The organism is Rhizobium sp. 01N424 (assembly GCF_056399485.1).
Genome location: NZ_JBFTRK010000001.1, coordinates 388,740 through 443,989, shown reverse-complemented (window position 1 = coordinate 443,989; position 55,250 = coordinate 388,740). Strand labels below are relative to the sequence as shown.

The 55,250-nt window shown below is 62.1% G+C and carries 55 protein-coding genes, 1 tRNA gene, 1 pseudogene and 1 riboswitch (2 of these 58 cut by a window edge); of the genes and pseudogenes, 29 read left to right on the top strand and 28 right to left on the bottom strand.

What is annotated here, in order from left to right:
• Both AC1DNK_RS02285 and greA read left to right on the top strand, forming a co-directional pair.
• A protein-coding gene (locus AC1DNK_RS02285) for a peptidoglycan L,D-endopeptidase MepK (protein ID WP_477939115.1) crosses the window boundary here: on the top strand, positions 1-252 show its final stretch. It extends 1,104 nt beyond the left edge of the window; 252 of the gene's 1,356 nt are visible here — the last part of the coding sequence; its start codon lies beyond the left edge, outside the window; it ends in the stop codon at positions 250-252.
• 68 nt (positions 253-320) lie between these two features.
• On the top strand, positions 321-803 hold the full coding sequence (greA, locus tag AC1DNK_RS02280) for a transcription elongation factor GreA (protein ID WP_477939113.1): 483 nt from the start codon (positions 321-323) through the stop codon (positions 801-803).
• A gap of 155 nt (positions 804-958) precedes the next feature.
• Here greA and AC1DNK_RS02275 read toward each other — a convergent pair whose 3' ends face one another.
• From AC1DNK_RS02275 to AC1DNK_RS02250, 6 genes are all read right to left on the bottom strand, one after another.
• Positions 959-3,175, bottom strand: a complete 2,217-nt coding sequence (locus AC1DNK_RS02275; RefSeq protein ID WP_477939112.1) for a 3-hydroxyacyl-CoA dehydrogenase NAD-binding domain-containing protein — start codon at positions 3,173-3,175, stop codon at positions 959-961.
• 176 nt (positions 3,176-3,351) lie between these two features.
• Entirely contained in the window at positions 3,352-4,560 is a 1,209-nt protein-coding gene (locus AC1DNK_RS02270; protein WP_477939111.1) for an acetyl-CoA C-acetyltransferase, read from the bottom strand.
• 183 nt (positions 4,561-4,743) lie between these two features.
• Positions 4,744-6,540 (bottom strand): acyl-CoA dehydrogenase C-terminal domain-containing protein, encoded by a 1,797-nt coding sequence (locus AC1DNK_RS02265; RefSeq protein WP_477939109.1) that lies wholly within the window; start codon positions 6,538-6,540, stop codon positions 4,744-4,746.
• 154 nt (positions 6,541-6,694) lie between these two features.
• Positions 6,695-7,012, bottom strand: a complete 318-nt coding sequence (locus tag AC1DNK_RS02260; protein ID WP_148194269.1) for a hypothetical protein — start codon at positions 7,010-7,012, stop codon at positions 6,695-6,697.
• Between the two features lie 46 nt (positions 7,013-7,058).
• Complete coding sequence (locus AC1DNK_RS02255; protein WP_112387526.1) at positions 7,059-7,247, bottom strand: hypothetical protein; 189 nt, start codon at positions 7,245-7,247, stop codon at positions 7,059-7,061.
• Between the two features lie 140 nt (positions 7,248-7,387).
• Positions 7,388-8,287 carry a DMT family transporter gene (locus AC1DNK_RS02250; protein ID WP_477939108.1) on the bottom strand — a complete coding sequence of 300 codons (900 nt, stop codon included), beginning with the start codon at positions 8,285-8,287 and terminating at the stop codon, positions 7,388-7,390.
• 83 nt (positions 8,288-8,370) lie between these two features.
• Here AC1DNK_RS02250 and AC1DNK_RS02245 point away from each other — a divergent pair, with 83 nt between their 5' ends.
• On the top strand, positions 8,371-9,816 hold the full coding sequence (locus tag AC1DNK_RS02245) for an aminotransferase-like domain-containing protein (protein WP_477939107.1): 1,446 nt from the start codon (positions 8,371-8,373) through the stop codon (positions 9,814-9,816).
• Here the strand turns inward: AC1DNK_RS02245 and AC1DNK_RS02240 are convergent.
• Positions 9,795-10,823: a GGDEF domain-containing protein gene (locus AC1DNK_RS02240; RefSeq protein ID WP_477939106.1), complete on the bottom strand. Its 1,029-nt coding sequence runs from the start codon at positions 10,821-10,823 to the stop codon at positions 9,795-9,797. The two genes, AC1DNK_RS02245 and AC1DNK_RS02240, sit on opposite strands and share 22 nt — an antisense overlap.
• Positions 10,824-10,995: 172 nt before the next feature.
• Between AC1DNK_RS02240 and AC1DNK_RS02235 the strand changes: the two genes are divergently transcribed.
• Complete coding sequence (locus tag AC1DNK_RS02235; RefSeq protein ID WP_477939105.1) at positions 10,996-11,415, top strand: Cif family virulence factor; 420 nt, start codon at positions 10,996-10,998, stop codon at positions 11,413-11,415.
• 76 nt (positions 11,416-11,491) lie between these two features.
• Positions 11,492-11,863, top strand: a complete 372-nt coding sequence (locus tag AC1DNK_RS02230) for a hypothetical protein (protein ID WP_112387523.1) — start codon at positions 11,492-11,494, stop codon at positions 11,861-11,863.
• A 12-nt stretch (positions 11,864-11,875) separates the two neighbouring features.
• Here the strand turns inward: AC1DNK_RS02230 and AC1DNK_RS02225 are convergent, their stop codons facing one another.
• Complete coding sequence (locus AC1DNK_RS02225; protein ID WP_112387522.1) at positions 11,876-13,159, bottom strand: cystathionine gamma-synthase family protein; 1,284 nt, start codon at positions 13,157-13,159, stop codon at positions 11,876-11,878.
• 125 nt (positions 13,160-13,284) lie between these two features.
• On the opposite strand from AC1DNK_RS02225, the gene AC1DNK_RS02220 reads away from it, so the two are divergent.
• The 6 genes from AC1DNK_RS02220 to AC1DNK_RS02195 all read left to right on the top strand — a co-directional run bounded on the left by AC1DNK_RS02220 (position 13,285) and on the right by AC1DNK_RS02195 (position 21,560).
• Positions 13,285-13,743 carry an Lrp/AsnC family transcriptional regulator gene (locus AC1DNK_RS02220; RefSeq protein ID WP_112387521.1) on the top strand — a complete coding sequence of 153 codons (459 nt, stop codon included), beginning with the start codon at positions 13,285-13,287 and terminating at the stop codon, positions 13,741-13,743.
• Positions 13,744-13,998: 255 nt separating this feature from the next.
• Positions 13,999-17,763, top strand: coding sequence for a peptidoglycan-binding protein (locus AC1DNK_RS02215; protein WP_477939104.1), 3,765 nt, complete (start codon positions 13,999-14,001; stop codon positions 17,761-17,763).
• 114 nt (positions 17,764-17,877) lie between these two features.
• Positions 17,878-18,492, top strand: coding sequence for a C39 family peptidase (locus tag AC1DNK_RS02210; protein ID WP_477939861.1), 615 nt, complete (start codon positions 17,878-17,880; stop codon positions 18,490-18,492).
• A gap of 33 nt (positions 18,493-18,525) precedes the next feature.
• Positions 18,526-19,593 carry a D-alanine--D-alanine ligase family protein gene (locus AC1DNK_RS02205; RefSeq protein ID WP_477939103.1) on the top strand — a complete coding sequence of 356 codons (1,068 nt, stop codon included), beginning with the start codon at positions 18,526-18,528 and terminating at the stop codon, positions 19,591-19,593.
• A 240-nt stretch (positions 19,594-19,833) separates the two neighbouring features.
• Positions 19,834-20,754: a sulfite exporter TauE/SafE family protein gene (locus AC1DNK_RS02200; RefSeq protein WP_112387518.1), complete on the top strand. Its 921-nt coding sequence runs from the start codon at positions 19,834-19,836 to the stop codon at positions 20,752-20,754.
• Entirely contained in the window at positions 20,754-21,560 is an 807-nt protein-coding gene (locus AC1DNK_RS02195) for a TIGR02186 family protein (RefSeq protein WP_112514007.1), read from the top strand. Before AC1DNK_RS02200 ends, AC1DNK_RS02195 begins: the two co-directional genes overlap by 1 nt.
• Here the strand turns inward: AC1DNK_RS02195 and AC1DNK_RS02190 are convergent, their stop codons facing one another.
• Entirely contained in the window at positions 21,561-22,064 is a 504-nt protein-coding gene (locus AC1DNK_RS02190) for a winged helix-turn-helix transcriptional regulator (protein ID WP_477939101.1), read from the bottom strand.
• Between the two features lie 117 nt (positions 22,065-22,181).
• Here AC1DNK_RS02190 and AC1DNK_RS02185 point away from each other — a divergent pair, with 117 nt between their 5' ends.
• Positions 22,182-22,742 carry a dihydrofolate reductase family protein gene (locus AC1DNK_RS02185; protein ID WP_477939099.1) on the top strand — a complete coding sequence of 187 codons (561 nt, stop codon included), beginning with the start codon at positions 22,182-22,184 and terminating at the stop codon, positions 22,740-22,742.
• A gap of 290 nt (positions 22,743-23,032) precedes the next feature.
• Positions 23,033-23,614, top strand: coding sequence for a transglycosylase SLT domain-containing protein (locus tag AC1DNK_RS02180; RefSeq protein WP_112514010.1), 582 nt, complete (start codon positions 23,033-23,035; stop codon positions 23,612-23,614).
• A 9-nt stretch (positions 23,615-23,623) separates the two neighbouring features.
• Here the strand turns inward: AC1DNK_RS02180 and pdeM are convergent, their stop codons facing one another.
• Genes pdeM through AC1DNK_RS02165 form a run of 3 tightly spaced genes read right to left on the bottom strand, consistent with a single transcriptional unit; the run spans position 23,624 to position 27,550 of the window.
• Positions 23,624-24,349, bottom strand: a complete 726-nt coding sequence (pdeM, locus tag AC1DNK_RS02175; RefSeq protein ID WP_477939098.1) for a ligase-associated DNA damage response endonuclease PdeM — start codon at positions 24,347-24,349, stop codon at positions 23,624-23,626.
• A 22-nt stretch (positions 24,350-24,371) separates the two neighbouring features.
• Complete coding sequence (locus AC1DNK_RS02170; protein WP_477939097.1) at positions 24,372-26,882, bottom strand: ligase-associated DNA damage response DEXH box helicase; 2,511 nt, start codon at positions 26,880-26,882, stop codon at positions 24,372-24,374.
• 44 nt (positions 26,883-26,926) lie between these two features.
• Positions 26,927-27,550 (bottom strand): YitT family protein, encoded by a 624-nt coding sequence (locus tag AC1DNK_RS02165; protein ID WP_112538576.1) that lies wholly within the window; start codon positions 27,548-27,550, stop codon positions 26,927-26,929.
• Between the two features lie 130 nt (positions 27,551-27,680).
• Here AC1DNK_RS02165 and AC1DNK_RS02160 point away from each other — a divergent pair, with 130 nt between their 5' ends.
• The 3 genes and pseudogenes from AC1DNK_RS02160 (at position 27,681) to AC1DNK_RS02150 (ending at position 29,669) form a co-directional block, all read left to right on the top strand.
• The gene (locus AC1DNK_RS02160; protein WP_477939096.1) at positions 27,681-28,613 is read left to right on the top strand and encodes an alpha/beta hydrolase; all 933 of its coding nucleotides are present in this window, start codon (positions 27,681-27,683) and stop codon (positions 28,611-28,613) included.
• An 82-nt stretch (positions 28,614-28,695) separates the two neighbouring features.
• Positions 28,696-29,196 carry an RrF2 family transcriptional regulator gene (locus AC1DNK_RS02155; protein WP_477939095.1) on the top strand — a complete coding sequence of 167 codons (501 nt, stop codon included), beginning with the start codon at positions 28,696-28,698 and terminating at the stop codon, positions 29,194-29,196.
• Positions 29,197-29,221: 25 nt separating this feature from the next.
• Positions 29,222-29,669, top strand: a pseudogene (locus AC1DNK_RS02150) (carboxymuconolactone decarboxylase family protein).
• Between the two features lie 43 nt (positions 29,670-29,712).
• Here the strand turns inward: AC1DNK_RS02150 and AC1DNK_RS02145 are convergent.
• The 3 genes from AC1DNK_RS02145 to AC1DNK_RS02135 form a co-directional block, all read right to left on the bottom strand.
• Positions 29,713-29,868 (bottom strand): hypothetical protein, encoded by a 156-nt coding sequence (locus AC1DNK_RS02145; protein WP_310293121.1) that lies wholly within the window; start codon positions 29,866-29,868, stop codon positions 29,713-29,715.
• 82 nt (positions 29,869-29,950) lie between these two features.
• Positions 29,951-30,586, bottom strand: a complete 636-nt coding sequence (locus AC1DNK_RS02140) for a YitT family protein (protein WP_112387507.1) — start codon at positions 30,584-30,586, stop codon at positions 29,951-29,953.
• Between the two features lie 208 nt (positions 30,587-30,794).
• Complete coding sequence (locus AC1DNK_RS02135) at positions 30,795-31,727, bottom strand: class I SAM-dependent DNA methyltransferase (protein WP_477939093.1); 933 nt, start codon at positions 31,725-31,727, stop codon at positions 30,795-30,797.
• Between the two features lie 142 nt (positions 31,728-31,869).
• On the opposite strand from AC1DNK_RS02135, the gene AC1DNK_RS02130 reads away from it, so the two are divergent.
• Genes AC1DNK_RS02130 through AC1DNK_RS02120 form a run of 3 tightly spaced genes read left to right on the top strand, consistent with a single transcriptional unit; the run spans position 31,870 to position 34,013 of the window.
• Positions 31,870-32,136 carry a DUF6460 domain-containing protein gene (locus AC1DNK_RS02130; protein WP_112387506.1) on the top strand — a complete coding sequence of 89 codons (267 nt, stop codon included), beginning with the start codon at positions 31,870-31,872 and terminating at the stop codon, positions 32,134-32,136.
• 2 nt (positions 32,137-32,138) lie between these two features.
• Entirely contained in the window at positions 32,139-32,636 is a 498-nt protein-coding gene (locus tag AC1DNK_RS02125; RefSeq protein WP_112387505.1) for a CAP domain-containing protein, read from the top strand.
• 30 nt (positions 32,637-32,666) lie between these two features.
• Complete coding sequence (locus tag AC1DNK_RS02120; protein WP_477939092.1) at positions 32,667-34,013, top strand: MATE family efflux transporter; 1,347 nt, start codon at positions 32,667-32,669, stop codon at positions 34,011-34,013.
• On the opposite strand, the gene AC1DNK_RS02115 is transcribed toward AC1DNK_RS02120, so the two are convergent.
• Entirely contained in the window at positions 33,989-35,077 is a 1,089-nt protein-coding gene (locus AC1DNK_RS02115; RefSeq protein ID WP_477939090.1) for a quinone-dependent dihydroorotate dehydrogenase, read from the bottom strand. The genes AC1DNK_RS02120 and AC1DNK_RS02115 overlap by 25 nt on opposite strands.
• Positions 35,077-35,427 carry a DUF952 domain-containing protein gene (locus tag AC1DNK_RS02110; RefSeq protein WP_477939088.1) on the bottom strand — a complete coding sequence of 117 codons (351 nt, stop codon included), beginning with the start codon at positions 35,425-35,427 and terminating at the stop codon, positions 35,077-35,079. The genes AC1DNK_RS02115 and AC1DNK_RS02110 overlap by 1 nt, the downstream gene beginning before the upstream one ends.
• Positions 35,428-35,543: 116 nt before the next feature.
• On the opposite strand from AC1DNK_RS02110, the gene AC1DNK_RS02105 reads away from it, so the two are divergent.
• From AC1DNK_RS02105 to AC1DNK_RS02085, 5 genes are all read left to right on the top strand, one after another.
• The gene (locus tag AC1DNK_RS02105; protein WP_477939087.1) at positions 35,544-35,942 is read left to right on the top strand and encodes a hypothetical protein; all 399 of its coding nucleotides are present in this window, start codon (positions 35,544-35,546) and stop codon (positions 35,940-35,942) included.
• 89 nt (positions 35,943-36,031) lie between these two features.
• Positions 36,032-36,679, top strand: a complete 648-nt coding sequence (locus AC1DNK_RS02100) for a response regulator (protein ID WP_477939086.1) — start codon at positions 36,032-36,034, stop codon at positions 36,677-36,679.
• A gap of 104 nt (positions 36,680-36,783) precedes the next feature.
• Positions 36,784-37,449 (top strand): S24 family peptidase, encoded by a 666-nt coding sequence (locus AC1DNK_RS02095; RefSeq protein WP_477939085.1) that lies wholly within the window; start codon positions 36,784-36,786, stop codon positions 37,447-37,449.
• Positions 37,450-37,460: 11 nt separating this feature from the next.
• Positions 37,461-38,225 carry a thermonuclease family protein gene (locus AC1DNK_RS02090; RefSeq protein ID WP_477939084.1) on the top strand — a complete coding sequence of 255 codons (765 nt, stop codon included), beginning with the start codon at positions 37,461-37,463 and terminating at the stop codon, positions 38,223-38,225.
• 45 nt (positions 38,226-38,270) lie between these two features.
• Positions 38,271-38,684: a tellurite resistance TerB family protein gene (locus tag AC1DNK_RS02085; RefSeq protein WP_112387497.1), complete on the top strand. Its 414-nt coding sequence runs from the start codon at positions 38,271-38,273 to the stop codon at positions 38,682-38,684.
• On the opposite strand, the gene AC1DNK_RS02080 is transcribed toward AC1DNK_RS02085, so the two are convergent.
• Positions 38,681-39,553, bottom strand: coding sequence for a transporter substrate-binding domain-containing protein (locus AC1DNK_RS02080; protein WP_477939859.1), 873 nt, complete (start codon positions 39,551-39,553; stop codon positions 38,681-38,683). The two genes, AC1DNK_RS02085 and AC1DNK_RS02080, sit on opposite strands and share 4 nt — an antisense overlap.
• Before the next feature lie 61 nt (positions 39,554-39,614).
• Here AC1DNK_RS02080 and AC1DNK_RS02075 point away from each other — a divergent pair, with 61 nt between their 5' ends.
• Together AC1DNK_RS02075 and AC1DNK_RS02070 are read left to right on the top strand one after the other, a co-directional pair.
• Positions 39,615-41,516, top strand: coding sequence for a glycosyltransferase family 2 protein (locus AC1DNK_RS02075; RefSeq protein WP_477939083.1), 1,902 nt, complete (start codon positions 39,615-39,617; stop codon positions 41,514-41,516).
• A gap of 270 nt (positions 41,517-41,786) precedes the next feature.
• Positions 41,787-43,805: a methyl-accepting chemotaxis protein gene (locus tag AC1DNK_RS02070; protein WP_477939082.1), complete on the top strand. Its 2,019-nt coding sequence runs from the start codon at positions 41,787-41,789 to the stop codon at positions 43,803-43,805.
• Positions 43,806-43,873: 68 nt separating this feature from the next.
• On the opposite strand, the gene AC1DNK_RS02065 is transcribed toward AC1DNK_RS02070, so the two are convergent.
• Positions 43,874-43,947: transfer RNA gene (locus AC1DNK_RS02065), tRNA-Gly, on the bottom strand.
• Positions 43,948-43,990: 43 nt separating this feature from the next.
• Positions 43,991-45,085: a 2'-deoxycytidine 5'-triphosphate deaminase gene (locus AC1DNK_RS02060; RefSeq protein ID WP_162698720.1), complete on the bottom strand. Its 1,095-nt coding sequence runs from the start codon at positions 45,083-45,085 to the stop codon at positions 43,991-43,993.
• A 73-nt stretch (positions 45,086-45,158) separates the two neighbouring features.
• A riboswitch (SAM riboswitch) is annotated at positions 45,159-45,237 on the top strand.
• A 41-nt stretch (positions 45,238-45,278) separates the two neighbouring features.
• Between AC1DNK_RS02060 and AC1DNK_RS02055 the strand changes: the two genes are divergently transcribed.
• Both AC1DNK_RS02055 and apaG read left to right on the top strand, forming a co-directional pair.
• The gene (locus AC1DNK_RS02055) at positions 45,279-46,463 is read left to right on the top strand and encodes an O-succinylhomoserine sulfhydrylase (RefSeq protein WP_477939081.1); all 1,185 of its coding nucleotides are present in this window, start codon (positions 45,279-45,281) and stop codon (positions 46,461-46,463) included.
• A 212-nt stretch (positions 46,464-46,675) separates the two neighbouring features.
• On the top strand, positions 46,676-47,068 hold the full coding sequence (gene apaG, locus AC1DNK_RS02050) for a Co2+/Mg2+ efflux protein ApaG (protein ID WP_112385358.1): 393 nt from the start codon (positions 46,676-46,678) through the stop codon (positions 47,066-47,068).
• Between the two features lie 3 nt (positions 47,069-47,071).
• Here apaG and AC1DNK_RS02045 read toward each other — a convergent pair whose 3' ends face one another.
• The 3 genes from AC1DNK_RS02045 to AC1DNK_RS02035 all read right to left on the bottom strand — a co-directional run bounded on the left by AC1DNK_RS02045 (position 47,072) and on the right by AC1DNK_RS02035 (position 50,315).
• Positions 47,072-48,064: an Hsp33 family molecular chaperone gene (locus AC1DNK_RS02045; RefSeq protein ID WP_477939080.1), complete on the bottom strand. Its 993-nt coding sequence runs from the start codon at positions 48,062-48,064 to the stop codon at positions 47,072-47,074.
• Between the two features lie 94 nt (positions 48,065-48,158).
• The gene (argF, locus tag AC1DNK_RS02040) at positions 48,159-49,076 is read right to left on the bottom strand and encodes an ornithine carbamoyltransferase (RefSeq protein ID WP_477939079.1); all 918 of its coding nucleotides are present in this window, start codon (positions 49,074-49,076) and stop codon (positions 48,159-48,161) included.
• A 39-nt stretch (positions 49,077-49,115) separates the two neighbouring features.
• Positions 49,116-50,315, bottom strand: a complete 1,200-nt coding sequence (locus AC1DNK_RS02035) for an acetylornithine transaminase (protein WP_477939078.1) — start codon at positions 50,313-50,315, stop codon at positions 49,116-49,118.
• Between the two features lie 426 nt (positions 50,316-50,741).
• On the opposite strand from AC1DNK_RS02035, the gene AC1DNK_RS02030 reads away from it, so the two are divergent.
• Positions 50,742-51,278, top strand: coding sequence for a GcrA family cell cycle regulator (locus AC1DNK_RS02030; RefSeq protein WP_112385354.1), 537 nt, complete (start codon positions 50,742-50,744; stop codon positions 51,276-51,278).
• A gap of 65 nt (positions 51,279-51,343) precedes the next feature.
• Here the strand turns inward: AC1DNK_RS02030 and phoB are convergent, their stop codons facing one another.
• The 5 genes in view from phoB to pstC are tightly spaced (at most 46 nt apart) and all read right to left on the bottom strand, a layout consistent with a single transcriptional unit that may run on beyond the window.
• Positions 51,344-52,027 carry a phosphate regulon transcriptional regulator PhoB gene (gene phoB, locus AC1DNK_RS02025; RefSeq protein ID WP_112385353.1) on the bottom strand — a complete coding sequence of 228 codons (684 nt, stop codon included), beginning with the start codon at positions 52,025-52,027 and terminating at the stop codon, positions 51,344-51,346.
• A 32-nt stretch (positions 52,028-52,059) separates the two neighbouring features.
• Positions 52,060-52,773: a phosphate signaling complex protein PhoU gene (gene phoU, locus AC1DNK_RS02020; RefSeq protein ID WP_112385352.1), complete on the bottom strand. Its 714-nt coding sequence runs from the start codon at positions 52,771-52,773 to the stop codon at positions 52,060-52,062.
• A 46-nt stretch (positions 52,774-52,819) separates the two neighbouring features.
• Positions 52,820-53,635, bottom strand: coding sequence for a phosphate ABC transporter ATP-binding protein PstB (gene pstB / locus AC1DNK_RS02015; protein WP_112385351.1), 816 nt, complete (start codon positions 53,633-53,635; stop codon positions 52,820-52,822).
• Between the two features lie 15 nt (positions 53,636-53,650).
• Positions 53,651-54,973, bottom strand: a complete 1,323-nt coding sequence (gene pstA, locus AC1DNK_RS02010; protein WP_477939077.1) for a phosphate ABC transporter permease PstA — start codon at positions 54,971-54,973, stop codon at positions 53,651-53,653.
• Positions 54,970-55,250, bottom strand: partial view of a phosphate ABC transporter permease subunit PstC gene (gene pstC / locus AC1DNK_RS02005; protein ID WP_477939075.1) — the end only. Its footprint extends 1,201 nt past the window's final position; 281 of the gene's 1,482 nt are visible here — the last part of the coding sequence; its start codon lies beyond the right edge, outside the window — the gene reads right to left on this strand; it ends in the stop codon at positions 54,970-54,972. Before pstC ends, pstA begins: the two co-directional genes overlap by 4 nt.

Here is a 55,250-nt window from a genome sequence, read left to right as displayed (position 1 = left end):
GAGCTGATGGCAGCATTGCCGATGGCGAAGTCACCCGAGCTCGATGGCGGCGTTTCCGCCATCTCCGACGAGGCACTGATCGGCTGGGCGCTGCATGGCAATGGCCGCGAGCTCGGCATGAGCGCGCCGCGGATCATCCGACGGGCGATCATTGCCGATCACAGCATGGCCTACGAGGTCATGGACGACGAAGAGGAAACCGACGAAGCCGAGTTCGATGTTGACCGCTTCGGGTCCGATCAGGCAGGCTGAGGGGATGGGCGCGGATCACGCGCCCGCCTGCGCCCGATGACGGCGCCAGCCTGAATGGAGTTTGAGAATTGAGTACCGCTTTCGTCAAGGAAGAGAGCGCGGAAACGGCTGCGGAAACCCATCTGCCCGACCGCCCGATCTCGCCACACCCCAACCTCGTTACCGAAGCCGGCCTCAAGGCGCTGGAAGAGCAGCTGCAGCTGGCACGTGAGGGCGTGGAAGCCGCCGCCGGGATCGAGGACGTCAATGAAAAGCGGCGGCAGACCGCCATTCCGCTGCGCGATTTCCGCTATTTTGCCGAGCGCGTGCGCACCGCGCAGGTGATGCCGGCGCCCGCCTCGATCGACATCGTCGCCTTCGGCAGCAAGGTGACCTTCAGCCGCGATGACGGCCGGGTGCAGACCTACCGGATTGTTGGCGAGGACGAGGCGGATCCGAAGGCCGGGTCGATTTCATTTGTCTCGCCGGTGGCGCGAGGCTTGATGGGCAAGGGCGTGGGTGATCTTGCCATGGTCGGCGATCAGGAGCTAGAGATTACGGTGATCGCTTGAGGGGCGCCTCCAGAGAGGGACGTCATCCTCGGCCTTGAGCCGAGGATCTACGCAACCGTCTTACGCCGTGCCTGCCGTTGTGGATACTCGGGACAAGCCCGAGCATGACGGCGTAGTGGGTGGCTGCTTAGTGCGGGCACCCTGTCAGAGGCGGCCTACGCCGCTTCCTTCTCCTCACGATAGGGATCAAACCGGCCATAGAAGGTCTCGCCCTTGGCGGCCATGTCCTTCAGCAGCGGCGTCGGCTTGAAATGCGGGCCGTAGCTCGCCGCCAGCTTTTCCGCCAGTTCGACGAAGGCCTTGGCGCCCATGCCGTCGATATAGCTCAGCGCACCGCCGGTATAGGGCGCGAAACCAAAGCCGAGGATGGAGCCGACATCGGCCTCGCGCGGATCGGTGACGATGCCCTCCTCGACGGTACGCGCGGCCTCCAGCGCGATGGTGACGAGGAAGCGCTGCTTCAGCACCTCGACGTCCAGTTCATCGGCCTTCCTCTGCGGATAGAAGGTCTTCAGCTCCGGCCAGAGTGACTTCTTTGCAGGCTTCGGCGGGTAGTCGTAAAAGCCCTTCGAATTCTTGCGGCCGAAGCGGCCTTCCTTCTCGACCATGCGGGAGACAAGCTCCATGTGACGCGGGTCGATTGCCTTGTCGCCGAGGTCAGCGACGGTGGCTTTGAGGATCTTCAGCGACAGGTCGATCGCCACTTCGTCGTTCAGCGCCAGCGGGCCGACCGGCATGCCTGCCATCTTGGCGGCATTCTCGATCATCGCCGGCGGTACGCCCTCAATCAGCATGTCATAGCTTTCGGCCATGTAGCGCAGGACGCAGCGGTTGACGAAGAAGCCGCGGGTATCATTGACGACGATCGGCGTCTTCTTGATCGCGGCGACATAATCGAGCGCCACGGCAAGCGCCTTGTCACCGGTTTCCTTGCCGAGGATCACTTCGGTCAGCATCATCTTCTCGACCGGCGAGAAGAAGTGGATGCCGATGAAATCGGCGGGGCGCTTGGAGTTCTTCGCAAGACCCGAGATCGGCAGTGTCGAGGTGTTGGAGGCAAAGATCGCGCCTTCGGGCAGCACTTCCTCGACGGCCTCGATGACGGCTTTCTTGACGTCGCGGTCTTCGAAGACGGCTTCGATGACGAGGCCGGCATCCTTGAGATCGGCGTAGTCGGCGGAGGGCGTGATGCGGGCGAGGATCGCTACTGCTTCATCCTGCGTCAGCCGGCCCTTGCCAACCGAGTCCTTCGCCAATCCCTCACCTGTCGCCTTGCCCTTGTTCGCAGCGTCCATATCGCGGTCGATCAGCGTTACCGCGAGACCTGCGGCGGCCGAGACGTAAGCGATCGAGGCGCCCATGAAGCCAGCGCCGACGACGCCGATCTTCTTCAGCTCGGTCTTTGGCTGACCGGCCGGGCGGCGGGCGCCCTTGCCGAGTTCCTGCATCGAGATGAACAGCGAGCGGATCATCGAGAAGGCTTCGGTGGTCTGCAGCACCTGGGTGAAATAGCGCTGCTCGATCTTCAGCGCCGTATCGAAGGGTACCTGCAGACCTTCATAGACGCATTTCAGGATGGCGAGCGCACCGGGATAATTACCCGCCGTCTCGCGGCGCAGGATCGCCGGAGCGGCCGGCCAGAGCTGCGCGGCAGCAGGCGTCCAGATGCCGCCGCCTGGGGCCTTGAAGCCCTTCTCGTCCCAGGGGGCGACGGGCTTCAGGCCATCCTTGATCATCTGCTTGGCGGCCGGGATCAGCTGATCCGGCTCAACGACCTGATGCACGAGATTCATTGCCTTGGCGCGCGAGGCGGAAAGCGACTGGCCCGTCGTCATCATCTGCAGGGCGGACTGCGCATCGGCAAGGCGCGCGACGCGCTGCGTGCCGCCGGCGCCCGGGAAGATGCCGACCTTGACCTCGGGGAGCGCGATTTTCACCGACTTGGCATTCGAGGCGACGCGGCCGTGGCAGGCGAGCGACATCTCGAGCGCGCCGCCCATGCAGGTGCCGTTGATCGCCGAGACCCACGGCTTGCCGCAGGTCTCCAGCTTGCGGAACAGGCCGGTCATGCGGCCGACGAGATCGAACAGTTTTTGCGCGGCAATATCGGGGTTGGCGGCCTTCTCGTCGTTGTAGAAGGTGAACATCGCCTTGATCATCGACAGATCGGCGCCGCCGGAGAAGGTCGACTTGCCCGAGGTGATCACCACGCCCTTGACGGCGCTGTCGGCGACGGTGGCATCAACGATGGCGTTGAGCTCTTCCATCACCTCGGTGGTGAAGAGGTTCATCGACTTGCCGGGCATGTCCCAGGTGACAAGGGCGATGCCATCGGCATCGGTGGCGACGGTGAAATTCTGGTAATTGCTCATGGGGATTCCTCTTCCCTAAATTTCCCTGGACCGGCTTTCCCACCCTCATTCCTGTGCTTGTCACAGGAATCCAGCAGCGTCGCGTCCGCGACGCAAAGACTCTTTCAGCCCAAAGACTTGGGCTGGCTGGATCCCTGTGACAAGCACAGGGATGAGGGACGAGACGTCTTCATTTCTCAAACCCGCTCGATCACCGTTGCCGTGCCCATGCCGGCGCCGATGCAGAGGGTGACCAGCGCCGTATTCAGATCGCGGCGCTCCAGCTCGTCCAGCACGGTGCCGAGGATCATCGCGCCGGTGGCGCCGAGCGGATGGCCCATAGCGATGGCACCGCCATTGACGTTGATCTTGTCGTGGGCAATGTCGAAGGCCTGCATGTAGCGCAGCACGACGGCGGCGAAGGCTTCATTGAGCTCGAAGAGGTCGATATCGGCAAGCGACATGCCGGTGCGCTGCAACAGCTTTTCGGTGACGTCGACCGGGCCGGTCAGCATCAGCGCCGGATCGGAGCCGATATTGGCAAAGGCCTTGATGCGGCCGCGTGGCTTCCTGCCGAGGCTTTCGCCACCGGCCTTGGAGCCGAGCAGGACGGCAGCGGCGCCATCGACGATGCCGGAGGAATTGCCGGCGTGGTGGACGTAGTTGATGCGCTCGACCTCGGGGTGGGCTTGGATGCCGACAGCTTCGAAGCCGCCCATCTCGCCCGGCATCTGGAAGGACGGGTTCAGCGAAGCCAGCGCCTGCATGTCGGTGCCCGGGCGCATGTGCTCGTCATGGGCGAGGATCGTCAGCCCATTCTGGTCCTTCACCGGGATGACCGAGTTCTTGAAGTAGCCCTTCTCCCAGGCATTGGCGGCGCGCTTCTGGCTTTCGACAGCATAGGCATCGACGTCGTCGCGGCTGAAACCATATTTGGTGGCGATCAGGTCGGCAGAGACGCCCTGCGGCATGAAATAGGCCGGGAAGTTGACCGAAGGGTCCATGAACCAGGCGCCGCCGGACATGCCGAGGCCGACGCGCGACATGCTCTCGACGCCACCGGCGATAACGATGTCATCGGCGCCTTGGGCGATCTTGCCGGCCGCGAAGTTTACGGCATCGAGACCCGACGCACAGAAGCGTGAGATCTGCATGCCGGGCGCCCTGGTGGAATAACCGGCCTCGAAGGCAGCGGCCTTCGGGATCACCGCGCCAGCATCCATGACCGGATCGACGCAGCCCATGATGATGTCATCGACGGTGTTGGTATCGAGGCCGTTGCGATCGCGGATCGCTTCCAGCGTCTTGGCGGCAAGGCGCACGGACGGCACTTCATGCAGCGAGCCGTCTTTCTTGCCGCGGCCGCGCGGCGTGCGCACGTGGTCGTAAATGAATACGTCGGTCATTATTTCATCTCCCTCGCGGCGCCTGGCGCCGGTAAACCTAACTCCCTTCTCCCCGCGGGCAGAAGGTGGCCCCGAAGGGGTCGGATGAGGGGGCCAGGGCTCGGCCTTGCGGCCGTTCGCGCTTTGCGCTCACCCCCTCATCTGTCCTTCGGACATCTTCTCCCCGCTGGGGAGAAGGGAATCTCAGAATGCCTCGGCGGCCAGTTCCATCATCGTGTCGGCGCCGGTTTCGATGCGGGCCTTGCGCAGCGCCGTCTCAGGCATGATACGCTCCATGTAGAACTTGCCCGTGACGAGCTTGTTCTTCAGGTAATCGGCACGGGCGCTATCGCCATTCGCAAGCGCATCTTCGGCGGCCTTGGCCATCTTCGCCCACATGTAGCCCAGGACCACGAGGCCGAAGAGGTGCATGTAGTCGGTCGAGCCGGCACCGGCATTGTCGGGCTTGGCCATGGCATTCTGCATGAACCACATGGTTGCCGCCTGGACGTCGTTCAAGCCCTTCTTCAGGTGCTTGGTGAAGAAGGCGAGTTTCTCGTCGTTGCGGTTCTCCTCGCAGAAGTCACCGATCTCCTTGAACAGCGCCATGACGGCACGGCCGCCGTTGAGGCCGAGCTTGCGGCCGACGAGATCGAGCGCCTGGATGCCGTTGGCACCTTCGTAGATCATGGCGATACGGGCATCGCGGACATACTGGCTCATGCCGTGTTCTTCGATATAGCCGTGACCGCCGAAGACCTGCTGCGCCATGACGGCGTGGTCGAAGCCCTTGTCGGTCAAGACACCCTTGAGGATCGGGGTGACCAGACCGAGGATATCGTCGGCGGTCTGGCGTTCCTTGTCGTCTGCCGAACGGTGGGCGATGTCGGATTTCAGCGCGGTCCAGAGCAGGAAGGCGCGGCCGGCCTCGTTGAAGGCGCGGATTGTCATCAGCGAGCGGCGAATGTCCGGATGGACGATGATCGGATCGGCCTTCTTTTCCGGCGCCTTGGGGCCGGAGAGCGAACGGCCCTGGATGCGCTCGCGGGCATAATTAACGGCATTCTGATAGGCGATCTCGGAGATCGACAGGCCCTGCAGGCCGACGCCAAGGCGAGCTTCGTTCATCATCACGAACATGGCGTTGAGGCCGCGGTTCTCGGCACCGATAAGATAGCCGGTCGCCTCGTCATAGTTCATGACGCAGGTGGCGTTGCCGTGGATGCCCATCTTGTGCTCGATGGCGCCGCAGGAAACGGCGTTGCGATCCCCCGGTGCGCCGTCTTCCTTGACGATGAATTTCGGGACGATGAAGAGCGAGATGCCCTTGGTGCCTTCAGGCGCGCCCTCGATGCGGGCGAGCACCAGATGGACGATATTGCCGGTCATGCCGTGTTCGCCGGCGGAGATGAAGATTTTCTGACCCGAAATCTTGTAGCTGCCGTCGCCCTGCGGCACGGCCTTGGTGCGCAGCAGGCCGAGATCGGTGCCGCAATGCGGTTCGGTGAGGTTCATGGTGCCGGACCATTCGCCGGAAACCATCTTCGGCAGGTAGGTCTGCTTCTGCTCGTCGGAGCCATGGACGAGGATCGCGGCAATCGCGCCCTGGGTCAGGCCTGGATACATCATCAGCGACATGTTGGCGGCGGAGGTATATTCGCCGACGGCGGCGTGCAGTGTGTAGGGCAGGCCCTGGCCGCCGAACTCTTCCGGCACGGCAAGGCCGGTCCAGCCGCCCTGGCAATAGGCGTCGTAAGCTTCCTTGAAGCCTTTGGGGACGGTCACGGAGCCATCGTCGGCGCGCTTGCAGCCTTCCTGATCGCCCGAATAGTTCAGCGGGAAAAGCACCTCCTCGGCGACCTTTGCGGCCTCACCAAGAATGGCCTCGATCATGTCAGGCGTGGCGTCCGCGAAGCCCGGGAGATTGTTGTAACGCTCCAGACCCAGCACGTCGTTCAGCACGAAGAGCGTGTCGTTAACCGGGGCCTTGTAGACTGGCATCGTTCGAATTCCTCCAATTCGCAGACCGGACCGAGACCGGCACATGGCAGTGTCTTACAAAATATTGACGTTTGCGTAAACGTCAAATTCTGCATTCGCGCGAATTTGTGAAGATGCCGAGGCGATCCGGCTTCAACCTGAAAGCGCCGATACGTCAGTGAAGCTCGGCCGAGAGGGCGGACTGCCTGCGGATCACGTCGCTCATGGCTTTCAGAAGAGTGGAAAACTCCTCGAGCACCAGACCGAAATAGGCGTCATCCGTCTCCGCCAGAGCGCTGACGGAGGTGCAGGCGTTGAAGATCAACTTGTCGAGATTGTCGTTGCGGTCGAAGACGCCGTCGCAGAGATCGTCGTCGCGGAGCGTATGAAGCTCATCGACGATCTTGCGGATCAGCGAGCGGCGCTGCCAGCGATGCATGTTGACGATGTTTTTCTGCGCATGCCGGATTTCGGACATCAGGTCTGTAAACAAGAAATGGTCCCCGTGAGCTGGCTCACCATATCCGGCTTTTGTAACGCTATCGTGTGAGCCGCGGGCGCAGGCAATTTGCCATCAGCTCCTGCTTCGTGGCGAAGTGCCCGAACAGCTGAACGAGCTCGCGCTCCTGCTTCTTGTCCAACCCCTGTTTGCGGGCGAAATCGCTGACGCTCCACACTTTTCTGGCATCGAGCAGCGAGGTGATCTTGGGGTCGATATGCGAGCTCATGGGAATGCCCTCCTTCAAGGCGTCATATCAACGCGGAAGGCAGGGCCGGAGTTCCTGCTGGACACCGGTTTTTGAGCGTTATTCTGACGCAGGCAAAGCGGCAGCGAAATGTGTGATCACGCCCCGCTAAAGGCGAGCCTTCAGGCGCTGAGCGCGGGCTGCGCCAGCGGCGGTGCGGCCTTGGCAAATTTCTTCGCGCCGGCAACACAGGCAACGACGGCGAGCGTTGCCGCCAGCATGCCCCAGCTGACACTTTCCCCAAGCAGAGTTGCGGCGAGCACCAGACTGAAGAACGGCTGCAGCAGCTGCAGCTGGCCGACCCCGGCGATGCCGCCGAGCGCCAGGCCGTGATACCAGAAGATGAAGCCGATCAGCATGCTGAACAGCGAGACATAGGCGAGACCAAGCCAGGATGGGTTGCTTATAGAGGGAAGGGTCTGAGGCATGGCCACGACCGAGAGTACCAGCATGAGCGGCAGAGAGAGGACTAGTGCCCAGGAAATCACCTGCCAGCCACCGAGCTTGCGGGAAAGCCGCGCGCCCTCGGCATAACCGAGACCGCAAACGATGATCGCGGCAAGCATCAAGAGATCGCTTGGTGATATTGCGCCGTCGCTCTGGATCAGGGCGAAACCGGCAACGATGGCGCTGCCCAGGCAGGAGAACAGCCAGAAGACCGGTTGCGGCCGCTCGCCGCCCCTCAGAACACCGAAGATCGCCGTCGAGAGCGGCAACAGGCCGATGAAGACGGTCGAATGCGCCGAGGTGATATGTTTAAGCGCCAGCGCCGTCAGCAGCGGGAAGCCAACGACGACGCCGAGGGCAACGACGACGAGCGGCAGCAGATCACCACGCTGCGGGCGTTTCTCGCGAAACAGAAGCAGAAGCCCGCCAGCCAAAATGCCGGCGATCGCGCCGCGCGCGACAGTGAGGAACACTGGGTCGAAACTCGCCACGGCAACACGTGTCGCAGGCAGCGAGCCGCTGAAAATGAGGATCCCCACAAAGCCACTGAGCCAACCGGCTGCCGTTCTGTCCATCTGCATGCTCCTGTTCTCGCCTGCTATGAACCCGAGGACATGGCATTGCCAGCAACAGTGCGGTACAGTTCGCACAAACTGTTATGGACACGGATGCAGTACAGATGGATCAGGCGATCAAGAATCAGGAGAGCGGCAAGCGCATCGGCGCCGTGATGGCGGAGATACGCAGGCGGATTTCCGGGCGGGAACTGGTGGCCGGTTCGCGCCTGCCTTCGGTGCGCGCCTTCGCCAAGACCATGCATGTCTCCGCCTCGACTGTAGTCGAGGCTTACGAGCGGTTGGCGGCCGAAGGCCTTATTCGCTCACGCCCGGGATCGGGCTTTTACGCGTCAAGCCCACCAGCACCGCTGACTCTTTCCGATATCGGCCCGAAACTCGACCGGGCGATCGATCCGCTCTGGGTCTACCGGCAATCGCTGGAAGACAGCCCGGCCCTGCTGAAGCCCGGATGCGGCTGGCTGCCGGAAAGCTGGATGCCCGTCGATGCGATGCGAAAGGCGCTGCGGACCATTGCCCGCGGAGAGGATGCCGTTCTTGCCAATTACGGAACGCCGCTCGGCCAGCTTCCACTGCGGCAACTGCTGTCCCGGCGGATGAACGAACGCGGAATCCCGGCCTCCCCTGATCACATCATCCTGACGGAATCCGGCACCCAGGCGATCGATCTGGTCTGCCGGTTCCTGATTGAGCCGGGCGATACGGTCATCGTCGACGATCCCTGTTACTTCAACTTTCATGCGCTGCTGCGAGCCAATCGCGCCAGGGCCGTCGCGGTGCCGATGACACCGCATGGCCCCGATATCGAGGCCTTCGAACAGGCGATCGAACAGCACCGGCCGCGGCTCTACATCACCAACTCGGCCATCCACAACCCAACCGGAGCCACCTGCTCCGCCGTTGTCGCGCACAAGCTGCTTAAGCTGGCAGAGCGGGCCAACATGACAATCATCGAGGACGATATCTTCGCCGACCTGGAGCATGAACCCTCGCCGCGGCTGGCTGCTTTCGATGGTTTGGAGCGGGTCGTGCATGTCGGCAGCTTCTCGAAGACGATTTCGACTTCGGTGCGTTGCGGGTTCATCGCAGCGAAGCCGGAATGGGTCGAACCGCTGATTGATCTCAAGCTGGTGACGAGCATTGGCGGCGGCAGGCTCAATGCCGAACTGATACTGCTGCTTCTGACCGACGGCAGCTATCGCAAGCATCTCGATACGCTGAAGGTCCGGCTTTCCAAGGCCATGGACGACACGATCGGCCGGCTGGCTGCGCTCGGCATCGAGCCGTGGATCAGGCCCCGATCCGGGATCTTCCTGTGGTGCCGCCTGCCTGATGGCATCAATGCCGGAGACATCGCGCAGGCCTGCCTTGCCGATAATGTCGTGCTCGCTCCCGGCAATGCGTTTAGCCTGTCGCAGACATCGAACAGTTATTTGCGCTTTAATGCGGCGCAATGCGATGATCCGCGCATCTACCAATCGCTGGAGAGGGCGCTGAAAACGGCCCGTCAGATGCCTGCGATCAGGTAGCGGTCACGGCCCGCAGCCTTCGCTTGGTAGAGCGCGGTATCGACGACCTTGAGAAGATCGATACGGTTCGTCCCTGCTTGCGGCGCCAAGGCCCCACCGATGCTGAGGCGGGCAGAAACGGCCTGGCTCTCGACCTCGAAAGGCTGGCGGAAGGCCGCAACCAGCCGGTCGGCGACCGAGGATAGAGCGGCTGCATTCGGCGGATTGGGAACGAAGAGCGCAAACTCGTCGCCGCCCATGCGCACCGCGATATCACCTGCCCGGACGACGGCGCGGATGCGGTTTGCGGCTTCGCGCAGCACTTCGTCGCCAGCATGGTGGCCGAGACGGTCGTTGATGCCCTTGAAGCCATCCATATCGAGATAGAGAGCGCCGAAGGTCTGGCCTGCTGCAAGCGACCTGTCGAGTTCGCCATCGACCAGCGCCGCGAGAGCCGAGCGATTGTAGAAGCCGGTGAGCGGATCGGTCATCGCCGCAGCCCTGAGACTGGTTTCGGCAAGGCCCATGATCATGTTGGCCTTCTGCAGGCGGAGCAAGGCGCTTGCGACCAGCGCGAAGCGGCGGAGGCTGTCGATTTCGACTTCCGAGAGATCCCGCGGCCTGGTGTCGAGAATGCAGAAGGCGCCGACGGCGAGGCTGTCATCGGTTTCGATCGGCGCGCCGGCGTAAAAGCGAAAATGCGGATGACCCTCGACATAGGGCATGCGCGACAATTCCGGATGGCGCTGCAGGTCGGGGACGATGACAAGATCGTTGGCGTAGACGACGCGGGTGCAGATGGAGAGATCGCGCGAGCACTCGGCGAGCTGCATTCCGGCCTGGCCGGCGATCCGCTGCCAATCCTCGTCGATGATGTTGATGGCCGCAAAGGGCGTGCCGAAGACGCCGCGGGCGAGCTCGGCCAGGGCGGCAAGTTCCGGCGTCGGACTGCGGCTCGCGGCATTCAAGGCGCGAACAGCGAGCAATCTTTCAGCTTCATTGGCGGGGAGCCGGACAACCTGTCCCATTCCAAACCTCCGTCGTCAGTCACGAACTGCTTAAACATTATGCCATGGTTCGCGAACGCAAGTGCTGAAGTTCCACGAATGTTAACAAGGCCTTGCTGGCAGCAATCTCCGACAGCGGACATTGGCCCGGAAAGCTGGTAAACTTGAACTGCACTTGCAACCGGAGGAGCGCATGGACGACCATCGCGCCATTGCAGATCTCATCGCACGCCAGTTTGCCCATCTGAGCTGGACTTACGGTGCTGGGCCGGATGCCGATGGCTTCATGGAGGACTTCCATCCGGATGCCCAGCTATTCGCATCGACGCGCCCGGCAAGAGCGCAGACGGCAGCCAAGTTTCTCGAGCGCATGGAAGGCCTGTCGCAAACCTCCCTTCGGGCCTTTGCCGAGCGCTGTCCTGCAAGCAAGATCCTGGTTTTCGGCAATATCGCCGTCGCCGTTGCCAGTTGCGAGGCGATCGAGAATGGACGGGATCGCAGCAACAATGTCGAGATGATGCTGCTGGTGAAGGGCAGTGACGGCTGGAAGATTGCCGCCCAGGCATGGGACCGGGTCCCCGCCGGCGACGACTTTCCGGACTGGCTTTCATAACCGGCTGTTGCTTCCGCCGACAGACGCGTTACATTTCGCTGGCTAACCGAAGAATGAGCTTGGGAGGAGCGATTTCATGAGACGCATGTGGCCTGAGGAATTCAATTTCGTTCTCAAGGATGCGGAGGAAGTGGTGCTGGACCTTCCAGCGGTGACCCACGAGGATGGGACGCATGGCGCCGCCACCCGTCGCAACGCGCTGAAGGTTCGTATTCCACAGGAAGACTACGAGCGGATCTGGCCTCTGGCCGAGGCCCGTTATCGCCTCGACGGCCGATTTGCCGGCAAGGCGATTACCCTGATCACCACCAACCCCCATTATCACGCCTGGCATCCGGCCGACGGCGGCAGCGCCGACCTGACGTCGGATAGCGGCAGGCACTACACGACGAAATATGTCGTCGTGCATTTTCTCCTCGATGACGTCAGGGAGGTAGCGGCGGCCTGAGGCCGCCCGCCCTTACGCTTCGTCGAGCGCCAATGCCAGATCGGCGATCAGGTCGTCGGGATGCTCGATGCCGATCGACAGCCGGATCGTCGATTCCAGTACGCCGATGCGCTGACGCACATCTGCCGGAACGCCTGAATGCGTCATCGTTGCCGGGTGAGAGGCCAGGGATTCCGTTCCGCCGAGGCTGACGGCGAGCTTGAAGATCTTCAAGGCGTTCAGGAATTTGAACGAGGCCGGCTGGCCACCCTTGATGTCGAAAGAGAAGGTCGAACCCGCGCCGCTGCATTGCGTGGCGAATGTCTGCCCAACCGGCGACTGCGCGTCATTGTAGGGCAGATAGTGAATCCGCTCGACCTTCGGGTGATCGCGCAGGAAACCGGCAACCGCCTCGGCATTGCTGTTTGCCCGCTCCATGCGGATCTGCAGCGTTTCCAGCGACCGCCCGAGCATCCAGCAGGAATGCGGATCGAGCTGCGTGCCGATGGCACCGCGTAGCGCCTTCACCTGCTTCATCACAGCCTTGCGGCCAAGGGCGGCACCGGCGATCAGGTCCGAGTGCCCGCCGACATATTTTGTCAACGAATAAAGCGAGATATCGGCGCCATGCTCGATCGGCCGCTGGAAGACCGGGCCGAGCAGCGTGTTGTCGCAGGCGACTATCGGGGTGTGACCCTGCTTCCTGCCGATCGCATCGGCGACGCGGCGGATCATTGCGACATCGACCAGGCTGTTGGTCGGATTGGCCGGCGTTTCGATCAGAATGACCGAAACACGGCCTTTGGCCATGGCCTCTTCGGCTGCTGCCTCTACCGAGGTTTCGCTGACACCATCAGCAAATCCAACGGCCGAGACGCCGAGATTGAGGAAGGTCCGTGCGAGCAGCGTTTCCGTGCCGCCGTAGAGTGGCTGGGAGTGGAGCACTGTATCGCCGGGGCGAACGAAGGCCAGCAGCGTCGTGGCGATCGCCGACATGCCCGATGAAAACAGCACGCAGCTTTCCGTCCGCTCATAGACGGCAAGGCGATCTTCGACGATCTCGCTGTTCGGGTGGTTGAAGCGCGAATAGACGAGACCAGCTCCCTTGCCTTCCGGCGGCTCCTTGCGGCCGGAGACATAGTCGAAGAAGTCGCGGCCATCTTCGGCGGACTTGAAGACGAAGGTGGAGGTCAGGAAGACCGGCGGCTTGACGGCGCCTTCGGAGAGTTCGGGATCATAGCCATAATTCAGCATCTGGGTTTCCGGATGCAGGGCATGATTGCCGATATGGGTTCTCGAAGGGTGCGGCGCAGTCATCGGATGTCTCCTCGATCGATGTCACGGTTTTCGCACCGCAAATTATATCAAATGCGGCGGCACTTTCTTGCTATTTCGCGCGGTATGATGTTCCACAGAGCAACTTATTGCGGAGTTTCATCAGCATGACGCAGAAAATTGCCGACGAGATCGATCGCCGTATCCTCCGGGAGTTGGCAGCCGATGCACGTATCACCAACAACGAGCTGGCCGAGCGCGTCGGGCTATCGGCTTCCGCCTGCCTGAGGCGCTTGCGGCGGCTCGAGGAGACCGGCGTGATCAAGGGTTACACGGCGCTGATCGATCCCGCCGTCGAGGGCTGGACGATGACGGCGATCGCCTCGATCCGGCTCAGCCGCCAGCACGAGGACGAGATCCAGATGTTCGAGAATGCAGTACGCGGCTGGGACGAAGTACTGGAGTGCCACCTGGTCACCGGCTCGAAAGACTATGTGCTGAAGGTGATGAGTGCCGGGCTTGAACAGTACGAACGTTTCATCAAGGACAAGATCGCCAAGCTGAAATGCGTCGATACGATCGAGACGAGCTTCGTGATGAACACGATCAAGGCGCGGCGCTCCTAAGCCCCGGAAAAGCGCAGCAAAGATCCAAACGTTAAAAAATTCTCACGCAAGTTAACGGGTTGTTTACCACGTTTCGTGAAAGATGCGCGGTGAGCAGTGGTAATCCGCATTCCTTTTTCAAGTCTCGCGTTTCTTCGGAATGCCGCTACGCCGTCCAGCTTGAGGAAAGTCTAAAAAACTAAACTCGGATGTACGGTCTCTCAAGCCAATAGCCGAACCCTGACGAGGGTTGAGGCAGACGAAGCGAGCAAGAAGATGAACGGATCGCGATCAAATTCTCCCCGGAGCCCCGAAAGGTCGTCTCTCGACGCGCTTAATCGCACGATCGAAGGCCTGGAGGCGCGCATCGAAGGACTGATGGGCGGCAATGGCCCGCGCGACGTTGCGCCGCGCAACGCGCCGCCGGAGCGTGACGCCTATGTGCGATCCTACGAGCAGCCGCGACCGGCCTACGCCGCTCCCGCAGCAGCACGTCCCGATCCGCTCGCCGAAATCCGCCAGCGCCAGCGCATGCTGGAACAGGGACGCGAACGCGCCGCCGCCGAACGCGCAGCAGTTGCTGCCGCCTACCGTGAACCGGCACCCGCGATCCGCGCTCCGGCACCGGCCGCAGCGCCGGCTCCCGCCTATGGCGCCTCCAGCGACACGATGACGGAGATCGCCCAGGCGCTCGTCAACCTGCGCCAAGATCTCAAGCGCGACATTTCCGAAGGCGTGACCCGCGAGATGAGCGCGCTGCGGAGCGAGCTTCGCGACCTCAAGTCATCGGCGCAGGACCGCCGCTTTGCCGACGACATCCGCGAAGACATGGGCCGCCTGGCCGAGAGCATCGACCAGCTGTCGCACCGCTCTGCCGGTCCGGAAGCTGCGGGACTGCGCAGCGAATTCGACGAACTGCGCTCGCTGATGGACGGCCTCGCCCGCGAAGATTCCGTGCGTCACATGGAAAGCCGCTGGGATGGTTTCGAAAACCAGCTGCACGCGCTCGACACGGCGGGCCTGCAGGAAGAGCTGGTGACGCTCGCCTACCGCCTTGACGATATCAAGCGCCACATCGGCGGCATGGGCGAAAGCCCGGCCGTGCGAGCACTCGAAGACAAGCTGATCTCCATTGCCAGCGCGATGGAACAGTTCGGCAGCATGATCCAGCCGCATGACCGGGCAATGTCCGAGCAGTTCGCGGCAATGGATACGCGCCTCGACGAAATCAGCCGTGCGATCGCCGCCAGCAGCCGCAATGCCACCAGCGGCGATCCGGCGCTGATGCACCGCCTCGAGGGCCGCCTGAACGCGCTGGCCGAACAGATCGACCTGATGGGCCGCAGCGTCGAGAGCCGCTCGAACCCTGCCGATGGCATGGCCGACCGGCTGGAAATGCTGACGCGCCGCGTCGAGGAACTGGCAAACACCAAGGCAAGCTCGCGCCTGGACGAACGGCTGGAACAGCTGTCCTACATGCTGGAGCGGACCCACAAGGCCGCTGCCCAGCCTGAACTGAACGGCGCGCTGGCCGATATTTCCCGCAAGATCGATGCGCTCGAAAGCGGTGCGGTCAACGATGTTCTGGCGGAGCGTCTCGATTATCTCGCCCGCCGTATCGACCAAATTGAAATGCAGCCTGCGCCGGTGGCCCAGGCGCCTGTTGACGACAGCGCCTTCCGCCGTATCGAGGGCCGCCTTAGCGACATCGCCGCCCGGCTGGAAGAAAGCACGGCGGCACCGGCAACCGACTCGCGAGCACTGAAGAGCCTCGAAGACCAGATCGCCAATCTCTCCGCACTGCTGCACGAACCGCGCGGCAACGAGGGACTGTCGATCGATCTCGACCGTCGCATGGGCGCGATCGAAGATTACATGGCAACGAGCGACGAATATATCATCGAAGCCGCACGCCAGGCCGCCGAAGCGGTGGTCGACGCCTATTCCCGCAATGGCAACCTGCAGGCAGGTTCCGTTCCTGCGGCCGACATGTCGGCCCTGAACGCCCTTGCCGCCGATCTTCGCCAACTCGAGGATCTGAGCCGCAGCGGCGAGGAACGCACCCACAAGACGTTCCAGGCCCTGCATGAAACGCTCGTCCACATTGCCGACCGGCTTGACGATATGGAAACGCGCAACAGCAGGCCGGCTGCGCGGATGCCGGCCGCCAACGCCGATTTCGAAGTCGATCCCTATTCGCTGATCCCGGCTGGCGCCGAGGCCGAAAGGCCCGCGGTGTTTGGAACGAAGACTGCCGCTGCCGCACCCGTTGCCCGCGCCGTCAGCGAACCGGCTGCGCCGCAGCCGATGCAGCCTCCCGTCAGCCACACCAGCGCAATCGCCATCGAGGCCGCTACCAAGCCCGCCGCTGACGCCAAGCAGAGCAAGAGCCTGTTCCTGGCGCTCGGCAAGAAGCTGATGCCGGGCAAGAAGGCGCCGAAGGCTCAGGCCGGCGAGCGCACCATCATCGATCCGGTCCCGTCGATCGATCCTGTCGATGTCGTGCCGTCCGAAGAGGCCAACGAGCTGCTGGAGCCGGGCTCCGGCGCCCCTGACGTCAAGAAGATCCTGGAGCGGGTTCGCGCCAGCCAGAGTGCAGCGCGTGCCAATCCAAAGCCCGCGACCGAAAACGATCGCGCCGACTATATCGCGGCCGCCCGCCGCGCGGCACAGGCTGCCGCAATCGAATCCGACCCGAAGGCACAGCCGGTCAAGGGTGAGAAGAAAGCCAAGGCTCCGAAGCCTGCCGGTGGCGCGAGCTCGTTCTCGCGCTTCCGCCGTCCGCTGCTTCTCGCCGTCGGCGCCGTTCTTCTGGCGATCATGGCGTTCCCGCTTGCCCGGACGCTGACATCCGGCCAAAGCGCACCGCCAGCCGAAGTGGCCGTGCTGAGCGATGCCACGCAGACTCCAGCAACGGCCGACACGTCGGCTGCTCCGCAGGCCGATGCACCTGTAGCCGCCCAGAATGAAGCACCGGCTGCTCCCGAAGCTGCGCCTCAGGCCGCCGTTCCGCCAGCTGCACCAACCGAGCACCTGACCGATGCGGCACCGCTCGACGGCGAAGGCGCTGCGACCCTGACCCCGGGCGCCCCGACGCAGGACGCCACGGCCTTCGCGCCGAAGGATGCCCCGGCCTCGACCAACGTAGCGCCGGCCCAGCCGGGCCTGACCATTCCTGACGTGATCCAGCCGGCGGCACTTGCCGACGCGGCGCGCGCTGGCGATGCGCTCGCCCTGTTCGAAATCGCTGCCCGTTACAGCGAAGGCCGAAACGGCGTGACGGTCAGCGAAGCCGATGCCGTCAAGTGGTACCAGCTATCTGCGGACAAGGGCTTTGCCCCGGCGCAGTACCGCCTCGGCAGCATCTATGAAAAGGGTACCGGTGTCGCCCGCGACATCAACAAGGCCAAGGACTATTACGAGCAGGCGGCCAACCAGGGCAATGCCAGCGCCATGCACAATCTTGCCGTGCTCTACGCCTCCGGCGCGCTCGGACAGCAGGATTATGCGACGGCGGCGAACTGGTTCACCAAGGCTGCCAATCTCGGCATCACCGACAGCCAGTTCAACCTCGCCATCCTCTGCGCCCGCGGCAATGGCGTGACGCAGGATCTCGGCGAGAGCTACAAGTGGTTCGCGATCGCCGCCAAGGGTGGCGACAAGGACGCTGGTGCCAAGCGCGACGAAGTGGCCAAGGCGATGAAGCCTGCCGATCTCGACAAGGCGCGCGCCACCACCGACGCCTGGAAGCCGCAGCAACTCGACAACAAGGCCAACGGCATCGACGTGCCTGATGCCTGGACCGGCAAGGGCACCAGCACCTCCAGCGTCGACATGAAGAAGGCGATCCGCAACATTCAGGCGATCCTGAACAATAACGGCTTCGACGCCGGTACGCCTGACGGCGAGATGGGCGCCAAGACCGTCTCGGCAATCAAGAGCTTCCAGAAGTCGATCGGCCAGGATCCCTCCGGCAAGATCAACGACGACACCGTCAAGGCTCTGCTGGAGCGCAACGCCAAGAACGCCACCAAGGCATAACGCCGGCGTAAAAGCGTGAAATCGGAACGGCCCTTTTGCCTTCGCCGCAAAAGGGTCGTTTTGCTTTTGGAGTTTCGCCACCGTGATTGATTGCCAGCCGGGGGATTCGTGAGCATTCAGCGGGACAGCGCGCCCTATTTCAGCCAGTGGGAAACGGCTGACATGACGTTGCCCGTACTTGCCGAGGGCTCTACGGCGCTATTGCGCGATCCGCTCTGGCAACGGTCGGGCGCGGAGACTGTAGAGGAATACGCGCGCTGGGCCATCAACGTCTGCGGCATGGCCTGCCTGAAGATGGTGCTGGCCGCCCGCGGAGAGATCCACCCGACGCTGGCATTGGCGCGGGCCTGCACCGCCTATGGCGGCTATGTCGTCAACGAGCTCGACGCCTCGATCAAGGGGCTGATCTATGCGCCCTTCGTAACCTATGTGCGCGAGAATTTCGGACTCATCGCCGAGACGATGACCGGCGTTCAGACATCAGCTATCCCGGCGCTTCTGGCGGAACGGCCGTTCTTCATCGCCTCCGTCCATAGCGGCATTCGCTGGCCGGACCGCATGCCGCCGTCAAAGGGCGGACACTTGGTTCTGGTCACGGCGGCCTCGCCGGAGACGGTCCGCTTCCACAATCCATCCGGTCACGATGCCGCGAGCCAGGCCGACGCTACGCTGCCGCTTGCCGTCTTCGACCGCTTCTTCGCCAATCGCGGCATCGCCGTCGGCTTTTGACCATTTCAACACCAGATCATTCCGGAGGTTTTCATGACATCTTCCCGCGGCAAGCTGCGCATCGCCGTGCTCTTCGGCGGCCGCTCGGCGGAACATGACGTTTCGGTGCTATCAGCAACGAACGTGATGCGGGCGCTGGAGCCTTCGAAATACGAGGCGGTTCCTGTTTTCGTCACCCACGAGGGCCAATGGCTGCTCAGCCGTTTCGAGAATGGAAACCTGACCAAGCCTCTCAGCGGCACCGAGCTGGCGCTTGTGCCGGGCGGATTTGGACGGATGATCGCGATTGACGCAGGCAAGATGAGCGATGCCGGCAAGATCGACATTCTGTTTCCGGTGCTTCACGGGATCCATGGCGAGGACGGATCGGTACAGGGACTGGCCGAGGTCGCCCGCGTGCCGCTGGTGGGCTGTGGAATCCTTGGCTCGGCAACGGCCCTCGACAAGGATATCGCCAAGCAGCTGCTGCGCGCATCTGGCTTGCCGGTTGCCCGGGCGGTGACCATCCATGAGGGAAAGGCACCCGCATTCGGCGACCTCGAAGGCGAACTTGGCCTGCCACTGTTCATCAAACCGGCGCGGCAGGGTTCGTCGGTCGGTGTCCGCAAGGTTTCCGGCAGCCAGGAATTCGGCCCCGCGCTCGCCGAAGGCTTCAAGCATGACCGGAAGCTGCTCGCCGAAGAATTCATCCGCGGCCGCGAGATCGAATGCAGTGTGCTTGAAGACACCAAGGGCGGGCTCTTCGTTTCGCGCCCCGGCGAGATCATCCCGGCCGAAAGCCATGGCTTCTACAGCTACGATGCCAAATATATCGACGAGGACGGCGCGGCACTGAAAGTTCCTGCGGAGCTGCCGCCGGAGATCGAGGCAAAGATCCGCGAGACCGCGGCACTCGCCTTCCGCGCGCTTGGCTGCGACGGCATGGCTCGCGTCGATTTCTTCCTGACCGAAGACACGACCTTCCTGATCAACGAGGTGAACACGATCCCCGGTTTCACCGATATCAGCATGTATTCGAAGGCGATGGCGGCAAGCGGCGTCAGCTATCCCGAGGTCATCGACCGGCTTGTCGAACATGGGCTGGCACGGGCCGGTCTCTAGGCAAGAGATGGTCTTTACTCGGCGCCACAGACAGGTGCCGGGCAAGAAAACATCAGGACTTCGCGAAGGCCTGTCATAAATCCTGAAAAAAGCCGGATTATTCGGGAGTTATCGCCGCGGAATGTGCGGAACGGATGTCGTTTCTCGAAAGCCTCTGGCAACGATTTCCAAGTATGATGCGCCATTCGAATAGGACAAGCGCGTCTGCCCGGCGGGGGCAGTGAGTAATCGGGGTCGGTTGTGGCAATTTATCTGCCCATCGCAGAGTTGTCGGTGAACATCTTCATCATTCTTGGCATGGGCGCCGCGGTCGGCTTCCTGTCGGGCATGTTTGGCGTTGGCGGAGGCTTCCTGATCACGCCGCTGTTGATCTTCTACAACATCCCGCCCGTCGTTGCCGTCGCCACCGGCGCCAACCAGGTCGTGGCATCGTCGATCTCCGGCGCGATCACGCATTTCCGGCGCGGCACGCTCGATGTCAAACTGGGATCGGTGCTGCTGATCGGCGGCCTTTCCGGCGCGACCGTCGGTATCTGGATTTTCTCGCTCTTGCGCCGTCTCGGCCAGCTCGACCTGTTCATCTCCCTGCTTTACGTCGTGTTTCTCGGCACCGTCGGCGGGCTGATGCTGCTCGAAAGCGTCAACGCCATGCGCCGCGCGGCCAAGAACGAGGCGCCGGCGCCGCGTAAACCCGGGCATCATCACTGGGTTCATCGCCTGCCCTTCAAGGTGCGCTTCAAGAAATCGAAGATCTATCTCAGCGTCATCCCGGTGATCGCGCTCGGCTTCGGGATCGGCATCCTGACATCCGTCATGGGTGTCGGCGGCGGCTTCATCATGGTTCCGGCGATGATCTATCTGCTGCGTATCCCCACGAATGTCGTCGTCGGCACCTCGCTGTTCCAGATCATCTTCGTCACCGCCTACACGACGATCGTGCAGGCTGCGACGAACTTTTCCGTCGATATCGTACTGGCCTTCATCCTGATGGTCGCAGGCGTGATCGGCGCGCAATATGGCGTGCGGGTCGGCCAGAAGCTGCGCGGCGAACAGCTGCGCGCCCTTCTCGGCCTGCTGGTTCTTGCCGTTGGTATTCGTCTGGCGATTTCGCTGGTCGTCACACCCGCCGATATCTACTCGATCGTGATGGGAGGCAATTGATGCGCTGCCTTCCAGCCTTCGCCCTGTTGCTCGCCCTCCTCCTGCCCGGCCTCGCATCTGCACAGATGCTGCTGCCCGGGCAGAATTCCGAGAGCTCCCGCGAAGGCCTGGAGATCGGCACCTCGACCAGCGAAATCGCCATCACCTCCGATTTCCGCGGTGCGGACCTGACGATCTTCGGCGCCGTCACCGAGACCGACCAGCTACTGCTGGCCGTCGGGCAATATGACGTGGTCGTCGTTCTGGAGGGGCCGCGGGAGAACGCCACGGTGCGCAAGAAGCAACGCGTCTTCGGCATCTGGATCAACACCAGTTCGATGACCTTCGAGGCCGTGCCGCATTCCTACTCGATGTCGAGTTCACGGGCGATCGATGATGTCACGACGCCGCTCGACCTCACCGACGAGGGGATCGGCATCGACCACATTCCGCTGACGCCGGTCGGCTATGTCGGCGATGGCAGCAGTCTGGGCGAATTCCGCGAATCCTTCCGCCGCCTGCAGCAGAGCGGCGGCCTCTATGAGCGCGATCCCTCGGGGGTCCGCTTCGTCAGCTCCAACCTCTTCAAGGCGAGCCTGCGGCTTCCGGCCAACATTCCGAACGGTGTGCATACGGTGCGCGCCTACCTGTTCAAGAGCGGAAAGCTGGTGACGCAGAAATCCGTGCCGCTGCGCGTCATCAAAACCGGCATCGAGCAGATGATCACCGATGCAGCGCACGAGAAGCCGATCCTTTACGGTGCCTTCTCCGTGTTCCTGGCGCTGATCACAGGCTGGCTGGCCAGCATCGTCTTCCGCAAGGACTGATCAGGCGCTTTTCTTCCGCGCGACGACCTCGAGATAGGCTTCTGTCAGCCGCCCGAGGACCGAAGGCGTTCCCGGTGGAAGCTCCATGCCGAGATGCTTGGCGCGCAGCTCATCCATGAAATCGTTCCACAGCTGCGCCCCACCATTTTCCAGCAGTTCGGCGCGGATCGCCAGCTCCTCTGAAACAGGCATGTGCTTTCGCCCCCAGGCGCCCATCTGCGCCAACAAGGGCACGAGATCGATCGACATTTCGGTGAGGCTAAAGACCGACTTCTGCTTGTGGCTCGGATCGTCTTCCTTCGTAAGCAACCCTCTGTCGACGAGACGGCGAAGGCGGTCTGCCAGGATGTTCGAGGCGATCCCCTCGACCGAATTCTGCAGCAGCTCGCGAAAATGGCGGCGATTGCCGAACATGATGTCGCGGATGACGATCAGGCTCCATCTGTCGCCGAGGACCTCGAGCGTCAGATTGATCGGGCAACCCGAGCGGTGCAACTCATTCATTCCCAGCCCCCAAAACCGATTGCATTTTGCCGGTGGTTTACCCCGTGCTCAACCGGTTGCTTTTCGCAATCGGTTTTGACTATGATAGATTTAGACGTTCAAAGGGAGGAAATGCAAATGCGCAAGCTCGTTGTCTGGAATCTGATGACGCTTGATGGCTATTTCGAGGGCACGAAGCCCTGGGATATCGGCTTCCATACGCTGGTCTGGGGGCCGGAACTGGAAGCCTATTCGGAGCAGTTCGGCAAGGAAGGCGACCTGCTGGTCTTCGGCCGCAAGACCTACGAGGGCATGGCCGCCTATTGGACGACGACCGAAGACGAAGACAATATCAAGCCCTATATGAACAGCATCGCCAAGATCGCCGTTTCCCGCACCCTGACCGAAGCGACCTGGAACAACACGCGCCTCGTCAGCGAGCCGGTTGCCGAGCTCACCAAGCTGAAACAGCAGGATGGCAAGACGATCTTCATCTTCGGCAGCGCCGAACTCGCCGACGGAATGCTGAAGGCCGGGCTGGTCGATGAAATCCGCATCTGCCTCGTGCCGGTCATTCTCGGCAGCGGCAATCCCCATTTCAAGCCCGCCAGCGAACAGCGCGCCCTGACGCTTATCGAGAGCACGGCGACCAAGAACGGCGGCCTTATTCTGCGCTACGAGGTGCCGAAAGCGGCTTAAGTTTCGTTGATGTTGTGGCCGAGAAGGCGGGTGTCACTAAGCAGCCGAACAGCTGACTCTTACGCCCGCCGATCTGTGCTTCGATAGAATAGGCCATTTCAGCCTGTTTCACTCCCGCCACGCAGCCGGCTTCTGGCTGGAGGCGGTTCTGTGGCTGCGGGATGGCGCCAATCCCTGGCCGCGCCAGCGCGCCCACATCCCGCCTTTTGAGGGACACAACTTCGCCTTTGAATAAAAACCGGTCTTTAAGATTTACGAGTTAGTAATCTCTCGAAACGAGAGGTTCAGTTTTGCGTATCCGTACACTTCTCGCCCTGGTGCTGCTGGCACTTGTTGCCGGCTGTGCGACGGCGCCCCGTCAGACACGAAATATTTGCGCGGTCTTCGACCAGCGCGATGGGCTGTTCACCAACTGGCAGCGCGAGGCCGAGCGCGCCGAGAAGAAATACGGCATTCCGGTGCCGATCCTGATGGCGACGATGTATGTGGAATCGGGCTTCCAGCCGAACGCCCGTCCGCCGCGCACGAAACTCTTCGGCTTCATTCCCTGGACGCGGCAATCGACCGCCTATGGATATTCCCAGGCGCTTGACGGCACCTGGAGCCATTACCAGTCCGAAACAGGTAACTGGACCGGCCGCCGCACCAACTTCGCCGACGCGATCGATTTCATCGCCTGGTACCACTACAGCAACAGTCAGGCGACCGGCATCCAGCGCAACGACGCCTACAATCTCTATCTCGCCTATTACTCCGGTCCGACCGGATACAAGCGCGGCGACTGGCGCTCGAACGGCCAGCTGCAGAGGACGGCGCAGAAGTTTGCGAATATGGCCGCGACCTATCAGCAGCAGCTGAATGGGTGCGATTGAGGCGCGAGCTTAGCCGCGCAGGTTTCCGAACCTGACGGAATAGATGCGGTCGCGGCCCAGAAGATGGGCGACCAGCGATGCGTGATCGAACAGGCCCCTCATCGCCTTGTGACCGATATCGAGGCCGCCGCTCATCACGCCGAAGGCGGGCATCAGCAGGCGCGAACCATCCGTGGCAAAGCAGGGACGGCGGATCGATTTTTCGCGGCGGCGGACGGTGGCGGCCGGATGCAGGTGACCGGCGATTTCGCCCTGCTGCAATCCGCCCTTCGGCTCATGCCGGAAGGTAAGACCGCCATAGTGGATCTCGTCGGTTGAGATGCCGGGCAGATCGACGGTCCCGTCGGGGTCATGGTTGCCGTTGATCCATATCCATTCACGGCCGCGAGCCATATCCGAGATCAGCATGCGGAAGGGTTCCGGCAGGTGCTGCGAGCCGACGCGGTCATGGAAATTGTCGCCAAGCGAGACGACGATGTTCGGGTTATAGCGGGTGATGACGGCCGAGAGGACGGTGAGCGTCGCCAGCGTGTCGTAGGGCGGCAGCATCATGCCGCGGCGGGCGAAAGCGGCTCCCTTCTCCAGATGCAGGTCGGAGACGACGAGCAGGCTTGATTCTGGCAGGTAGAGAGCGCCCAGCGGATCGCAGACGGCGGCAACGCCTGCAACCGACGTTTCCACGCCGGGCATCGGGACCAGTCCGTTGAGTTCGCGCGCCAGCGCCAGGCGGTTCATTGCGGTCTTCTATCCTAAATCTTCAGGTCATCGCCTCGGCGATGAGGTCGTCTGCCGCTTCGGCCAGCAGCGCATCATGGGCTTCGCCCGGCACCGCCTCCTTGCCGATCTCGAGCATGACGGGCACGGCGAGCGGCGAGATATGGTCCAGCGCACGATGCGTGATGTGACCCTTGATTCGTCTCAGCATATCGCCAAGCCGGGAAATATCCAAAAGCCCTGTGCCCGCGTCCTGCCTGGTCGCCTGCAGCAGGATGTGATCAGGCTCGTGACTGCGCAGCACGTCATAGATCAGATCCGCGGAGACGGTGACCTGTCTGCCGCTCTTTTCCTTGCCTGGATGACGGCGCTCGATCAAGCCTGCGATCACGGCGCAATTGCGGAAGGTGCGCTTCAAAAGAAAGGATTCGTTGAGCCATTCCTCCAGATCGTCACCGAGCATGTCCTCATCGAAGAGATCGGCGAGGCTTAGGCGGCCGTTCTGGATCATCTGGCCCATATCCTCCAAACCCCAGATGCCGAGCGAATAATCGGTACAGACGAAGCCGAGCGGCTTGGCACCTGCCCGCTCCAGCCGCCGTGTGAGCAGCATGCCGAGCGTCTGGTGCGCCAGGCGCCCTTCGAAGGGATAGGCGACCATGTAGCAGCGGCTGCCGCGCGGAAAGGTTTCGATCAGCAGCTCGTCGCGCTTCGGCAGCATCGACTTGTCCTTCTGCAGCGACAGCCAGTCGCGCACTTGATCCGGCAGATGGTGCCACCGGTCAGGATCGGCGATCATCGAACGGACCTGATCGGCCAGATAGGTCGAGAGCGGGAACTTGCCGCCAGCGTAGGATGGGATCTTGGGATCGAGGGAGAAGGCCTGCGAGGCGAGCGCCTCGCTTTCGCGGATGCCTTCGAAGCGCAGCACCTTGCCGGAGAAGATGAAGGTATCGCCCGGCGACAGCTGCTCGAAGAAATACTCCTCCATCTTGCCGAGCACCGCGCCGCCACGGCCGATACGGCCGCCCTCGCCGCGCTTGACCATCTTCAGGTTCAGCATCGGGCTCTCGACGATGGTACCGAGATTGAGCCGGTATTGCTGGGCGACCTGCGGATTGGAGACGCGCCAGAGACCGTCGCTGGTTTTGCGGATGCGGGCGTAGCGCTCATAGGTGCGCAGCGCGTAGCCGCCGGTGGCGACGAAATCGACGATCTGCTCGAATGTTTCCCAGGGCAGATCGGCATAGGGGGACGCGGTGCGGATCTCATCGTAGAGCTGCAGCATGTCGAACGGCTCGGCGCAGGCCATGCCGAGCACGTGCTGGGCCAGCACATCCAGCGCGCCACGGCCAACCGGCGGGGTGTCCTGCGCACCGATGTAATTCGCATCGAGCGCCGCCTGGCACTCCATGACCTCGAAGCGGTTGGCAGGGACGAGGATCGCCTTTGACGGTTCGTCCATCCGGTGGTTGGCGCGGCCGATGCGTTGTGCGAGACGCGAGGCGCCCTTGGGAGCACCGACATGGATGACGAGATCGACGTCGCCCCAGTCGATGCCGAGATCGAGCGTCGAGGTGGCGACGACGGCGCGCAGCTTATTGGCGGCCATCGCCGCTTCCACCTTGCGCCGCTGGCTGACATCGAGCGAACCGTGATGCAGGGCGATCGGCAGGTTGTCCTCGTTGATCGTCCAGAGTTCCTGGAATAGCATTTCGGCCTGCGAGCGGGTGTTGACGAAGAGCAGCGTCGTCTGGTGATCGAGAAGCTGTTTATAGACATCCGGAATGGCATATTTCGCGGAGTGACCCGACCAGGGAATGCGCTCCTCCGTCTTCAGGATCGAGATATCCGGCTTCGCGCCGCCTTCGACGGTGACGAGACCGGCATGTCTCTCCTCGCCCTCTTCCTGGGCCACCAGCCATTTCTGCAGGTCCATCGGCTCGGCGACCGTGGCGGAAAGACCGATGGTCTGCAGGTTGGGGGCGAGCCTGCGGAGCCTGGCGATGCCGAGGGAGAGCATGTGGCCGCGCTTGGAGGTGACGAGCGAGTGCAACTCGTCCAGCACGATATATTTCAGGTCCTTGAAGAAGCGTTCGGCTTCCTTGTTGGCTAGCAGCAGCGCCACCTGCTCCGGCGTCGTCAGCAGGATATCGGGCGGGTTGAGCTTCTGGCGCTGGCGCTTGGCATTCGGCGTGTCGCCGGTGCGGTTTTCGATGCTGACAGGCAGGCCCATCTCTTCGACCGGCTTGGTCAGGTTGCGCTCGATATCGACGGCGAGCGCCTTCAACGGCGAGACATACAGCGTATGGATGCCGGTGAAGGCCGAGCCTGGCGGGATCTTGCCGCGGCGGGTCAGATCGGTCAGCGCCGGCAGGAAGCCGGCGAGCGTCTTGCCGGCGCCCGTTGGGGCGATCAGCAGCGTGCTTTCGCCGGCTTCGGAGCGCGCCAGCAATTCCAGCTGATGTTTGCGCGGCCGCCAGCCCTTTTCCGCAAACCAGCGGAGAAAAGGGGCAGGCAGGGCAAGGCTGCTATCGGTATCGACTTGGTCCACGCCATAAAGGTAGTGAAATCAGGCCGAAAGAGAAGAGCGCGATCTCACATCGCGATATAGCGGTCCTTGCGGTGATTGATGGCGAGCGTGAGGTTCAGGACCACCGCGCCAAGCACCGAGCAGGCGATGATGAACGGGCTGGCGACGAAGAAGGACAGCGCCAGAATGATGCCGTCGAAGCCAAGCTGCACGAGGCCTGCCCGCCAGCCGAAACGATCCTGGATATAGAGCGCCAGAATGCCGACGCCGCCCAGGCTGGCGCGATGGCGGAAGAGCGCCAGCATGCCCGCGCCGATGACCAGGCCGCCGAAGAGGGCACCGGCGATCGGATCGACATGCGAAAGACTGATGAAGCGAGGCGCAACCTCGGACAGTGCCGAGGTCATGGCGATCGCAATAAAGGTCTTGACCGTGAAGGCAGGCCCGAGGCGGCGAAAGGCGAGATAATAGAAGGGCAGGTTTACGGCGAAGAAGCAGAGGCCGAAGCTCCAGCCGGTGGCGTAATGCAACAGGAAGGCCATGCCGGCCGTGCCGCCCGTCAGAAGGCCGGCGCCTGAAAGCAGCGAGACGCCGAGCACCGCAAGCATGCTTCCGGCAACCAGGCCCTGGGCATCGTCAAGGAGCGAGTGGCGGTCTGCCGAAGAGTTCAAGACGCCTGTGAATGCCATTATTTTCCCCCTCCCGGTTTGGCTCTTTCTATCCTGACGGAGCCACTTGGCAAGATGTCCCAGTCAGCGATCTGCATTTTCGCCGCATTGCTGGAGCGGCCTGACGGCTGACACAGAAGAGAGACAGAAGATGCCGACACGCCGCTCGATCCTTACCGCCATCGGCGCCCTCGCCCTTCTTCCCCGGATATCGAGAGCGGAAGCCGCGGCTCCCGCCAGCCTGACGCTGTGGCCGGGTTCTCCTCCGGGCGGCGGTGGCTCTTCCGGCGATGTGCGGCAGAATTCCAAGGGGGCGGTCAGCAACATCGCCATCCCAAAGATCGATGTCTTTGCGCCAGAGACACCCAATGGGACGGCCTTCCTGATCGCGGCGGGCGGCGGCTACAAGCGCATCGAGATGCAGAGCGAGGCGCTACCGGCCGCGCAGTGGCTGAACGACCGCGGCATCACCGCCTTCGTGCTTTCCTACCGGCTTCCGGCCGAAGGCTGGGAGGCCGGGCCACTGGCGCCGCTGCAGGACGCGCAGCGGGCGCTGCGGCTGATCCGGGCGAATGCCGGAACCTTCCAGATCAACCCTGACCGCCTCGGCGTCCTCGGCTTTTCAGCGGGCGCCCACCTTCTCGGTCTGGCGGCAACGCGATCGGCTTTCGCTTCCTACGAGCCGATCGATGCGGCCGACAGGCCTTCGGCGCGGCCGGATCTTGCGGCATTGATCTATCCCGTCATCACCCTGAAACCGCCCTTCGATCATACCTCGACGCGAAAGGTGCTGATCGGCAGCGATCCGGGTGCAGCCCTTACTTCGGAGTGGTCGGTGGAAGATCATGTGAAGGCCCATTGCCCGCCGGTTTTCCTCGTGCAGGCGCAAGACGATCCGATTTCCGATCCGCAGAATACGCTGATCATGCAAGCCGCCTGCGAGAAGGCAGGTGTGCCGGTCGAGCTGCACCGGCTGGCGAGTGGCGGCCATGGCTTCGGCATGGGCGTGCCGAGCACCGATACGGCGGCATGGCCGGGCTATTTCTCGACCTGGCTCGACAAGCAAATCCCGCCTCGCGGCTGAAATTTGCTCCCGTTTAACAACACGCTTGACTCCCGTGATAATCATGGATATTTTTTATCCATGAATTGAGGAGGCGACTTCGATGAAACTCAGCGACGGTGTCGAGCAGGCCATTCATTGCGTAGCGGTGCTTGCCGGCCTTTCTGCCGAAGGCGTGCTCTCGGCCGCCGCACTCGCCGAATATCACGGCGTTTCGACGAGCTATCTCCTGAAGCATCTGCAGGCGCTTTCGGGTGCCGGGCTGCTGAGCACCGTGCCGGGGCCGAAAGGCGGGTACCGGCTGGCGAAAAAGCCCGATGCTATTTCGCTGCTTGATATCGTGCTGGCGGTAGAAGGCCCGGCGCCCGCCTTCCGCTGCAGCGAAATCCGCCAGCGCGGGCCGAACCCGCTGCCGCAGCGCTATTTCACCAAGCCGTGCCAGGTCACGGCGGCGATGCTGAAAGCCGAGCGCGCCTATCGCGCCGAACTCGCCAAGACAAAGATCACAGACATTCTGGCGGACCTTGCCGCCGATGATGACGGAGGCATCGCCGCCCGCGGCTGCGCCTTCATGGACTTGAACGAACGCAAAGCGGCTCGATGAGCCTTACCCCCAAAGGAGAATGACGATGCAACCCCGTTTCAATTTCGCCAAAGCTGCCCCTGATGCTTACAAGGCCGTCGCTGCATTGGAGCAGTATGTCCAGACCTCAGGTCTCGAGCGCCGCTTCATCCACCTGATCAAGCTGCGCGCCTCACAGATCAACGGCTGCGCCTATTGTGTCGACATGCATGTGAAGGAAGCGCGCCACGACGGTCTCTCGGAACAGTGGATCAACCTTATGTGCGTCTGGCGTGAATCGCCGGTCTATGATGCCAGGGAACGTGCGCTGCTCGGCTGGGTCGATGCTGTCACGAACATCGCTTCGACCGGCGCTCCGGATGCCGATTACGAAGCGCTGAAGGCGCATTTCGACGAAGAAGAAATCACCAAGATTACCGTGGCGATCGGCGCGATCAATGTCTGGAACCTTCCGGGCACAGCACCCGATCGACCAGCCGGCAAAGGCTGCCTGAGGCTACGAGCCCCTCTCTCCAAACGGGGAGAGGGGTTCATTCATCAATTCGTCTTGGGTGCGGTCTGGACCGGCCGTTCGGCGGAGGGATCGACGCTGTTGAAGACCTGGCGGAGGGTCTGGGAGATTTCCTCGGCTGAGGCACCCTTCGCGTATTCTTCCTTCATGCGGCGTCTGACAAGCTTTTCCAGTTCTGACATATCGTCACCTCATCATTTCCGGCGCGAGGTCATTTTCGCGCTGCAGCATGGATGAGGCAAGTTACGATTTGTTCACGCGCGCTCACAGCGCGATGTAGCGATCGGCGCGATGGTTGATCGTCAGAAACAGATTGAGCACCACCGCGCCCAGCACCGAATAGAAGACGACCGGCGGCGTGGTGACGAAGAAGGCCGCCGCCAGCACGCACATATCGATAGCGAGCTGAACGAGACCGGCGCGGATGCCGAAACGCTCCTGCATATAGATACCGAGAATGCCGACGCCGCCGAGGCTGGCGCGGTGGCGGTAAAGCGCCAGAAGGCCGAAGCCGAGCAGCAGGCCGCCGAGAAGGGCCGCCCATGCGGGCTGGATCGTGGCGATCGCCATGACCTTCGGCTGCAGGCTTGTCAGCGCCGAGGTGAGGCCGATGGCGATGAAGGTCTTCAGCGTGAAGGCGATGCCGAGACGCTTCCAGGAGAGATAGAAGAACGGCACATTCAGGAAGAAGAAGGCCAAGCCGAAATTGATACCGAACGCGTAGTGGAGCAGGAAGGCGATCCCCGCGGTACTGCCGGTCAGAAGGCCGGCGCTGGCGAGAACGTAAAGGCCGAGCGCGGAGACGAGGCTGCCGGTGAAGATGCCCTGGACATCTTCGACTGCCGTGTGACGCGTGGCGCTGGTGTTCCAGAAACCGAGGGCACTGATGAGCTGGGTCATGTCGCTAATCTCCAAACGGCAGACGAGTTCAAGAGCGCCGGAGACACTCCTGCGCGATGGATTTGCTATGATGAGAGAGCCGGGGCGTTCCTGCTTTCGATCGCGGCGCCGGTCGGCTGATGGCGGAATTATTGGGCTTTTCGCACTTGCGAGCAAGCGAAATATGTAAGCAATGCTGACCTATTTGAAATTCGCAAGATTTATGCGCTCACTTCCCCCGGCGCGTAAGGAACAGAATACCGGAAACCGGTTTTCCGCCATCTTTGCGAATGGTGGTTTTCTCGATTTTCAGCACGTCGAAGCCATGGCGAGCGCAGAGAGCTCGGACATAGGTTTCCGTGTGGGCATAGCGCAGCGAAGGCGCCAGATGAAAGCCATCGCCCTCGCCTGCATCCTCGACGGAAAAGGCGAAGTCGCCGCCCGGCGCGGAAAGCCGTTCCGCGATCAGGAAGACGCTTTCGAGATTGCCGAGATACATCAGCACGTCGGCCGCGGTGATCAGGTCAGCGCGGGTTTCGCTTCTGCCTGAAAAGACGCCGGATCTTTCAGGGGAGAGCGAGAGATCGGCCTGAGCGAGATGATCGTAGATCCCCTTCTCTTCCGCTTTGGCCAGCATGTTCTGCGAGAGATCATAGCCCTCAAGCGCATCGACAGCTTCGCGGATCTCCGGCCCGAGGAGACCCGTGCCGCAGCCGAGATCGACGGCCAGCGCATAGCGGCGGCCGGTGGATGCCACGAGGGCCGCCAGCTTCTGCGGGACTGAATAGTCGAGCTTTTCGACAAGCGATGTCTCGAAACGACCGGCATAGTCGTCGAAGAGACGCTCGACATAGCGGCTCGGCGGCTGGTCCGGTGTGGCCGCTTCGCCGAGAAGCGCGAGCTTGAGGCCTGCGCCGAAGATATCCTCGGGGTCGAGCGCGAGGGTCTGCCTGTAGCCATCGGCAGCGCCGGCCGCGTTGCCGGCCTTTTCGCGATAGGTCGCCAGCCGATACCAGCCGGCCGCCCAGGAAGGCGTCAGCTCCAGGGCCTGCTCCATGAGTTCCGCCGCAGCCTCCGGCTCACCGCCCTCATCGAGCATCTTGGCATAATCGGCGCGGCGGTCGGCAATGACGTCGCCTGAAGAGAGCTGGCTCTGCTGCATAATGGGACCTTTTGAGTGCTCGCGCATTTGGCGGTGGCCACAAAAAAACTCAAGTCCTATTTCAGAGGCGGGGCGGACAGCTCTGGAAAAGGCTTGCGAGCAATGATTCGCGACCGTATCTCAGGGCAAACAGGAGATGTGAATGTCCGATCAGGTGAACAAGTTTCTCGGCGACTCGCTCGGCCGAACTTTGGTGAAGCTCTTGGTGGTTTCGCTGATCGTCGGCTTCGTGATGACGATCTTCGGCTGGACGCCCTATGAAATCGTCTACGGCATTCGCGATTTCATCCGGGAAATCTGGTATCGCGGCTTCTCGGCCCTCGGCCGCGTCGGCGATTATCTCTTGCTCGGCGCCACGATCGTCATTCCGATCTTCATCATCATCCGTCTCTTCAACTATCGCCGCTGATCATGAGCTTCACAATCGTTTCCCGGCGCGGGTTGCTGCGCCTCTCAGGCCTTGCACTTGTCGCGGGCGTTGCAAGCTGCACCACCACACCGAAGATGTCGTCGACGCCCTCGGACGGTCAGGATGAGACGGCGGCCGCTCTGCCGCTCGTCAACCAGCTGCGTGCCAAGAACGGCCTGCCGCCGCTCAGCATCGACCCGGCGGCAAGTGCTGCAGCGATCTTCCAGGCGAAGCGCATGGCGAGCGCCGGCAAGATGGCGCATCTCATGGGCATGTCCGACAGTTTTGGCGCCCGTGTGAAGGCGAGCGGCGTGCAGCTTCCGGCGGCCGAGAATATCGGCGTCGGCCAGAAGTCTGTCGATGGCATCGTTCAGGCGTGGATCAACTCGCCGCATCATCTGGAAAACATGCTCGGCCGCTATAGCGGCGTCGGCGTTGCCGTCGCGCATAATGCATCTTCCAACAACTGGCCCTATTGGGCCATGGTGCTCTCGAACTGAGGCGATTCTGCCTCCCGTTTCGAGGCAGGCATGAGCAGGACTGAAGACCACCCCCCATTGGCATTCGACGTGACGCACCGGCTGGTGCTGTCGATTGCCATCCCGATGACCCTTGGCTTCATGACGACGCCGTTGCTCGGCCTTGTCGATACCGGCGTCGTCGGCCATATGGGCCAACCCGACGCGCTTGCCGGTCTTGCCATCGGCGCCATGCTGTTCGACCTCCTCCTCGGCAGCTTCAACTTTCTCCGCGCCTCAACGACCGGCCTGACTGCGCAGGCGCTTGGTCGGCGTGATCTGCGGGAGCAGCAGGGCGTGTTCTGGCGGGCGATGATTTCGGCGATCGGCTGCGGCGTATTGTTGCTCTGTCTGTCCCCGCTGCTTCTGGCAGCGGGACTGAAGCTGATGGGGCCGGAAGCGGCCGTGGCGCAAGCGACCAGCACCTATTTCTCGATCCGCATCCTGGCGGCGCCTGCCGCGCTGGCAAACTATGCCATTCTCGGCTTCGTCCTCGGACGCGGCCAGGGCACGATCGGGCTTTCGCTGCAAATCCTCATCAACGGCATCAACATCGTACTCGCCATCTATCTCGGTCTGGAGCTTGAATGGGGTGTCGCAGGCGTTGCCTGGGGCACGATGGTGGGCGAGACGATTGGCGCGCTCGCCGGTCTGGCAATCGTGTTGCGCAGCTTCATAGGAAGTCAGCGCCCGCAACGTGCCGAAATCCTGTCGCGGCACCGGCTGGCAGAGCTCTTCGCGCTCAACCGCGATATCCTGATCCGCACCTTCGTGCTGATCGGCTCCTTCGCCATCATGACCCGCATCGGCACCAGCTTCGGCGCTGTGACGCTGGCGGCCAATGCGGTGCTGATGAACTTCTTTCTACTGTCCGGCTATTATCTCGATGGCCTTGCCAATGCTGCCGAGCAGATCACCGGCCGGGCAATCGGCGCAGCCCACCGTCCGGCCTTCGATCGCGGCCTGAAGCTGACGGCGATCTGGTCGTTCGGACTTGCGGCCGCCGTTTCGGCGTTCTTCTTTGCCGCCGGGCCGTGGCTGATCTCGGTGCTGACCACCTCCCCCGATGTTCGCGAGGCGGCCAACACCTATATGCCCTGGGCGGCGATCACAGGTCTCACCGGCGCGCTGGCGTTTCTGATGGACGGGGTCTTCATCGGCGCGACTTGGTCCTCAGACATGCGCAATCGCATGCTGATGTCCTTCGCCGGATACCTGGCGGCGCTGGCGGTCTTCGTACCACTGTTCGGCAATCACGGACTCTGGCTCGCGATGAACGCCTTCCTGCTGTTTCGCGGCATCTTCCTGGCGATGCTTGTGAAACCGCGGGCCGATCAGACCTTCGCGGCAGCCCAGTGATCGAGCCTGCTGTCGCGCAGCTCGCGGATCGACGAGACCTTCTCGCGGTCAACGAGCTTCGAGAGACCGCGGATGATGTCGGCAGCCAGACCCGGGCCTTCATAGACCATGCAGGAATAGAGCTGCACGAGATCGGCACCTGCCTTGATCTTCTCAAGCGCGGTTTCCGCCGAGGACACGCCGCCGACGCCGATGATCGGCAGGGACGGACCGACGCGCTTGCGCATCCGCGCGAGAACCACCGTCGATTTGGCAAAGAGCGGTGCGCCCGAAAGGCCGCCAGCCTCCTTCGCTTGCCGCTGATCCTTCAGGCCATCGCGAGCGAGCGTCGTGTTGGACACGATCAGGCCATCTAGCGCATGCGCCAGGGCTTCGGCGGCGATATCGTCCATGCCCTCTTCCGTCAGATCAGGCGCGATCTTCAGGAAAACCGGCACGCGACGGCCAGCCTTCTTCGCTTCCTCGTCGCGAGCGGCAAGCACGGCGGACAGAAGTGCCGCAAGGCTTTCGCGCGCCTGCAGATCGCGCAGGCCTGGCGTGTTGGGCGAGGAGATATTCGCGGTGAAATAGCGGGCGACGGAATAGAAGCGGCGGATGCCGGTGACGTAATCGCCGATCCGGTCTTCGCTATCCTTGTTGGCGCCGATGTTGACGCCGATGATGCCATCGCCGCGGATCCCCGAGAGGCGCTGGAAGGCCGCCTCGTGGCCTTCGTTGTTGAAGCCGAGGCGGTTGATGACGCCATTGTCTTCGACCAGGCGGAAGATGCGCGGGCGCGGATTGCCAGATTGCGGCTTGGGCGTCACCGTGCCGATTTCGGTGAAGCCGAAGCCGAGCCTCAGCAGGGCTTCCGGCACTTCGGCGTTCTTATCGTAACCGGCTGCCATGCCGAGCGGATTGGCGAATGTCAGGCCGGCGACCGTTTGTGCGAGCCGCGGATCGGCGGGAATGCGGCAAGCCGGCACGAGACCGGATTTCAGCCCGGCGATCGACATGCCATGCGCCGTTTCCGGATCGAAGAGGAAGAGGCCCTTGCGGGTGGCCTGCTTGAAAAGGTCCATCATCAGATAAGCTCCGGAAAGATGTGATTACCTGCCTCATCGAGCAGCAGCGGCTTCTCCCAGATCACCGCCGAAAGCGGCAGCTCGCCATAGAGATGCGGGAAGAGATCACCGCCGCGCGAGGCTTCGAAGATCAGCTTGTCGCCGAGCCTTGCACTGTCGATCGCAACGAGCATCAGCCCCGTCTGCCCTGCAAAATAGAGCGCCGCCGTCTGGCGTGCCTGGGCGGCGGTCGAGAGGTGAATGAAACCGTCGTTGAGATCGATACCGGCGCCGCGGAAGACGCCTGCTTCCCGCGCCTGCTGCCAGAGCATTTCCGTCACGATCTTGTAAACGGCCGGTGTCACGGTCATGATGGCCTCACGAATGGCTGATCCTGGTTGCCAGCGCTTTGCCGCAAAGAGACGGCGATGTCCACGGCCCGCAGGCGAAAAACGACAGCCGCATCGAAAATCCGGAGGATGATCTGATGAAGACGATCGCAATCGGACTTGCAGCCTTGCTTATCCCCGCCGCACTTTCTGCCGCCGAACCTGACGCGTCGCGTTTCCAGCTGGAGCGTAGCGGCGACCATTTCATCCGTCTCGACAAGCAGACCGGCGCGATGTCGCTTTGCGAGGAGAAGGAGGGATCGCTTGTCTGCCGTATGGCCGCCGATGAGCGGGCCGCCTACGAGGATGAACTCGACCGGCTCTCAGAGCGCGTCGGCGCGCTCGAGAACAAGAGCATCGTCAACAAGGCGCTTCCCTCGGATGCCGAGATCGACCGCTCGATCAGCATCATGGAAAGGATGATGAAGAGCTTCATGGGCGTCGTGAAGCAATTCCAGGAGGATGAGAAGACGGCGCCCCTTCCGCAAAAGACCTGATTTGATATAGTCATATAAGAATGGAGACATGTGTGGCGCCCGCCGCCGCATTTGGGAGGACTGGATCGGCTCTTGGGAGGGAGTGATCGATGCACGAACAGACGATCATCATTGCGGACGATCACCCGCTTTTCCGGGATGCGCTGCGTCAGGCCGTATCCGGCATGGACGGGCAGCAAACCATCATCGAGGCCGGTGATTTCAGCGCGGCGCGTGCTGCCGCCGGCGATCATCCCGATGCCGACCTGATGCTGCTCGATCTGGCCATGCCGGGGGTCAGCGGATTTTCCGGTCTTATGTCGCTGCGTTCGGAATTTGCCAGCCTGCCGATCGTCATCATCTCGGCCACCGACGACGCGACGACGATCCGCCGGGCGCTGGAACTCGGCGCTTCGGGCTTCATTTCCAAGTCGTCAGGCATCGAGGATATCCGCCGTGGCATCCAGACGGTACTGGCCGGCGATATCGCCACACCTGAAAATTACCGCGACGGGCAGGAACAGGATCCTGACGTTGCCGATCTGATCCACCGCCTGCATACGCTGACGCCGCAGCAGAGCCGCGTTCTGACCATGCTCGGCGAAGGCCTGCTCAACAAGCAGATCGCCTATGAACTCGGCGTCTCCGAAGCGACGATCAAGGCGCATGTTTCGGCTATTCTGCTGAAGCTCAATGTCGATAGCCGTACCCAGGCAGTGATCCAGCTCGGCAAGATCAACATGGCGATGGTCGCCTGATCCAAAACAGGATTTTATTCCTCTTTGCTCTTTACTCTCCTCACGCTTGGCGTTAATCTTTGCGCCGACTGGAGAGTAGCGCTCAGCGCGCAGGATCATGCACGATGCTGTCACACGAGCAGATTTGGGGAGCGATCGACAGGCTTGCCGAACGGCACGACCTGACGCCCTCGGGTCTTGCCCGCCGTGCGGGGCTCGACCCCACTTCCTTCAACAAGTCCAAACGTCTCTCCACTGACGGCAGGATGCGCTGGCCCTCGACCGAATCCATCGCCAAGGTGCTGGATGCGACCGGCGCGACTATGGAGCATTTCCTGACCTTCATGCGCCCGGCCACCGGCTTTTCCGGCATTCCGGAGGGTGCTTTCCCGGCTCAGGGCAGTTCGATACCGCTTCTCGGCTTCGCGCAGGCGGGTGCAGGCGGCTTTTTCGACGATGGCGGCTTTCCGGCCGGTCAAGGCTGGGACGTCGTGGAATTCCCGGCCGCTCCCTCGCAAAAGGCCGGCGTCTACGCGCTCGAAGTCCAGGGCGACAGCATGATGCCGCTGTACCGCGACGGCGACGTGCTGATCGTCGAGCCCGGCGCGCAGGTGCGCCGCAACGACCGCGTCGTCGTCAAGACGCGCGAGGGCGAGGTGATGGCAAAAGTGCTCTTGCGCCAGAGCCCGCGCTCCATCGAGCTGATGTCGCTCAACCCCGAACACCCGAACCGGATATTCGAGCTCTCCGATGTGGATTGGATTGCCCGCATCATCTGGGCTAGCCAATAGGAAAATCTTCCATGCGGCCTGCGGCACTTCTGACAGCTGTTGCGGGGATCGCCATTGTTGCGGGCATGCTGACAGCCGGGCGGGAACGTTTTTCCGCGGCTGATGCCGCGGCAATAGAAAGCGAAGCGCCCGCTCCGGCTGCCTCAGAGGCCGCAAGTGCTGCACCGCCGCCTGCTCTGAAGCCGCCTGCCCCCGAAGTCAGCATGAATGCCAGACCTGTCGACAACGGCAGCCAGTTCTATCCGGCAGAGGTCGATGGAAGACCTTTGGAACGCGTTGCGGCGCCCGAGCCGGAAAAGCCGAAACCCGAACCAAAGAAGGGTGCCGTGCTGCCGCGGCCGGTTGCCGAAAGCGCCGGGGTGCTTGCCTTCGGCGACCGGAAGCTTGCTCTTGCCGGTATCGTGCCGACACCTGATGACAAGAGCTGCAAGGATGACGATGGCAGCGATTGGCCTTGCGGCATGCTGGCGAAGACGAATTTCCGGCTGTTCCTGCGCCTGCGCTCGGTGACCTGCGACCTCGACGACGCCAACTGGAAGGGCACGGCGACGGCTAGCTGCAAGATCGGCACGCAGGATCTTTCGGAATGGCTTGCCGAAAACGGCTGGGCGGAAGCAGCGCCGGGCTCCGCCTTTGCTGCAGTGTCCGAGACGGCCAGGGCGGACAAGAAGGCATCTTCGGCGACGACCCGCGCAAGGGTGCGCCGATCGCTCCGCCGGCCGATCCGCCGCCTGACGACAATCCCCTCGATCCGACCTGACGATCCCTTGCAATGACACAGACCAATTCCTAAACTTCGGGAGAACAGAGGGAATGACCGAATGAACAAACCGCTTTCCGCCCATGACGCCCTGATCTACGTGATGGTGATGGCCTCCGCCGTCGACAGCACGATGAACGACCGGGAGATGGAGCGTATCGGCCAGCTGATCGGCTTTCTGCCGGTCTTCCGGGATTTCGACGACGACAAGCTGATCCCGATCGCCCGCGATTGCGCTTCGCTGCTTTCCGGCCCCGAGGGCCTTGATGTGGTGCTGGAGACGGTCAAGGATACGCTGCCGGCAAAGCTCTACGACACCGCTTATGCGCTGGCCGTCGAAGTGGCGTCGGCCGACCTTTCGGTCAAGGCCGAGGAATTGCGCCTTCTCAGCATGCTGCGCGACCGGCTGGGTCTCGACAAGCTCACCTGCGCCGCCATCGAGCGCAGCGCGATCGCCCGCTTCCGCAAGGGCTAGTAGAGACCATTCGGGAAATAACGCAGGTAGATTTCCTGCAGGCGGCCGTTTCGAGACAGTGCCGCCAAGGCATGATCGAGTGCAGCGGTCAGGATCGCATCGTTCCGGCGCAGCATGATCGTCATCCCCTCGCCCAAAAACTGCTCCGAGGGATAGGGGCCATCGAACAGCGAGCAGCATTTTGCCGAGGCCTGTGACGACACCCAGAAGGAGAGCTGCAGCGCGTCGGCGAAGGCGGCATCTACCTTGCCGTCCTTCAGAGCCGTCAGCAGCGCTTCCTTGTTGTCAAAGGGCACCGCCTTGATGGCCGGGAAATAGGCGGCGAGCATCGCTTCATGGACAGTCGACTTGACAACACCGACCGGCTTGTCTGCCAGTGCCGCTGCCGTATCGCCCTTGATCTCTGCCTTGCCGTTTCGGGCAAAGCGGGCCGGAAGCATCAGATAGGGCCGTGAAAATGTGAACTTGCCGCGCAGATCCGGCGTCACCGCCAGGCCTGCGATAACCGCGTCGCCCTGCGACGCTGCAAGCGCCTCCGCAAGATCGGCGAAGGGCAAGGCTTGGATTTCGCATTTATCCGCAATCTCGAGTTCATTGCAGATATCGCGTGCCAGATCGACATTAAAACCCGACAGCTTTCCGTTTTGATCGGTAAAGTTGAACGGCGGAAAATCCACGGATGTCAAGAATCGCAGCCGCACCAGCGATGAGAGGTCCGGCTTGGCAAGGCGTTCGCGGGAATCGAAAAGTAGCGGCAGAGAGGGCGAGGCCTGCTGCGCCCCGGCCGTCACAGGAAAAAACACAACCAGCGACAACCAAAAAGTTAACAATCCCTTAAAAGCTAGGGATGCAATTGAGGATTGTGTCATTACTATCCAGCCTCGGATCAGGGGCAGGGTGTCGCCGCTTCGGTGACGGTGTATCAGAGTCATGCGTATCGGGGAATATGCGCCGGGCGGCGCCATCGACCGCCTGCGAACAAATCACAGCCAGAATGACCGGCTCGTCCTTGAGGCTGAGGACGATGAGCTTTTCCGCACAGAGGCTCGCGTTCTGCAGGAACTTGGCATCGGGAAACCGATGATCGCCGAGGCCGCCGGACTGGCGCGGCAAAACGGGACGACGATCGAGCAAGAACTGCTGTCCAGCGGCTGGATTCTTGCTGAGAACTATTATGCCGGATTGGCGCGGTTGCTCCGGCTGGAGTTTATCGACCGGCTAAATCCGGAACTCATTCACGACAGCGACGTCCTCGATACGCAGCTTATCGAGACCAAGGTTCTCAAGCTCCAATACCTGCCGCAGCATGCCCATGCGATCGTCCCGCAAGCCCGTCAGATTCCAGCCCTGCAGGCGCGGCTCGCCGCTCGCCCGGATTTGCGCGAGCAGCTGCTGATTACGACCCCGGCGGAGATGCGCAGGGCGATCTGGGAACGTGGCGCCCAGCGACGGGTAAAGCAGAGCGTCAATACGCTTTTCGAGCGTGACCCGGATGTGAGCGCGCGTATCGTGCTGCTTGGAAAGCAGGGCTTCATTGCCGGTGTAGCCGTGACGGCCCTTGCTGCTGGAATTCTGGCGAATGCCAATGTCTTGCTCGTAGCGCATATCTTCGTTTCGCTGTTCTATCTGGCATCGATGCTGATCCGTTTCATGGCACTCAAGAAGCCGGTGCCGCGTTTCAATCTCCGCACAGCGGATGGTCATCCGCTGCCTGTCTATACGGTCATGGTCGGTCTCTACCGTGAGGCGGCGGTCGCCGAGCAGCTGATCACCTGCCTGAAGCGGCTGAATTGGCCGGTCTCGAAACTCGATATCAAGCTTGTCTGCGAGGCTGACGATCGCGAGACGATCGCAGCGCTGAAGGCGCAGGCACTCGGCACGCAATTCGAAATCATAGAGGTTCCGCCTGCCCGGCCGCGAACGAAGCCGAAGGCGCTGAACTATGCGCTCGCTTCTGCACGCGGCGAGCTGCTCGCCGTTTACGATGCCGAAGACCGGCCGCATCCGGACCAGCTGCGCGAGGCCTATGCGACCTTCCGGGCTTCCCCTGATGACGTCGTCTGCCTGCAGGCGCCGCTGATCATCGCCAATGCCCGCGACTCCTGGATATCGGCTGCGTTTGCGCTCGAATATTCCGCGCTCTTCCGCATGCTGCTGCCGATGCTGGCCCTGATGCGCCTGCCGATGCCGCTCGGCGGCACCTCAAACCACTTCAAAACCAGCATCCTGAAAGAAACAGGCGGCTGGGATCCGCACAATGTGACCGAGGATGCCGACCTCGGCATGCGGCTTTACCGCAGGGGATATCGCTGCGGCGTGCTGAGTTCCCAGACGCTGGAAGACGCGCCTGTCACTGCCGCGACCTGGCTTCACCAGCGCACCCGCTGGTTCAAGGGCTGGCTGCAGACGTGGCTGGTGTTGATGCGCGATCCCGCGCTGCTTATGCGGGAGATGGGCCCCGCGGGCTTTGCGGTGTTTCAGTTGCTGATCGCCGGAATGCTTTTGTCTGCGCTCGCGCATCCGTGGATGCTGTTCTTCATAAGCGCGGCTTTGCTCGACCTCGCCGAACGAAACAGTGCGAAAGATCTGGTCCACTGGATCCTTCTTGCCGTCGATAGCTGCAACGTCATCGCCAGCTACGTGCTTTTCGTCCTGCTTGGGCGCAAGGCGATGACGCGCTGGGAGCGCCGGGCGCTCAGGCTGCGCTGGCTGGCATTGCCGCTTTATTGGCTGATGCTCTCGGCGGCTGCGTGGCGTGCCGTCTGGCAGCTTCGCAGCAATCCGTTTTTCTGGGACAAAACCCCGCACGTGCCCTGCCGGAAACCTGCATAGACCGCCCGGGCCATTTGCCCGCCGCGCATTGCTTGCCATCTTTTCTGTGGTTTGCCCCGCGGCGTTAGGGCAGCATTAAGCAATCTGGATTCTTATCGCCGGCGACGACACCGGCCCCCTCCCGCCGCTTGCATGATGCGCGCTGTCGAGCCTCTCCGAGGTATTTCGGAATGCCGCAAGAACCGCAGCAGATTTCGCTGAGTTTCACACATTGATTTCAAACGCGCTGCGGCAAGCAACAGGCCGCGCCGAACGCAACGGGCTTTTTCCATGCTCAAACATCTGAAAATCCGGACCAAGATCCTTTCCGTCATCGCGCTTCTCGGCGTGATCACCGTCGCCGGTGTGGGATATATCATCTCCGAATTCCTCCGCGCCGACGCCAATTACAGTGCCTTCATCGATCATGAGGCACTGGCGGCCATGCAGGGCTCGCGCGCAAGCGCCTCGCTGATTTCCTCTGTGCTTCAGACAACCACGCTCTCGAACATGAAGCCGGATACGCCGGCCTTCAGGACGGCTCTGTCGGTGCCCAGCAAGATCCCGCAGGCCCGCGACCGTCTGCAACAGGCCTCCGATCTGGTTCCGGCGCGCAAGAGCGCGATCGATGAGCTCCTGAAGGGTATCGACGAAATCGAGGCCCTGTCGGCGAAAGTCGTCGAAGCTGGAAAATCCGGCGACATGACCAGCGCCCAGTTGGCAGCTGTCATGATGACGACAAAGCTGAACGCCCTGACACCGAAAATGACCGCCAACAACGACGCGATGATGTCGATGCTCAACGACGGCGGCGATGCGCTCTCCGTTGCCGTTCGCACGCGGATCAACATCTGCCTCGCCGTCATTGCCGCATCGATCGCCGGTGCGATGGCGTTGGGCTTCTACATCGCCCAGGCAGGTATTGCCGGGCCGATGGTGCAGCTGCGCGAGCGCATGACGTTGCTTGCCGAAGGAGAGACGGAACGCGACGTGCCCGGCCTCGATCGTGGCGACGAAGTCGGCCAGATGGCAGCGGCACTTGCCGTCTTCCGCGACAACGCCCTCGAGCGCAAGCAGATCGAGGCACGCGCCGAGAGCGAGCGCAATCTCAGCGATAACGAGCGCCGCCAGCGCGAAGCCGAAAAGATCCGCGAAGCCAACGAACTCGCCCGCACCGTGGACGAATTGGCAAATGGCCTGAAGCGCCTGTCATCAGGCGATCTCGTCGCCCATATCGAGACTCCTTTCCCGGAGCATCTCGAAGGCCTGCGCGCCGACTTCAACAACTCGGTCAGCAAGCTCAACGGCACGATGAACGCCGTCGGCGCCAATGCCCGCGCCATCGGCGCAGGTGCCAACGAAATCCGCTCCTCGGCCGACGAGCTGTCGCGCCGCACCGAACAGCAAGCGGCCTCCGTCGAACAGACGGCCGCAGCGCTCGAGCAGATCACCACAACGGTACGAGATGCCGCCCGCCGTGCTCAGGAAGCCAGTGAGCTGGTGACACGCATGCGCAGCGGCGCCGAAAAATCCGGCGCCATCGTGCAGAAGGCCGTCGGCGCGATGCAGCAGATCGAGCAGTCGTCAGTGGAGATCGGCAACATCATCGGCGTGATCGACGACATCGCCTTCCAGACCAACCTGTTGGCATTGAATGCCGGTGTCGAGGCGGCGCGTGCCGGGGAAGCCGGCAAGGGCTTTGCGGTCGTTGCCCAGGAAGTCCGTGAACTCGCCCAGCGTTCGGCCAATGCTGCCAAGGAAATCAAGGCACTGATCACCAATTCCGGCACGCATGTGCAAACCGGCGTGGCGCTTGTCGGTGAGACCGGCAAGGCGCTGGATGCGATCGTCCAGGAAGTGCAGGAGATCAACCAGCACGTCCACGCGATCGCCGAGGCCGCGCGCGAGCAATCGACCGGCTTGCAGGAGATCAACACGGCCGTGAACACCATGGACCAGGGCACGCAGCAGAATGCCGCAATGGTCGAGGAAAGCACCGCCGCCAGCCACAGCCTGGCAACCGAAGCGGCATCGTTGAATAACCTTCTTTCGGAGTTCAGGCTGACCGGAACCGGTGGCTTTGCCGCCGCTGCACCCGCCTCACATTCCGCTCCCCGCCCGGCCGCAGCACCCCGCCCAGCACCGGCCCGCGCAGCCAACCCGCGCCCGGCCTCGATCCGCGTCGCCAACGAAGGAACCGCAAGGCCCGCCGCATCACCGGCGCGTGCACTCGGCCAGAAACTCGCCAGCGCCTTTGGCAAGAGCAGCCCGGCGGCGGAAAGCAAGGAAGCCGACTGGACAGAGTTCTGAGCAACGGGAAATCAAAACGTCAAATGAGCGGCTCCGGCCGCTCATTTCATTTTCAGTGTAGAGAAGATTGGAGCGGGTGAAGGGAATCGAACCCTCGTATTCAGCTTGGGAAGCTGCTGCTCTACCATTGAGCTACACCCGCGTGGCCGAAGCCTTCCAACAGATGGGAGGCGGTGTCAAGGCTGTCAGATGCGGAAGTGTTTCGAGAGCTTCAGGCCCTGGGCCTGGTAGTTGGAGCCGAGGCCGGAGCCGTAGAGGCTTTCGGGTTTTTCCAGCATGTGCTCGTAGATGAGGCGGCCAACGATCTGGCCGTCTTCGAGGATGAAGGGGACCTCGTGGCTGCGCACTTCGAGGACGGCGCGGCTGCCGCGGCCGCCTGCCGGTGCGTGGCCGAAGCCGGGGTCGAAGAAGCCGGCATAGTGGACTCGGAATTCGCCAACCAAGGGGTCAAAGGGCGTCATCTCAGCGGCGTAATGCGGGGGCACGTGCACGGCTTCGCGCGAGACGAGGATATAGAATTCGTCCGGGTCGAGGATCAGCTCGTTGCGGCCGCGGCTATAGAGCGGCTCCCAGAAATCGAAGATATCGTGCTGGGCTTTCTTGTCGACGTCGACGACGGCAGTGTGGTGCTTGCCGCGATAGCCGATCAGGCCTTCCTTGTCGCCGGCGAGATCGATCGACAGCGCGATGCCGCCGCCTGAGACGTTCGGCTTGGCGCTGGCGACCAGCGTCTCGCTATCATGCAGCGCCTGAAGGTCCGGTTCGCCGAGAATGGAATGGCCGACGCGGAAGCGGATCTGCGACAGGCGCGAGCCGCGGCGCACGACGATCGGGAAGGTGCGCGGCGAGATTTCGAGATAGAGCGGGCCGGAATAGCCGGCCGGGATCTTGTCGAATTCCTGCGCGTAATCGGTGATGACCCGGGTGAAGATATCGAGGCGGCCGGTGGAGCTCTTCGGGTTGGCGGAGGCCGACATGCCGGCAGGCAGATCGACACGCTCCATCAGGGGAACGATATAGACGCAGCCGGTTTCGAGGACAGCCCCTTCGGAGAGGTCGATGACATGCAGGCTCAGGCGATCGAGCTTGTCCGACACCAGATGCGAAGGGCCGGGCATGAAGCTGGCGCGCACCCGGAACGCCTTGGCGCCGAGGCGCAGGTCGAGGCTTGCCGGCTGGATCTGGTCACGGTCAAGTTCCCGTTCGGAGATCAGTCGGCCGGTCTCAAACAACGCGGCAATGGCACGGTCGGCCAAAATTCCAGTTTCGCGAGCCATCATGCTCCATCCATAGTTCGTGGCCGACAAAACCAAATACGGGGAATTGACGCAAGCAGCTAACGGCAGTATTGCAGCTTTATCCCGTGGTGATTTGGCCGGTCGGCTTGCAGCCACGTTAAATAAGTGGCTAAAAAGACCGGGTATGAAACCGGTCTGCTTTTGCGGCCGGTTTTTTTGTTTTTGAGGTGATGGCATGAGCAAGTCCTGGCGCCCTGCAACCCAACTCGTTCACGGAGGCACTCTGCGCTCGCAATATGGCGAGATGTCGGAGGCAATCTACCTGACGCAAGGTTTCGTCTACGACACGTCGGAGGCGGCCGAGGCCCGCTTCAAGGGCGAGACCGAAGGCTTCATCTACGCCCGCTACGGCAGCCCCACCAACGACATGTTCGAGAAGCGCATGTGCGCACTCGAGGGTGCGGAAGATGCACGCGCCACGGCCTCCGGCATGGCCGCCGTCACGGCCGCAATCCTCTGCCAGCTGAAGGCTGGCGATCACATCGTTGCTGCTCGTGCCCTCTTCGGCTCCTGCCGCTGGGTGGTCGAGACGCTGGCGCCGAAATACGGCATCGAATGCACGCTGGTTGACGGCCGGCACCTGGAAAACTGGGAAAAAGCGATCACGCCGAAGACCAAAGTGTTCTTCCTGGAGAGCCCGACCAACCCGACACTCGAGATCGTGGACATCGCCGGCGTTGCCAAGCTCGCCAACCAGATCGGTGCCAAGGTCGTGGTCGACAACGTCTTTGCGACGCCGCTCTTCCAAAAGCCGCTGGAGCTCGGCGCCCATATCGTCATCTATTCGGCGACCAAGCATATCGACGGCCAGGGCCGCTGCCTCGGCGGCGTCGTGCTGTCCGACAAGGCGTGGATCGACGAGCACCTGCACGACTACTTCCGCCACACCGGCCCGGCCATGTCGCCGTTCAACGCCTGGACGCTTCTAAAGGGCATCGAGACGCTGCCGCTGCGTGTGGCTCAGCAGACCAGGAATGCCGCAAAGATTGCCGATTTCCTGGCCGAGCAGAAGCAGGTTGCACGCGTCATTTATCCCGGCCGCAAGGACCATCCGCAGGCCGATATCATCGCCAAGCAGATGACCGGCGGCTCGACGCTGGTCTGCTTCGAGCTGAAGGGAGGCAAGGAAGCTGCCTTCAAGCTGCAGAACGCACTCGATGTGGTGACGATCTCCAACAATCTCGGCGATACGCGCAGCCTGATCACGCATCCGGCGACGACAACGCACAAGAACCTCTCGGACGAGGCGCGTGCCGAACTCGGCATTTCGGCCGGCACCGTGCGTCTTTCGGCAGGCATCGAAGATACCGACGATCTGCTTGAAGATTTCGCCCAGGCTCTGTCGAAGATCCCGGCTTAAGCAACAAGCCGCCGGACTTGCCGGTCCGGCGGCCCGCCCCACCTAAAGCTTCAGTCAGCTCTGCTTTATTAGAGTCATTAACTTTGAATGTTAGGATTAACAATCAAAACGGCGTGCAATCGCCTGTATTTGGCTGATGATACGGTGGCATTTCTTGACGGAGCCAATGCCGTATAAGATACGAGTAAGATATCCCGACTAAGGTGTAAGGCATGTACCGGGCCCTCACACGCGATATAGAAGTTGTTGTCGAGCCGTTTTATCTGGAGGAGCAATCCGATCCGGACGACGATCGCTATGTCTGGGGATACCGCATCGTCATCAGCAACAATTCCGGCCTATCGGTCAAACTCGTCAACCGTTACTGGAACATAACGGACCAGAACGGTGTGGTCGACGAGGTAACGGGACCGGGTGTGGTCGGCGAACAGCCGCGGCTGGAGCCCGGCGATACCTATGAATACTCGTCAGGCTGCCCGCTCGATACGCCATCGGGGCTGATGTTCGGCCACTACCAGATGGAAACGGACGAAGGCGAGCTCTTCGATGTCGAGATACCCGCCTTCTCCCTGGATTCGCCCGGCCTTCTCAGAGTGCTGAACTGACCGTCATTCGGCCGGCTGCAGCTCTGCCGGCTCGAAACGATAGGTGGTCGAGCAGAATTCACAGGTGACGGCGATCTCACCGTTTTCCTGGCTGGCCTCGATCTCCTCCGCCGAAAAGCCCTTCAGAACGCCGCCGATCTTTTCACGCGAACAGCTGCAGCGGTCGTAGACCTGCTTGGCCTCGAAAACCCGCACGCCGCGCTCGTGGAACAGGCGATAGAGCAGCCGCTCGGTTCCGACCAGCGGATCCGTCAGCTCGTCGGCGTCGATGGTCTCGACCATGGCGCGGGCTTCTGCCCAGGCATCGTCTTCCTTGACGCCCGCCGCGAGCTCGTCGCCATCCCCGCCATGCAGGTCCGGCTGGCGCATGCGCTCGGGCGCTTCCGGCAGGAACTGAGCGACAAGCCCCCCTGCCCGCCAGCGATGCCGCGGTTTGCCGCTGCTGTCGCGGTCGAGAAGTTCGGCAGCCGCCAGACGGACACGCGTCGGGATCTGCTCCGACTGCCGAAAATAGACACCGGCGATATCCTCGAGCGAGGTACCGTCGAGTTCGACGATGCCCTGATAGGGCTGGCTAAACTTACCCTGATCGATGGTGAAGGCCAGCACGCCCTTGCCGAGCAGCTGTTCGGGTTCGGTCTGCCCGGCGGCGATCGCCTGATCGAGCAGCGCCTGATCGAAGCGTGCATAGGCGCGTACGTTCTCGGGTGTGGCAAAATCGGCAACAAGCAGGTCGACCGGGCCATCGCCCTTGGTCTGCACCGTGAACTTGCCCTCGAATTTCAGCGACGTGCCGAGCAGAACCGTCAGGACCACGACTTCGGCCAGAAGCCGGGCGACGGGTGCGGGATAGTGGTGGCGCTCAAGGATGGCGTCGAGCATCGGGCCGAGCTGGACGGCGCGGCCACGCACATCCAGGCCTTCAACCTGAAATGGGACGACGTGATCATCGCCGGCGAAATGAAGCTCGTTGAGAGCGGCGGCTGTGTCTGCCATGGTCTTACTCCTAGTCGTCAGAGCGGTAGACCAAGCTGTCTTCCCGCTCGCGCGGCCACCAGGCCATCAGGCCGGATGTGGCGTCCAATATGGTTCAGATCGCGCCCAGGCACCATGCAAGAATCGATTTCTGCGCATGAAGACGGTTTTCCGCTTCATCGAAGACCACGGATTGCGGGCCATCGATCACTTCGTCCGTCACTTCCTCACCACGATGGGCCGGCAGGCAATGCATGAACAATGCATCCTTGCCTGCTTTCGCCATCAAAGCCTGATTGACCTGATAGGGCTGGAAGACGTTGTGACCGCGAGCCCGATGTTCCTGATTCATGGAGACCCAGGTATCGGTTACCACGCAATCGGCGCCTTCGACCGCACGGTCGGCATCATGGCTGAGCATGATTTCGGCGCCCTCATTGCGGGCCCAGTTCAGATAGTGATCCTTCGGCTCGGAACCAAGGGGCACCGCCATGTTCATGCGGTAGCCGAAACGGGCAGCCCCTTCGACCAGCGAATGCAGCACGTTGTTGCCGTCGCCGGTCCAGGCAACGGTCTTGCCTTTGATCGGGCCACGGTGCTCTTCGAAGGTCATGATATCGGCCATGATCTGGCAGGGATGCGTATCGTCGGTCAGCGCATTGATGACGGGCACTGTGGCGTGTTCGGCAAGCTCCAGCATGCGGTGATGCTCGGTGGTGCGGATCATGATCGCGTCGACGTAGCGCGACAGAACCTTGGCTGTGTCGCCGATCGTCTCGGCGCGGCCGAGCTGCATCTCGGTGCCCGACAGGAACAGCGTCTCACCGCCCAGCTGGCGCATGCCGACGTCGAAGGAGACGCGCGTCCGGGTGGAAGGCTTTTCGAAGATCATCGCCAGCATCTTGCCGGCCAGCGGCTTATCGCCCTTGCCTGCTTTGAACGCCTGCTTGCGCAGCATCGCGTCGTCCATGATGACGCGCAGATCGGCAGAGCTCATCGCCGAAAGATCGAGGAAGTGTTTGGGGGAAGCCATGTCGTCCTTACCTGTTTGCCCCGGAAGGCATCTATCCGTTCAAGCCGTCTTCTTGGCCTTCGATGCGCGAATGCTTTCGGCAGCCTGCTCGATGCGGGCCAGACCCTCGCGGGCTTCCTCCGCCGTGACGACCAAAGGCGGCAGCAGACGCACAACGTTGTCGCCGGCGGGTACGCCAAGCAGATGCGCACCGCGGATGGCAGCCAGAAGTTCGGTCGAGGGCACAGCGGCCTTGATACCAAGCAGCAGACCCTCGCCGCGGATATCCTCGATCACGTCCGGATAGCGGTCCTTGAGCGATGCCAGGCCCTGGCGGAAGACCAGAGCGACGTCACGGACATGCTGGAGGAAGCCTTCGGCAAGGACGATGTCGAGCACAGCGCCGCCGACGGCCATGGCCAGCGGATTGCCGCCATAGGTCGAGCCGTGGGTGCCGGCCTTCATGCCGGACGCAGCTTCCGCCGTTGCCAGGCAGGCGCCGAGAGGGAAGCCGCCACCGATACCCTTGGCGACAGCCATGATGTCAGGGGTCACGCCGGACCACTCATAGGCAAAGAACTTGCCGGTACGGCCGACGCCCGTCTGGACCTCGTCGAGAATGAGCAGCAGGCCCTTCTCGTCGCAGAGCGCGCGCAGCGCCTTCATGAACTCAGTGGTCACCGGGCGAATGCCACCCTCGCCCTGAACCGGCTCGATCAGAATGCCTGCGGTCGCATCGGTGATTGCGGCGCGCACAGCGTCGATATCGCCAAAGGGCACCTGGTCGAAGCCAGGGGCCTTGGGGCCGAAACCTTCGAGATACTTCTCTTGCCCGCCGGCAGCGATCGTCGCCAGCGTCCGGCCGTGGAAGGCGCCTTCGAAGGTGATGATATGGAAACGCTCGGGATGGCCCTTCGAATACTGATAGCGGCGTGCGGTCTTGATCGCGCATTCGAGGGCTTCCGCGCCGGAATTGGTGAAGAACACCTTGTCGGCGAAAGTCGCCTCCGTCAGCCGCCTGGCGAGTTGTTCCTGACCGGGGATTTCATAGATGTTGGACAGGTGCCAGACCTTGTCGGCCTGCGCCTTCAGGGTATCCACGACATGCGGATTGCTGTGGCCGACCGAGGTCACAGCAACGCCGGCACCGAAATCCAGATATCGTTCGCCGCTTTCGGTAATCAGCCACACGCCCTCACCTCGCTCGAACCGCAATGGGGCACGAGAATAGGTATCATATAGCGGCGCGGCTTCAGCCATGGCGCGGTCTCCTGTCAGCGTTACGGGCAACCGGACTCCGGCTAAAAAACCAGGTCCGAAAAATTAAAAATGCCGCCTTTCGGCGGCGACTGGCACTATTTACTTTTCGCACTGCAATGTCAACAAAACTGCGGCTTTCGTGGCTTCTGAGAGACGCTCAAGCAATGTCGCGTTTTATCAACAGCTAATGTTGCAGAAATGACTCTCAGGGGAAGCAAGTTGGGGAAAACCCCGAATTCGATTCATCCGGATTCCTGCGACTCTTGTCACGGAGTCAGCCTCACACTAGGTTAAAACTCAATTACTAGACTGCATGCGGCGGAACTAGTCACCAAAATTAGTCAAGCGTTTCTTGTGCCGGATTCGTCCGGGGCAAACAGTGAGGGATTCTGCCTTCGCAACGCTTAAACGGCGGAGACACAGGGCATGAACTGGACAGACGAGCGGGTCGAGAAACTCAAGAAACTGTGGTCCGAAGGGCTGAGCGCGAGCCAGATCGCTGCCCAGCTTGGCGGCGTCAGCCGTAACGCCGTTATCGGCAAGGTTCACCGTCTGGCGCTGCCGGGCCGTGCGAAGGCCGGCGGCAACGCCACGGCTGCCCGCGCTCCCAAGCGTACGGCGGCAGCACCCCGCGCCCCAACCTACGCATCGCGTCTGGCGACGACCCGTACGGTCACCCGCCAGCAGGGCGCGACGATGCTGAAGGAAGAGATCGAGATCGACGTCATGGAGGAGATGGAATACCGTCCCGCCAAGAACGTGATCGTCCCGATTTCCCGCCGTCTCGGCCTGACGGAGCTCACCGAGCGCACCTGCAAGTGGCCGGTCGGCGATCCCTTGAAGGACGATTTCCACTTCTGCGGCTGCGAAAGCCCGGATTCTTCGCCTTACTGCACCTACCACCAGCGCCTGGCCTACCAGCCGGTCAACGAGCGCCGCAGGGCAGCAGCGCGAGCAAACTGAGCCGGGTAAGCACAAACGAAAAACGGGCCTTACGGCCCGTTTTTTTGTGTCTCAATTCCGAAAGCTCAAGCTTCCATCGAATATCCAGCGCCGCGAACGGTGCGGATGACATCCTGCATATTGGAGAAGTTCAGCGCCTTGCGCAGACGGCCGACATGGACATCGACGGTGCGCTCGTCGACATAGATGTCGTGACCCCAGACGCCATCCAGAAGCTGCGAGCGCGAGAAGACGCGGCCGGGAGAGGCCATCAGGAATTCCAGCAGGCGAAACTCGGTCGGGCCGAGACGCACTTCGCGGGTCTTGCGATGAACGCGGTGCGTCTCGCGGTCGAGTTCGATATCGCCGCACTTCAGCACGGTCGAGAGAACTTCGGGCTTGGCGCGGCGCAGCATCGCCTTGACGCGAGCGACGAGCTCGGGCGTCGAGAACGGCTTGACGACATAGTCGTCGGCGCCGGTCGAGAGGCCGCGAACGCGTTCACTTTCCTCGCCGCGCGCCGTCAGCATGATGATCGGCAGGCGCTCGGTCTCCGGGCGCATGCGCAGCCGGCGGCAAAGCTCGATGCCTGATACGCCAGGCAGCATCCAATCAAGGATAAGAAGGTCCGGCGTCCGCTCCTGAAGGCGGATTTCCGCCTCATCGCCGCGCAGGATGGTGTCGACCTCGAAACCTTCGGCTTCGAGATTGTAACGAAGAAGCACGCTCAGTGCTTCTTCGTCTTCAACGACTGCAACTCTCGGGATCATTCTGTTCTGTCTCCTGAGGCCCGGTCCGGATATTATTCCGTGACCGCGCCGACGGTGTTGGCGGTGTCGTCCTTCGGACGCTCGCCCTCCGGCTGGGCGCCGGTCGCCATGTAGTAGATGGTTTCTGCGATGTTGGTGGCATGGTCGCCGATGCGTTCGATGTTCTTGGCACAGAACAAGAGATGCGTGCAGCTGGTGATGTTGCGCGGATCTTCCATCATGTAGGTCAGGAGCTCGCGGAACAGCGAGGTGTACATCGCGTCGATTTCCTCGTCGCGCTCGCGGATCGACTTCGCCTTGTCGGCGGCGCGCGTCGTGTAAACGTCGAGCACTTCCTTGAGCTGGACGAGCGCCAGTTCGGAGAGATGCTCCAGGCCGCGGCCGAGCTTGCGCGGAACGCCGGTGCTCTGCACGGCGATGACGCGCTTGGCGGTGTTCTTGCCGAGATCGCCGACGCGCTCGAGGTCGGCGGCGATGCGGATCGACCCCATGATCTCGCGCAGGTCCGACGCCATCGGCTGGCGGCGGGCGATGGTGACGATCGCCTTGTCGTTGATCTCGCGCTCGGCGTGATCGAGGATCACGTCGTCGGAGATGACCTTCTGCGCCAGTGCGCCGTCGCCATTGACCAGCGCGCGCACAGCGTCGGAGACCATCTGTTCCGCCAGACCGCCCATCTCGGAGATGCGGCGGGTCAGAAACTTCAGATCTTCGTCATATGCTGAAAAGATATGTGTCGATGCCATGGGAAATGTCCTTGAGTGTCTCTATCGGAAGTCGTGACGCCAAAGATCAGCCGAAGCGGCCCATGATGTAGTCCTGGGTACGCGGATCGTCCGGATTGGTGAACATCTTGTCGGTATCGTTCTCCTCGACGAGATTGCCGAGGTGGAACATGGCGGTGCGCTGCGAGACGCGGGCTGCCTGCTGCATGGAGTGCGTCACGATGACGATCGTGTAGCTTTCGCGCAGCTCGTGGATCAGCTCCTCGACCTTTGCAGTGGCGATCGGGTCGAGCGCCGAGCAAGGCTCGTCCATGAGGATGACTTCAGGGCTGACGGCGACGGCGCGGGCGATGCAGAGACGCTGCTGCTGGCCGCCAGACAGGCCGGTGCCGGATTCATGCACGCGGTCCTTGACCTCGTTCCAGAGGCCGGCACGCTGAAGGCTGGTCTCGACGATCTGGTCCATGTCGGCTTTCGACTTGGCGAGACCGTGAATGCGCGGGCCGTAGGCGACGTTTTCATAGATCGTCTTCGGGAACGGGTTCGGCTTCTGGAACACCATGCCGACGCGGGCGCGAAGTTCGACGACGTCAATATCCGGATCGTAGATATCATCGCCATCGAGCGTGATCTTGCCGGTGACGCGGCAATTGTCGATCGTATCGTTCATGCGGTTCAGGCTGCGCAGGAAAGTGGACTTGCCGCAGCCGGACGGGCCGATGAGCGCAGTCACGGTGTTTTCGCGGATGTTCAGCTTGACGTCGAAGAGAGCGCGCTTTTCGCCGTAATAGACGGAAACGTCCTGGCCGATCATCTTGTAAGGGATGCTGTTCATCTTCTGGTCCAGAGCCTTCTCAACTGCTGCTTCTGTCAACATGTTCATGGGTTTCTACTCCGTTTACCAGCGGCGCTCAAAGCGACGGCGCAAGAGGATGGCTCCGATGTTCATGACAATCAGGAACAGGAGCAGGACGATGATGGCACCCGAGGTACGCTCCACGAAGGCGCGTTCGGCTTCGTTGGCCCACATATAGACCTGGACCGGAAGTGCCGTGGACGGATCGAGCGGCGTGGTCGGCGCATTGGCAACGAAGGCGACCATGCCGATCAGCAGAAGCGGCGCGGTTTCGCCGAGCGCATGCGCAAGGCCGATGATGGTACCGGTCAGGATGCCCGGCATGGCAAGCGGCAGAACGTGGTGGAACACCATCTGCATCTTCGATGCGCCGAGACCGAGAGCGGCCGAGCGGATCGACGGCGGTACGGCACGCAACGCAGCACGCGTGGCGATAATGATGGTCGGCAGGGTCATCAGCGTCAGCACCAGGCCACCGACCAGCGACGCGGAACGCGGCAGACCCATGAAGTTGATGAAGACGGAGAGGCCGAGCAGACCGTAAACGATCGACGGAACGGCAGCGAGGTTGTTGATGTTGACCTCGATCAGATCGGTCAGCTTGTTCTTCGGCGCAAACTCCTCGAGATAGATCGAGGCGGCGACACCGATCGGCAGAGCAAGAACCAGAACGATCAGCATCAGGTAGAGCGAGCCGATGAGCGCAACGCCCAGACCTGCTGCTTCCGGACGGCTGGAATTGCCATTGACGAACAGGCCTGTGTTGAACTGCTTGAAGAGAGCACCGCTCGCCTTAAGCTCGTTCATCCAGCCGACCTGCTTGTCGTTCACCTTGCGGTTCTTCTCATCGACAGAGAGATCGATCTGGCCCTTGCTGGCGCTATCGATATTGGCGTCGGCAAGCACCGTGACATTGACGGTCTTGCCGATGATCGACGGGTCGGAGACGACCATATCGCGCAGCTGGATCGGAGCGCCCTTGGAGAGCATGGCCGAAGCATCGCGCACGTCAGGACGGCTCGCGGCGTTGACGTTCAGCTGCTTGACGATGGCGTCACGCAGCAATGCGCCGTAGTTGGCGGAGACGAGGACCGACGGATCGGTCGCACGCTTGTTGCTCGGGTCGATCGTCTTTTCGGTGAATTCCACCGGAAGCGTGATCGCCGTCTGTTGGAAGGCGGTGTAGCCTTGGCGGATGACCGTCGAGAGCAGGATCGCCAGGAAGATCAGGCCAAAAGATATGGCAGCGATGCCATAGGCCTGGAAGCGGCGTTCTGCGGCATAGCGGCGCTTGATGCCGATGTCGCGGCGTGCCGGAGCCTTGGAGACAGTGATGCCTGCAACGGGAGAAACAATATTCGTCATTCGTACTGCTCCCGGTATTTGCGCACGATGTAGAGCGCGTAGATATTGAGGCAAAGCGTGATGAAGAAGAGCGTGATGCCGAGCGCGAAGGCCACCAGCGTCTGCGGCGAGGTGAACTCGAGGTCACCCGTCAGCTGATTGACGATCTTGACCGTGACCGTCGTCATCGGCTCGAACGGATTGATCTGGATGCGGGCGGCAACACCGGCCGCAAGCACGACGATCATGGTTTCGCCGATGGCCCGCGATGCGGTCATTAGAAGCGCGCCGACGATTC

Excerpts from the sequence above, each read along its gene's own strand:
- AC1DNK_RS02275 (WP_477939112.1), bottom strand. The coding sequence starts at position 3,175 with ATGAGCAATTACCAGAATTTCACCGTCGCCACCGATGCCGATGGCATC.
- AC1DNK_RS02270 (WP_477939111.1), bottom strand. The coding sequence starts at position 4,560 with ATGACCGACGTATTCATTTACGACCACGTGCGCACGCCGCGCGGCCGC.
- AC1DNK_RS02265 (WP_477939109.1), bottom strand. The coding sequence starts at position 6,540 with ATGCCAGTCTACAAGGCCCCGGTTAACGACACGCTCTTCGTGCTGAAC.
- AC1DNK_RS02255 (WP_112387526.1), bottom strand. The coding sequence starts at position 7,247 with ATGAGCTCGCATATCGACCCCAAGATCACCTCGCTGCTCGATGCCAGA.
- AC1DNK_RS02250 (WP_477939108.1), bottom strand. The coding sequence starts at position 8,287 with ATGGACAGAACGGCAGCCGGTTGGCTCAGTGGCTTTGTGGGGATCCTC.
- AC1DNK_RS02245 (WP_477939107.1), top strand. The coding sequence starts at position 8,371 with ATGGACACGGATGCAGTACAGATGGATCAGGCGATCAAGAATCAGGAG.
- AC1DNK_RS02240 (WP_477939106.1), bottom strand. The coding sequence starts at position 10,823 with ATGGGACAGGTTGTCCGGCTCCCCGCCAATGAAGCTGAAAGATTGCTC.
- AC1DNK_RS02235 (WP_477939105.1), top strand. The coding sequence starts at position 10,996 with ATGGACGACCATCGCGCCATTGCAGATCTCATCGCACGCCAGTTTGCC.
- AC1DNK_RS02230 (WP_112387523.1), top strand. The coding sequence starts at position 11,492 with ATGAGACGCATGTGGCCTGAGGAATTCAATTTCGTTCTCAAGGATGCG.
- AC1DNK_RS02225 (WP_112387522.1), bottom strand. The coding sequence starts at position 13,159 with ATGACTGCGCCGCACCCTTCGAGAACCCATATCGGCAATCATGCCCTG.
- AC1DNK_RS02220 (WP_112387521.1), top strand. The coding sequence starts at position 13,285 with ATGACGCAGAAAATTGCCGACGAGATCGATCGCCGTATCCTCCGGGAG.
- AC1DNK_RS02215 (WP_477939104.1), top strand. The coding sequence starts at position 13,999 with ATGAACGGATCGCGATCAAATTCTCCCCGGAGCCCCGAAAGGTCGTCT.
- AC1DNK_RS02205 (WP_477939103.1), top strand. The coding sequence starts at position 18,526 with ATGACATCTTCCCGCGGCAAGCTGCGCATCGCCGTGCTCTTCGGCGGC.
- AC1DNK_RS02195 (WP_112514007.1), top strand. The coding sequence starts at position 20,754 with ATGCGCTGCCTTCCAGCCTTCGCCCTGTTGCTCGCCCTCCTCCTGCCC.
- AC1DNK_RS02190 (WP_477939101.1), bottom strand. The coding sequence starts at position 22,064 with ATGAATGAGTTGCACCGCTCGGGTTGCCCGATCAATCTGACGCTCGAG.
- AC1DNK_RS02185 (WP_477939099.1), top strand. The coding sequence starts at position 22,182 with ATGCGCAAGCTCGTTGTCTGGAATCTGATGACGCTTGATGGCTATTTC.
- pdeM (WP_477939098.1), bottom strand. The coding sequence starts at position 24,349 with ATGAACCGCCTGGCGCTGGCGCGCGAACTCAACGGACTGGTCCCGATG.
- AC1DNK_RS02165 (WP_112538576.1), bottom strand. The coding sequence starts at position 27,550 with ATGGCATTCACAGGCGTCTTGAACTCTTCGGCAGACCGCCACTCGCTC.
- AC1DNK_RS02160 (WP_477939096.1), top strand. The coding sequence starts at position 27,681 with ATGCCGACACGCCGCTCGATCCTTACCGCCATCGGCGCCCTCGCCCTT.
- AC1DNK_RS02155 (WP_477939095.1), top strand. The coding sequence starts at position 28,696 with ATGAAACTCAGCGACGGTGTCGAGCAGGCCATTCATTGCGTAGCGGTG.
- AC1DNK_RS02145 (WP_310293121.1), bottom strand. The coding sequence starts at position 29,868 with ATGTCAGAACTGGAAAAGCTTGTCAGACGCCGCATGAAGGAAGAATAC.
- AC1DNK_RS02140 (WP_112387507.1), bottom strand. The coding sequence starts at position 30,586 with ATGACCCAGCTCATCAGTGCCCTCGGTTTCTGGAACACCAGCGCCACG.
- AC1DNK_RS02135 (WP_477939093.1), bottom strand. The coding sequence starts at position 31,727 with ATGCAGCAGAGCCAGCTCTCTTCAGGCGACGTCATTGCCGACCGCCGC.
- AC1DNK_RS02130 (WP_112387506.1), top strand. The coding sequence starts at position 31,870 with ATGTCCGATCAGGTGAACAAGTTTCTCGGCGACTCGCTCGGCCGAACT.
- AC1DNK_RS02125 (WP_112387505.1), top strand. The coding sequence starts at position 32,139 with ATGAGCTTCACAATCGTTTCCCGGCGCGGGTTGCTGCGCCTCTCAGGC.
- AC1DNK_RS02120 (WP_477939092.1), top strand. The coding sequence starts at position 32,667 with ATGAGCAGGACTGAAGACCACCCCCCATTGGCATTCGACGTGACGCAC.
- AC1DNK_RS02115 (WP_477939090.1), bottom strand. The coding sequence starts at position 35,077 with ATGATGGACCTTTTCAAGCAGGCCACCCGCAAGGGCCTCTTCCTCTTC.
- AC1DNK_RS02110 (WP_477939088.1), bottom strand. The coding sequence starts at position 35,427 with ATGACCGTGACACCGGCCGTTTACAAGATCGTGACGGAAATGCTCTGG.
- AC1DNK_RS02105 (WP_477939087.1), top strand. The coding sequence starts at position 35,544 with ATGAAGACGATCGCAATCGGACTTGCAGCCTTGCTTATCCCCGCCGCA.
- AC1DNK_RS02100 (WP_477939086.1), top strand. The coding sequence starts at position 36,032 with ATGCACGAACAGACGATCATCATTGCGGACGATCACCCGCTTTTCCGG.
- AC1DNK_RS02095 (WP_477939085.1), top strand. The coding sequence starts at position 36,784 with ATGCTGTCACACGAGCAGATTTGGGGAGCGATCGACAGGCTTGCCGAA.
- AC1DNK_RS02090 (WP_477939084.1), top strand. The coding sequence starts at position 37,461 with ATGCGGCCTGCGGCACTTCTGACAGCTGTTGCGGGGATCGCCATTGTT.
- AC1DNK_RS02085 (WP_112387497.1), top strand. The coding sequence starts at position 38,271 with ATGAACAAACCGCTTTCCGCCCATGACGCCCTGATCTACGTGATGGTG.
- AC1DNK_RS02080 (WP_477939859.1), bottom strand. The coding sequence starts at position 39,553 with ATGACACAATCCTCAATTGCATCCCTAGCTTTTAAGGGATTGTTAACT.
- AC1DNK_RS02075 (WP_477939083.1), top strand. The coding sequence starts at position 39,615 with ATGCGTATCGGGGAATATGCGCCGGGCGGCGCCATCGACCGCCTGCGA.
- AC1DNK_RS02070 (WP_477939082.1), top strand. The coding sequence starts at position 41,787 with ATGCTCAAACATCTGAAAATCCGGACCAAGATCCTTTCCGTCATCGCG.
- AC1DNK_RS02060 (WP_162698720.1), bottom strand. The coding sequence starts at position 45,085 with ATGATGGCTCGCGAAACTGGAATTTTGGCCGACCGTGCCATTGCCGCG.
- AC1DNK_RS02055 (WP_477939081.1), top strand. The coding sequence starts at position 45,279 with ATGAGCAAGTCCTGGCGCCCTGCAACCCAACTCGTTCACGGAGGCACT.
- apaG (WP_112385358.1), top strand. The coding sequence starts at position 46,676 with ATGTACCGGGCCCTCACACGCGATATAGAAGTTGTTGTCGAGCCGTTT.
- AC1DNK_RS02045 (WP_477939080.1), bottom strand. The coding sequence starts at position 48,064 with ATGGCAGACACAGCCGCCGCTCTCAACGAGCTTCATTTCGCCGGCGAT.
- argF (WP_477939079.1), bottom strand. The coding sequence starts at position 49,076 with ATGGCTTCCCCCAAACACTTCCTCGATCTTTCGGCGATGAGCTCTGCC.
- AC1DNK_RS02035 (WP_477939078.1), bottom strand. The coding sequence starts at position 50,315 with ATGGCTGAAGCCGCGCCGCTATATGATACCTATTCTCGTGCCCCATTG.
- AC1DNK_RS02030 (WP_112385354.1), top strand. The coding sequence starts at position 50,742 with ATGAACTGGACAGACGAGCGGGTCGAGAAACTCAAGAAACTGTGGTCC.
- phoB (WP_112385353.1), bottom strand. The coding sequence starts at position 52,027 with ATGATCCCGAGAGTTGCAGTCGTTGAAGACGAAGAAGCACTGAGCGTG.
- phoU (WP_112385352.1), bottom strand. The coding sequence starts at position 52,773 with ATGGCATCGACACATATCTTTTCAGCATATGACGAAGATCTGAAGTTT.
- pstB (WP_112385351.1), bottom strand. The coding sequence starts at position 53,635 with ATGAACATGTTGACAGAAGCAGCAGTTGAGAAGGCTCTGGACCAGAAG.
- pstA (WP_477939077.1), bottom strand. The coding sequence starts at position 54,973 with ATGACGAATATTGTTTCTCCCGTTGCAGGCATCACTGTCTCCAAGGCT.